The sequence below is a fragment of the Nonomuraea sp. 10N515B genome (genome assembly GCF_052245915.1).
GTDB lineage: Bacteria > Actinomycetota > Actinomycetes > Streptosporangiales > Streptosporangiaceae > Nonomuraea.
In genome coordinates, this window is sequence record NZ_JBQQBQ010000013.1 from 158,755 (window position 1) to 209,675 (window position 50,921).

The 50,921-nt window shown below is 69.5% G+C and carries 73 protein-coding genes and 1 tRNA gene (2 of these 74 only partly in view); 22 read left to right on the plus strand and 52 right to left on the minus strand.

Annotated elements, in window-relative coordinates; translation table 11 throughout:
• The 26 genes from ACTWQA_RS21930 to ACTWQA_RS22055 all read right to left on the minus strand — a co-directional run.
• Positions 1–341 carry the 5' portion of a hypothetical protein gene (locus tag ACTWQA_RS21930; RefSeq protein ID WP_443161020.1) on the minus strand. 10 nt of this gene lie to the left of the window's left edge, so the window shows 341 of its 351 coding nt (coding positions 1–341); the start codon lies at positions 339–341; the stop codon falls past the left edge of the window.
• Entirely contained in the window at positions 338–748 is a 411-nt protein-coding gene (locus ACTWQA_RS21935; RefSeq protein WP_443161021.1) for a hypothetical protein, read from the minus strand. The genes ACTWQA_RS21930 and ACTWQA_RS21935 overlap by 4 nt, the downstream gene beginning before the upstream one ends.
• Positions 748–1,884 (minus strand): ParB/RepB/Spo0J family partition protein, encoded by a 1,137-nt coding sequence (locus ACTWQA_RS21940; RefSeq protein ID WP_443161022.1) that lies wholly within the window; start codon positions 1,882–1,884, stop codon positions 748–750. The genes ACTWQA_RS21935 and ACTWQA_RS21940 overlap by 1 nt, the downstream gene beginning before the upstream one ends.
• Entirely contained in the window at positions 1,881–2,645 is a 765-nt protein-coding gene (locus ACTWQA_RS21945) for a helix-turn-helix domain-containing protein (RefSeq protein WP_443161023.1), read from the minus strand. Before ACTWQA_RS21945 ends, ACTWQA_RS21940 begins: the two co-directional genes overlap by 4 nt.
• Positions 2,642–3,214: a hypothetical protein gene (locus tag ACTWQA_RS21950; protein WP_443161024.1), complete on the minus strand. Its 573-nt coding sequence runs from the start codon at positions 3,212–3,214 to the stop codon at positions 2,642–2,644. Before ACTWQA_RS21950 ends, ACTWQA_RS21945 begins: the two co-directional genes overlap by 4 nt.
• Positions 3,214–3,468 carry a hypothetical protein gene (locus ACTWQA_RS21955; RefSeq protein WP_443161025.1) on the minus strand — a complete coding sequence of 85 codons (255 nt, stop codon included), beginning with the start codon at positions 3,466–3,468 and terminating at the stop codon, positions 3,214–3,216. The genes ACTWQA_RS21950 and ACTWQA_RS21955 overlap by 1 nt, the downstream gene beginning before the upstream one ends.
• Entirely contained in the window at positions 3,468–3,698 is a 231-nt protein-coding gene (locus tag ACTWQA_RS21960) for a hypothetical protein (RefSeq protein WP_443161026.1), read from the minus strand. Before ACTWQA_RS21960 ends, ACTWQA_RS21955 begins: the two co-directional genes overlap by 1 nt.
• Positions 3,695–4,108 carry a hypothetical protein gene (locus tag ACTWQA_RS21965; protein ID WP_443161027.1) on the minus strand — a complete coding sequence of 138 codons (414 nt, stop codon included), beginning with the start codon at positions 4,106–4,108 and terminating at the stop codon, positions 3,695–3,697. The genes ACTWQA_RS21960 and ACTWQA_RS21965 overlap by 4 nt, the downstream gene beginning before the upstream one ends.
• On the minus strand, positions 4,105–4,911 hold the full coding sequence (locus ACTWQA_RS21970) for an exonuclease domain-containing protein (RefSeq protein WP_443161028.1): 807 nt from the start codon (positions 4,909–4,911) through the stop codon (positions 4,105–4,107). Before ACTWQA_RS21970 ends, ACTWQA_RS21965 begins: the two co-directional genes overlap by 4 nt.
• Positions 4,908–5,333 (minus strand): hypothetical protein, encoded by a 426-nt coding sequence (locus ACTWQA_RS21975; protein ID WP_443161029.1) that lies wholly within the window; start codon positions 5,331–5,333, stop codon positions 4,908–4,910. The genes ACTWQA_RS21970 and ACTWQA_RS21975 overlap by 4 nt, the downstream gene beginning before the upstream one ends.
• On the minus strand, positions 5,330–6,130 hold the full coding sequence (locus tag ACTWQA_RS21980; RefSeq protein ID WP_443161030.1) for an ERF family protein: 801 nt from the start codon (positions 6,128–6,130) through the stop codon (positions 5,330–5,332). Before ACTWQA_RS21980 ends, ACTWQA_RS21975 begins: the two co-directional genes overlap by 4 nt.
• Entirely contained in the window at positions 6,130–7,164 is a 1,035-nt protein-coding gene (locus ACTWQA_RS21985; RefSeq protein ID WP_443161031.1) for a YqaJ viral recombinase family nuclease, read from the minus strand. Before ACTWQA_RS21985 ends, ACTWQA_RS21980 begins: the two co-directional genes overlap by 1 nt.
• Positions 7,157–7,432 carry a hypothetical protein gene (locus ACTWQA_RS21990; RefSeq protein WP_443161032.1) on the minus strand — a complete coding sequence of 92 codons (276 nt, stop codon included), beginning with the start codon at positions 7,430–7,432 and terminating at the stop codon, positions 7,157–7,159. Before ACTWQA_RS21990 ends, ACTWQA_RS21985 begins: the two co-directional genes overlap by 8 nt.
• On the minus strand, positions 7,429–7,761 hold the full coding sequence (locus ACTWQA_RS21995; protein WP_443161033.1) for a hypothetical protein: 333 nt from the start codon (positions 7,759–7,761) through the stop codon (positions 7,429–7,431). Before ACTWQA_RS21995 ends, ACTWQA_RS21990 begins: the two co-directional genes overlap by 4 nt.
• Positions 7,758–7,904, minus strand: a complete 147-nt coding sequence (locus ACTWQA_RS22000; RefSeq protein WP_443161034.1) for a hypothetical protein — start codon at positions 7,902–7,904, stop codon at positions 7,758–7,760. The genes ACTWQA_RS21995 and ACTWQA_RS22000 overlap by 4 nt, the downstream gene beginning before the upstream one ends.
• Complete coding sequence (locus ACTWQA_RS22005) at positions 7,904–8,110, minus strand: hypothetical protein (RefSeq protein WP_443161035.1); 207 nt, start codon at positions 8,108–8,110, stop codon at positions 7,904–7,906. The genes ACTWQA_RS22000 and ACTWQA_RS22005 overlap by 1 nt, the downstream gene beginning before the upstream one ends.
• On the minus strand, positions 8,107–8,487 hold the full coding sequence (locus ACTWQA_RS22010) for a hypothetical protein (RefSeq protein WP_443161036.1): 381 nt from the start codon (positions 8,485–8,487) through the stop codon (positions 8,107–8,109). Before ACTWQA_RS22010 ends, ACTWQA_RS22005 begins: the two co-directional genes overlap by 4 nt.
• Complete coding sequence (locus tag ACTWQA_RS22015; protein ID WP_443161037.1) at positions 8,484–9,389, minus strand: hypothetical protein; 906 nt, start codon at positions 9,387–9,389, stop codon at positions 8,484–8,486. Before ACTWQA_RS22015 ends, ACTWQA_RS22010 begins: the two co-directional genes overlap by 4 nt.
• Entirely contained in the window at positions 9,389–9,607 is a 219-nt protein-coding gene (locus ACTWQA_RS22020; RefSeq protein ID WP_443161038.1) for a hypothetical protein, read from the minus strand. The genes ACTWQA_RS22015 and ACTWQA_RS22020 overlap by 1 nt, the downstream gene beginning before the upstream one ends.
• A complete protein-coding gene (locus tag ACTWQA_RS22025; RefSeq protein WP_443161039.1) occupies positions 9,607–10,056 on the minus strand; it encodes a hypothetical protein in 450 nt (149 codons plus the stop codon). Before ACTWQA_RS22025 ends, ACTWQA_RS22020 begins: the two co-directional genes overlap by 1 nt.
• Complete coding sequence (locus ACTWQA_RS22030) at positions 10,056–10,565, minus strand: hypothetical protein (RefSeq protein WP_443161040.1); 510 nt, start codon at positions 10,563–10,565, stop codon at positions 10,056–10,058. The genes ACTWQA_RS22025 and ACTWQA_RS22030 overlap by 1 nt, the downstream gene beginning before the upstream one ends.
• Entirely contained in the window at positions 10,565–11,002 is a 438-nt protein-coding gene (locus ACTWQA_RS22035; protein WP_443161041.1) for a hypothetical protein, read from the minus strand. The genes ACTWQA_RS22030 and ACTWQA_RS22035 overlap by 1 nt, the downstream gene beginning before the upstream one ends.
• The gene (locus ACTWQA_RS22040) at positions 11,002–11,442 is read right to left on the minus strand and encodes a hypothetical protein (protein WP_443161042.1); all 441 of its coding nucleotides are present in this window, start codon (positions 11,440–11,442) and stop codon (positions 11,002–11,004) included. The genes ACTWQA_RS22035 and ACTWQA_RS22040 overlap by 1 nt, the downstream gene beginning before the upstream one ends.
• 92 nt (positions 11,443–11,534) lie before the next feature.
• Positions 11,535–11,780 (minus strand): hypothetical protein, encoded by a 246-nt coding sequence (locus ACTWQA_RS22045; protein ID WP_443161043.1) that lies wholly within the window; start codon positions 11,778–11,780, stop codon positions 11,535–11,537.
• Positions 11,777–12,115, minus strand: a complete 339-nt coding sequence (locus ACTWQA_RS22050) for a hypothetical protein (protein WP_443161044.1) — start codon at positions 12,113–12,115, stop codon at positions 11,777–11,779. The genes ACTWQA_RS22045 and ACTWQA_RS22050 overlap by 4 nt, the downstream gene beginning before the upstream one ends.
• A gap of 94 nt (positions 12,116–12,209) precedes the next feature.
• Positions 12,210–12,458, minus strand: coding sequence for a helix-turn-helix domain-containing protein (locus tag ACTWQA_RS22055; protein ID WP_443161045.1), 249 nt, complete (start codon positions 12,456–12,458; stop codon positions 12,210–12,212).
• Between the two features lie 151 nt (positions 12,459–12,609).
• Here ACTWQA_RS22055 and ACTWQA_RS22060 point away from each other — a divergent pair, with 151 nt between their 5' ends.
• From ACTWQA_RS22060 to ACTWQA_RS22070, 3 genes are all read left to right on the plus strand, one after another.
• Positions 12,610–13,056: a helix-turn-helix domain-containing protein gene (locus ACTWQA_RS22060; RefSeq protein WP_443161046.1), complete on the plus strand. Its 447-nt coding sequence runs from the start codon at positions 12,610–12,612 to the stop codon at positions 13,054–13,056.
• A 182-nt stretch (positions 13,057–13,238) separates the two neighbouring features.
• Positions 13,239–13,421, plus strand: coding sequence for a hypothetical protein (locus ACTWQA_RS22065; RefSeq protein WP_443161047.1), 183 nt, complete (start codon positions 13,239–13,241; stop codon positions 13,419–13,421).
• 16 nt (positions 13,422–13,437) lie between these two features.
• Positions 13,438–14,982, plus strand: a complete 1,545-nt coding sequence (locus tag ACTWQA_RS22070) for a tyrosine-type recombinase/integrase (RefSeq protein WP_443161048.1) — start codon at positions 13,438–13,440, stop codon at positions 14,980–14,982.
• Between the two features lie 5 nt (positions 14,983–14,987).
• On the opposite strand, the gene ACTWQA_RS22075 is transcribed toward ACTWQA_RS22070, so the two are convergent.
• Both ACTWQA_RS22075 and rlmB read right to left on the minus strand, forming a co-directional pair.
• Positions 14,988–15,060: transfer RNA gene (locus tag ACTWQA_RS22075), tRNA-Thr, on the minus strand.
• A gap of 20 nt (positions 15,061–15,080) precedes the next feature.
• Positions 15,081–16,043, minus strand: a complete 963-nt coding sequence (gene rlmB, locus ACTWQA_RS22080; protein WP_327585841.1) for a 23S rRNA (guanosine(2251)-2'-O)-methyltransferase RlmB — start codon at positions 16,041–16,043, stop codon at positions 15,081–15,083.
• A gap of 312 nt (positions 16,044–16,355) precedes the next feature.
• On the opposite strand from rlmB, the gene ACTWQA_RS22085 reads away from it, so the two are divergent.
• The 3 genes from ACTWQA_RS22085 to ACTWQA_RS22095 all read left to right on the plus strand — a co-directional run bounded on the left by ACTWQA_RS22085 (position 16,356) and on the right by ACTWQA_RS22095 (position 18,274).
• Positions 16,356–16,919, plus strand: a complete 564-nt coding sequence (locus tag ACTWQA_RS22085; protein WP_443161049.1) for an RNA polymerase sigma factor — start codon at positions 16,356–16,358, stop codon at positions 16,917–16,919.
• Between the two features lie 36 nt (positions 16,920–16,955).
• Positions 16,956–17,234 (plus strand): hypothetical protein, encoded by a 279-nt coding sequence (locus tag ACTWQA_RS22090; RefSeq protein ID WP_443161050.1) that lies wholly within the window; start codon positions 16,956–16,958, stop codon positions 17,232–17,234.
• Between the two features lie 128 nt (positions 17,235–17,362).
• Positions 17,363–18,274, plus strand: a complete 912-nt coding sequence (locus ACTWQA_RS22095; protein ID WP_443161051.1) for an LLM class flavin-dependent oxidoreductase — start codon at positions 17,363–17,365, stop codon at positions 18,272–18,274.
• Here the strand turns inward: ACTWQA_RS22095 and cysS are convergent.
• Together cysS and ACTWQA_RS22105 are read right to left on the minus strand one after the other, a co-directional pair.
• The gene (cysS, locus tag ACTWQA_RS22100; RefSeq protein ID WP_443161052.1) at positions 18,271–19,662 is read right to left on the minus strand and encodes a cysteine--tRNA ligase; all 1,392 of its coding nucleotides are present in this window, start codon (positions 19,660–19,662) and stop codon (positions 18,271–18,273) included. The two genes, ACTWQA_RS22095 and cysS, sit on opposite strands and share 4 nt — an antisense overlap.
• A gap of 43 nt (positions 19,663–19,705) precedes the next feature.
• Complete coding sequence (locus ACTWQA_RS22105) at positions 19,706–20,092, minus strand: PPOX class F420-dependent oxidoreductase (protein WP_327585846.1); 387 nt, start codon at positions 20,090–20,092, stop codon at positions 19,706–19,708.
• A 58-nt stretch (positions 20,093–20,150) separates the two neighbouring features.
• On the opposite strand from ACTWQA_RS22105, the gene ACTWQA_RS22110 reads away from it, so the two are divergent.
• A complete protein-coding gene (locus tag ACTWQA_RS22110) occupies positions 20,151–21,407 on the plus strand; it encodes a hypothetical protein (RefSeq protein WP_443161053.1) in 1,257 nt (418 codons plus the stop codon).
• A gap of 52 nt (positions 21,408–21,459) precedes the next feature.
• Here ACTWQA_RS22110 and ACTWQA_RS22115 read toward each other — a convergent pair whose 3' ends face one another.
• From ACTWQA_RS22115 to ACTWQA_RS22130, 4 genes are all read right to left on the minus strand, one after another.
• On the minus strand, positions 21,460–21,729 hold the full coding sequence (locus ACTWQA_RS22115) for a GlsB/YeaQ/YmgE family stress response membrane protein (RefSeq protein WP_305915008.1): 270 nt from the start codon (positions 21,727–21,729) through the stop codon (positions 21,460–21,462).
• Between the two features lie 96 nt (positions 21,730–21,825).
• Positions 21,826–22,113 carry a GlsB/YeaQ/YmgE family stress response membrane protein gene (locus ACTWQA_RS22120; protein ID WP_305915007.1) on the minus strand — a complete coding sequence of 96 codons (288 nt, stop codon included), beginning with the start codon at positions 22,111–22,113 and terminating at the stop codon, positions 21,826–21,828.
• A gap of 184 nt (positions 22,114–22,297) precedes the next feature.
• Positions 22,298–22,771 (minus strand): 2-C-methyl-D-erythritol 2,4-cyclodiphosphate synthase, encoded by a 474-nt coding sequence (gene ispF / locus ACTWQA_RS22125; protein ID WP_443161054.1) that lies wholly within the window; start codon positions 22,769–22,771, stop codon positions 22,298–22,300.
• Positions 22,772–22,788: 17 nt separating this feature from the next.
• Positions 22,789–23,271, minus strand: coding sequence for a CarD family transcriptional regulator (locus ACTWQA_RS22130; RefSeq protein WP_043624891.1), 483 nt, complete (start codon positions 23,269–23,271; stop codon positions 22,789–22,791).
• A gap of 240 nt (positions 23,272–23,511) precedes the next feature.
• Here ACTWQA_RS22130 and ACTWQA_RS22135 point away from each other — a divergent pair, with 240 nt between their 5' ends.
• A complete protein-coding gene (locus ACTWQA_RS22135) occupies positions 23,512–24,090 on the plus strand; it encodes a copper chaperone PCu(A)C (RefSeq protein WP_443161055.1) in 579 nt (192 codons plus the stop codon).
• Between the two features lie 55 nt (positions 24,091–24,145).
• Here the strand turns inward: ACTWQA_RS22135 and ACTWQA_RS22140 are convergent, their stop codons facing one another.
• Together ACTWQA_RS22140 and ACTWQA_RS22145 are read right to left on the minus strand one after the other, a co-directional pair.
• Positions 24,146–24,838: a response regulator transcription factor gene (locus ACTWQA_RS22140; protein WP_327585849.1), complete on the minus strand. Its 693-nt coding sequence runs from the start codon at positions 24,836–24,838 to the stop codon at positions 24,146–24,148.
• On the minus strand, positions 24,835–26,016 hold the full coding sequence (locus ACTWQA_RS22145; protein WP_443161056.1) for a sensor histidine kinase: 1,182 nt from the start codon (positions 26,014–26,016) through the stop codon (positions 24,835–24,837). The genes ACTWQA_RS22140 and ACTWQA_RS22145 overlap by 4 nt, the downstream gene beginning before the upstream one ends.
• Positions 26,017–26,141: 125 nt before the next feature.
• On the opposite strand from ACTWQA_RS22145, the gene phoU reads away from it, so the two are divergent.
• Positions 26,142–26,786 carry a phosphate signaling complex protein PhoU gene (gene phoU, locus ACTWQA_RS22150; protein WP_305915002.1) on the plus strand — a complete coding sequence of 215 codons (645 nt, stop codon included), beginning with the start codon at positions 26,142–26,144 and terminating at the stop codon, positions 26,784–26,786.
• 77 nt (positions 26,787–26,863) lie between these two features.
• Positions 26,864–27,670 carry an alpha/beta fold hydrolase gene (locus tag ACTWQA_RS22155; protein ID WP_443161057.1) on the plus strand — a complete coding sequence of 269 codons (807 nt, stop codon included), beginning with the start codon at positions 26,864–26,866 and terminating at the stop codon, positions 27,668–27,670.
• 57 nt (positions 27,671–27,727) lie between these two features.
• On the opposite strand, the gene ACTWQA_RS22160 is transcribed toward ACTWQA_RS22155, so the two are convergent.
• Genes ACTWQA_RS22160 through mshA form a run of 3 tightly spaced genes read right to left on the minus strand, consistent with a single transcriptional unit; the run spans position 27,728 to position 30,224 of the window.
• Positions 27,728–28,471 (minus strand): phosphoglyceromutase, encoded by a 744-nt coding sequence (locus ACTWQA_RS22160; RefSeq protein WP_327585853.1) that lies wholly within the window; start codon positions 28,469–28,471, stop codon positions 27,728–27,730.
• Between the two features lie 23 nt (positions 28,472–28,494).
• Positions 28,495–28,974 carry a YbjN domain-containing protein gene (locus ACTWQA_RS22165; RefSeq protein WP_327585854.1) on the minus strand — a complete coding sequence of 160 codons (480 nt, stop codon included), beginning with the start codon at positions 28,972–28,974 and terminating at the stop codon, positions 28,495–28,497.
• Between the two features lie 11 nt (positions 28,975–28,985).
• The gene (mshA, locus tag ACTWQA_RS22170) at positions 28,986–30,224 is read right to left on the minus strand and encodes a D-inositol-3-phosphate glycosyltransferase (protein ID WP_443161058.1); all 1,239 of its coding nucleotides are present in this window, start codon (positions 30,222–30,224) and stop codon (positions 28,986–28,988) included.
• Between the two features lie 173 nt (positions 30,225–30,397).
• Between mshA and ACTWQA_RS22175 the strand changes: the two genes are divergently transcribed.
• Together ACTWQA_RS22175 and ACTWQA_RS22180 are read left to right on the plus strand one after the other, a co-directional pair.
• Positions 30,398–31,138 (plus strand): SDR family NAD(P)-dependent oxidoreductase, encoded by a 741-nt coding sequence (locus ACTWQA_RS22175; RefSeq protein ID WP_443161059.1) that lies wholly within the window; start codon positions 30,398–30,400, stop codon positions 31,136–31,138.
• Positions 31,135–31,929, plus strand: a complete 795-nt coding sequence (locus ACTWQA_RS22180; RefSeq protein ID WP_443161060.1) for a class I SAM-dependent methyltransferase — start codon at positions 31,135–31,137, stop codon at positions 31,927–31,929. The genes ACTWQA_RS22175 and ACTWQA_RS22180 overlap by 4 nt, the downstream gene beginning before the upstream one ends.
• On the opposite strand, the gene ACTWQA_RS22185 is transcribed toward ACTWQA_RS22180, so the two are convergent.
• Entirely contained in the window at positions 31,926–32,429 is a 504-nt protein-coding gene (locus tag ACTWQA_RS22185) for an O-acetyl-ADP-ribose deacetylase (RefSeq protein WP_443161061.1), read from the minus strand. The genes ACTWQA_RS22180 and ACTWQA_RS22185 overlap by 4 nt on opposite strands.
• Positions 32,430–32,483: 54 nt before the next feature.
• Between ACTWQA_RS22185 and ACTWQA_RS22190 the strand changes: the two genes are divergently transcribed.
• The 6 genes from ACTWQA_RS22190 to ACTWQA_RS22215 all read left to right on the plus strand — a co-directional run bounded on the left by ACTWQA_RS22190 (position 32,484) and on the right by ACTWQA_RS22215 (position 35,968).
• On the plus strand, positions 32,484–32,840 hold the full coding sequence (locus ACTWQA_RS22190; protein ID WP_443161062.1) for a BlaI/MecI/CopY family transcriptional regulator: 357 nt from the start codon (positions 32,484–32,486) through the stop codon (positions 32,838–32,840).
• Positions 32,837–33,742 carry a M56 family metallopeptidase gene (locus ACTWQA_RS22195; protein WP_443161063.1) on the plus strand — a complete coding sequence of 302 codons (906 nt, stop codon included), beginning with the start codon at positions 32,837–32,839 and terminating at the stop codon, positions 33,740–33,742. Before ACTWQA_RS22190 ends, ACTWQA_RS22195 begins: the two co-directional genes overlap by 4 nt.
• A 61-nt stretch (positions 33,743–33,803) precedes the next feature.
• Positions 33,804–34,298, plus strand: coding sequence for a helix-turn-helix domain-containing protein (locus tag ACTWQA_RS22200; protein WP_305914992.1), 495 nt, complete (start codon positions 33,804–33,806; stop codon positions 34,296–34,298).
• A gap of 3 nt (positions 34,299–34,301) precedes the next feature.
• On the plus strand, positions 34,302–34,733 hold the full coding sequence (locus tag ACTWQA_RS22205) for a hypothetical protein (RefSeq protein ID WP_305914991.1): 432 nt from the start codon (positions 34,302–34,304) through the stop codon (positions 34,731–34,733).
• A 121-nt stretch (positions 34,734–34,854) separates the two neighbouring features.
• On the plus strand, positions 34,855–35,217 hold the full coding sequence (locus tag ACTWQA_RS22210; protein WP_327585860.1) for a DUF2516 family protein: 363 nt from the start codon (positions 34,855–34,857) through the stop codon (positions 35,215–35,217).
• 16 nt (positions 35,218–35,233) lie between these two features.
• Positions 35,234–35,968 carry an alanyl-tRNA editing protein gene (locus tag ACTWQA_RS22215; protein ID WP_443161064.1) on the plus strand — a complete coding sequence of 245 codons (735 nt, stop codon included), beginning with the start codon at positions 35,234–35,236 and terminating at the stop codon, positions 35,966–35,968.
• A gap of 36 nt (positions 35,969–36,004) precedes the next feature.
• Here the strand turns inward: ACTWQA_RS22215 and ACTWQA_RS22220 are convergent, their stop codons facing one another.
• Positions 36,005–36,913 (minus strand): GntR family transcriptional regulator, encoded by a 909-nt coding sequence (locus ACTWQA_RS22220; RefSeq protein ID WP_443161065.1) that lies wholly within the window; start codon positions 36,911–36,913, stop codon positions 36,005–36,007.
• A gap of 106 nt (positions 36,914–37,019) precedes the next feature.
• Here ACTWQA_RS22220 and ACTWQA_RS22225 point away from each other — a divergent pair, with 106 nt between their 5' ends.
• Together ACTWQA_RS22225 and ACTWQA_RS22230 are read left to right on the plus strand one after the other, a co-directional pair.
• Positions 37,020–38,108 (plus strand): FAD-dependent monooxygenase, encoded by a 1,089-nt coding sequence (locus ACTWQA_RS22225; RefSeq protein WP_443161066.1) that lies wholly within the window; start codon positions 37,020–37,022, stop codon positions 38,106–38,108.
• A gap of 19 nt (positions 38,109–38,127) precedes the next feature.
• Positions 38,128–39,735 carry a DUF2207 domain-containing protein gene (locus ACTWQA_RS22230; protein ID WP_443161067.1) on the plus strand — a complete coding sequence of 536 codons (1,608 nt, stop codon included), beginning with the start codon at positions 38,128–38,130 and terminating at the stop codon, positions 39,733–39,735.
• Here ACTWQA_RS22230 and ACTWQA_RS22235 read toward each other — a convergent pair.
• On the minus strand, positions 39,732–40,640 hold the full coding sequence (locus tag ACTWQA_RS22235; protein WP_443161068.1) for an asparaginase: 909 nt from the start codon (positions 40,638–40,640) through the stop codon (positions 39,732–39,734). The two genes, ACTWQA_RS22230 and ACTWQA_RS22235, sit on opposite strands and share 4 nt — an antisense overlap.
• A gap of 60 nt (positions 40,641–40,700) precedes the next feature.
• Here ACTWQA_RS22235 and dtd point away from each other — a divergent pair, with 60 nt between their 5' ends.
• Entirely contained in the window at positions 40,701–41,126 is a 426-nt protein-coding gene (dtd, locus tag ACTWQA_RS22240; protein WP_443161069.1) for a D-aminoacyl-tRNA deacylase, read from the plus strand.
• Between the two features lie 55 nt (positions 41,127–41,181).
• Here the strand turns inward: dtd and ygfZ are convergent, their stop codons facing one another.
• From ygfZ to ACTWQA_RS22260, 4 genes are all read right to left on the minus strand, one after another.
• Positions 41,182–42,120, minus strand: coding sequence for a CAF17-like 4Fe-4S cluster assembly/insertion protein YgfZ (gene ygfZ / locus ACTWQA_RS22245; RefSeq protein ID WP_443161070.1), 939 nt, complete (start codon positions 42,118–42,120; stop codon positions 41,182–41,184).
• A 42-nt stretch (positions 42,121–42,162) separates the two neighbouring features.
• On the minus strand, positions 42,163–42,576 hold the full coding sequence (locus tag ACTWQA_RS22250; protein ID WP_443161071.1) for a Fur family transcriptional regulator: 414 nt from the start codon (positions 42,574–42,576) through the stop codon (positions 42,163–42,165).
• Between the two features lie 335 nt (positions 42,577–42,911).
• On the minus strand, positions 42,912–43,208 hold the full coding sequence (locus ACTWQA_RS22255) for a DUF2470 domain-containing protein (protein ID WP_305914981.1): 297 nt from the start codon (positions 43,206–43,208) through the stop codon (positions 42,912–42,914).
• Positions 43,205–43,693, minus strand: a complete 489-nt coding sequence (locus ACTWQA_RS22260) for an FABP family protein (protein WP_127939470.1) — start codon at positions 43,691–43,693, stop codon at positions 43,205–43,207. Before ACTWQA_RS22260 ends, ACTWQA_RS22255 begins: the two co-directional genes overlap by 4 nt.
• A 104-nt stretch (positions 43,694–43,797) precedes the next feature.
• On the opposite strand from ACTWQA_RS22260, the gene ACTWQA_RS22265 reads away from it, so the two are divergent.
• A complete protein-coding gene (locus ACTWQA_RS22265) occupies positions 43,798–44,160 on the plus strand; it encodes a DsrE family protein (protein WP_443161072.1) in 363 nt (120 codons plus the stop codon).
• A 9-nt stretch (positions 44,161–44,169) separates the two neighbouring features.
• Here ACTWQA_RS22265 and ACTWQA_RS22270 read toward each other — a convergent pair whose 3' ends face one another.
• The 6 genes from ACTWQA_RS22270 to ACTWQA_RS22295 all read right to left on the minus strand — a co-directional run.
• Positions 44,170–45,660, minus strand: a complete 1,491-nt coding sequence (locus ACTWQA_RS22270) for an amidohydrolase (protein WP_443161073.1) — start codon at positions 45,658–45,660, stop codon at positions 44,170–44,172.
• Between the two features lie 161 nt (positions 45,661–45,821).
• Positions 45,822–46,610, minus strand: coding sequence for an ArsR/SmtB family transcription factor (locus ACTWQA_RS22275; RefSeq protein ID WP_443161074.1), 789 nt, complete (start codon positions 46,608–46,610; stop codon positions 45,822–45,824).
• 66 nt (positions 46,611–46,676) lie between these two features.
• A complete protein-coding gene (locus ACTWQA_RS22280; RefSeq protein ID WP_443161075.1) occupies positions 46,677–46,877 on the minus strand; it encodes a type II toxin-antitoxin system RelE family toxin in 201 nt (66 codons plus the stop codon).
• 80 nt (positions 46,878–46,957) lie between these two features.
• Positions 46,958–47,671: a type 1 glutamine amidotransferase gene (locus tag ACTWQA_RS22285; protein WP_443161076.1), complete on the minus strand. Its 714-nt coding sequence runs from the start codon at positions 47,669–47,671 to the stop codon at positions 46,958–46,960.
• Positions 47,661–48,890, minus strand: coding sequence for a MurT ligase domain-containing protein (locus ACTWQA_RS22290; RefSeq protein ID WP_443161077.1), 1,230 nt, complete (start codon positions 48,888–48,890; stop codon positions 47,661–47,663). The genes ACTWQA_RS22285 and ACTWQA_RS22290 overlap by 11 nt, the downstream gene beginning before the upstream one ends.
• Positions 48,891–49,005: 115 nt before the next feature.
• A protein-coding gene (locus ACTWQA_RS22295) for an ATP-binding protein (protein WP_443161078.1) crosses the window boundary here: on the minus strand, positions 49,006–50,921 show its 3' portion. Its footprint extends 1,054 nt past the window's final position; the window shows 1,916 of its 2,970 coding nt (coding positions 1,055–2,970); the start codon falls outside the window, past its right edge; the stop codon is at positions 49,006–49,008.

The following is a 50,921-nucleotide window of genomic DNA, read 5'->3' on the forward strand; positions in this document are numbered from 1 at the left end:
CTCCGGATGCGTTGTTCGCGTTCACGTTGCTCGGCGACCGTGGCCTTGGCCGCGGCCTGGATCGCCGGGGAGGCACGGCGCTTGCCCGAGGCGATGTGTCGGGCGTCGGTCACCCAGCTGTCGGCCAGCGAGGCGTACGGCGTGCCGGGCGTATACCAGGGGTGTTCGCCGCAGTAGCAGCGGGCGGGCGCGCAGTACGCGCCCTGGCCGGGCTCGGGCTTGCCCGCGAGCGCGGCCGGGGTGTGCTCGGCGCAGCGGGGGCCTTGGGCGTACGGGCGCGCCGGAGTGGCGCCGCAGCGTGTGCCTGCGGCGCCAAACCAGTGCGTGCATGGACCGGTCATCGCCGGTCCGCCGCCATGCTCTTCTGTGTGAGCTCGTCCAGGCGTTGCGCCAGCGCGTCCGCCCGGGCCTTCTCCAGAAGCAGTCGTGCTTGCAAGGACCTTGGCTCACGCTGCTCACCGAGGGCGGTCGTGGTCTTCTCGTCGTTGGCCGTCAGCGCGCCTCGCTCGGCGAGCTCCTGCCGGGCCTGGTTGCGGGCGCGAGCGACCTCGACGAGCTCGCCGTCGAGCTTCGCGTTCTCGTCCTTCAGCACGTTGGCCTCGACGCGGGCCGCGTTCAACTGGCGGTGGAGGGCTTCGTTCTGGCCGGTGAGGTCCTCCAGTTCGAGGTCGAGCTCCGCAGCGTAGGCGCGGGCGTCGTCGCGTTCGGCGATGAGCGTCCGCTTGGTGCGAATCCAGTCGAGCAGCATCACGCCTCCGCCTCTGCAGCTATGACCACTCGCTCGTCCTGGCGGATCACGGTCTCCCAGCACTGGCCGCAGGCCGTCTGCCCGATCCGGCGGCGCGTCGTGTGCTCCCGCGCCTCACACAGCCGAGCTGCCTTCTTCGCCAGCGGGTGTGTCTGCGTCAGGTAGTCCGGCTCCCAGGACCACGACCGATCCTCACCGCCTGCCTGGCGGGCATGCTTGCGCTTGCGACGGATCCCGGCGATGGCGTCGCCGACGGCCAGCTCGCCCGACTTCACCCGCGCTCTGTCCGCCGGGGACAGCTCGAGGAGCGACAGGAAGTAGGACACGGTGGACTGCGCCAGTCCGGTCTTCTTGGCAATCTTCGTCGCGGAGTAGCCGTGGTCGTCGCGGAGCTTGCCGTACGCCTCCGCTTTCTCGATCGGGCCGAGATCCGACCGCTGCACGTTCTCCACGAGCATGAGCTCGATCGCGGTCGCCCGGTCGACGTCGGTACGGACGACGCACGGGACGTTGGCGATTCCCGCGGCGAGGGCGGCCGCGCGGCGGCGGTGCCCAGCGAGCAGCTGGTAGTGGCCAGGCCGGGTCGGGTGCGGCTGGACGGTCAGCGGCTGGAGGATGCCGTGCACGCGGATGGAGTCGGCGAGCTCGGTGACGTCGCCGACGTTGTCGCGGATGTTGCCGGGGTGATCGTGGATGCGGTCGAGGGGGAGATCGGTGGAGATTGGCCCGTCGATGGCGGCGGCCCCACGGATGGGGGCTGCGGGTGGATCACCGTCGATGGCGTCGGCGCCGGCGACTGGCCCTACGGAGTTGCTCGGCGAGGCTGGCTGCTGGGCGGGCTCTTGGAACTGGATGCTCCGAGGCGCGTCGGTCTCCTGCAGGAGCTGGCGTGCCCACTCCAGGAGCTCGACAGGCACTCCGTCGGGGAGCTGCACCTTGTACCCGGGGCGGCCGGGGTTGTAGACGCGGCCGTTCTTGTCGACCTGCCACCCGGGTTGTTTCGTGATGAGCTTGCGGACGGATCCGATGGGCCAGCCGGAGCGCGTTGCGACGGCTTGCATGGTGTGTCCGGCGACGAGGAGCGCGAGGACGCGGCTGGTCTGCTCGGGGATAGCTGTTGTGGCGGTGGTGGTCATGCCGCCTCCGATCGCGGCTCGGTCTGGTCGGTGGTTGCGGCCGCCTCGGCGGCGCGGACGGCGGCGGCGTAGCGCTCGACGGAGCGGAGGGTGACGCCGAGCTGGGCGGCGATCTCCCGTCGGCTCAGGCCCTGGCGGCGGAGCTCTGCGTACTCCCGGACTCGGTCGCGGGTCTCGATCCAGGTGTGGAGTAGGGGGAAGCGGGAGAGGGTGCCGGTCTTGCTGTGCCACCGGTGGCAGGGGTCGCAGAGCCCGCGGCCTTTATGGGAGGCGAGCAGACCACACGAGTCGCAGGTCACCTCGGTGGCTGACTTTGCGCTGCTCACGGGCCGGGGTTCCACGTATCCGGCAGGTATCACTCCCACTGAGCAATCGAGGCCGCTCAGGTACGCCTGGACCGTGGCCAGCCGCACGCCGTCGCCTGCTTGGATGCGGAGTTCGGTGTTCGACACGGCACGCCTGCTCCGCCACATGGCGCGGGCCAGGTCGTGCTGGGTCGCTCCTTGCCCCTGCCGGAAGGTGGCGATGTTGGGCATCAGGTCCACCAGGTCGCCGATGAGGGCCTTGTCGCCGATGACGACGAGCCGGTGCTGGAGGGTGCGGGCCCAGGTGTGGGCGTCTCGGAAGCTGGGGGACTTGGTGCCGCATTCCCAGGAGCTGATGCTGGTCTGGGTGACGCCGACCGTGTCGGCGATGGCCTGCTGGCTGAGGCGCAGCTGCAGGCGGATGGCGCGGAGTTGGATGCCGATGGGCTGGGTCACGGCGACGTCACCGCCTCAGGCCAGGTCACCGCGCCCAGGGCCTTGCGGTGCGCCTGGGGCATGACCACGAGCGGGTGGCCGAGATGGTCAGAGCCCATCGCGGCGAGCACAGCGGCGTCGCACATGTCGCTGTTGCCCTTGGTCACGAACATGGGCAGGCGCTTGGCGACCGCGTCCTTGACCTCGTCCTTGGGAGCGTTGCCGCGCCCGGTTGCGTACGTCTTCAGGGTGCTCTGCGGCACCTCGACAACCGGGATCCGGATCTGGTGGATCAGCGCGTCCACCACGAGGTAGTACAGGTGCGCCCGCTCGCCGGCGCCGCCGGCACCGGCCTTGCCGCGGGCAAGGACGAACTTCTCGACGAGCACCAGGTTGGCGGTGTCGATGTGGAGCAGGATCTTGTCAGCCAGTCCGCGCAGCGTCTCGGTGCGCTCGCGGAGCGGCAGCTTGGTGACGTCGCCCTGGCCTGCCTTCAGGCAGTGGCCCGTGTTGTAGGCGATGCCGGTGGAGGTGAGCGACAGGTCGAGGCCGATCACGCGGGGCTTCACTGTGGTTTCAGAGGTTTCCATCACGCCTCCCATGGGTGCGTCGAGGCCGGAGATGGGGCCGGGGCGGGCTGCTCCTGGCCCCACGTCAGGAGCAGCAGCCCGGCGAGGATCAGCAGCACGCCGACCGTGGCGAGGAACGACATCAGCCACCAGGCGGGCCGGTGCGCAGCGTCGAGGATCTGGCCGAGCAGGTTGCGCGGCTCGACGTCGGCGACCTCCTCGTGGAGGGCGCGTTGGAGCTGGGGCTCGTGGCTGGTGTGGGAGATGTCGTGCATCACGCACCTCCGCGGAGCACATCGTCGAGCTCGTGCTCGTTCCACCACTGCTCCCACAGGGACGGGTCACGGGCCATCTGGCCGGCGATGCTGAACCGGTGGACAGACAGGGCGATCCAGCGGCGGCGCTGGGCACGCAGGGCTCTGCGCTTGGGGTGCAGTGCGTGGCCGACAGCGGCGGCCGCCGCGGCGGCGACCACCGCCAGGGCGCACAGGACGTACGGGTTCACGGTGACGTCACCGCCTCCCGCCGGTCGTACCGCTCCAGCGCTGCCCGACCCTCGTCCACCAGGGCCATCAGCTCCACGTACGTGTGCGCCGACGCCATCCGCACGAGCAGCCCGCGGAACGCATCCCGGTCGTCCTCGGCGCGTGCCCGGGCGGCCGCGTGCCCGCACGTGGCCTCGTCGCATGCGCACTCGGTGCTGCTGGGCGCGGGCATGCCGTGCTCGGACTCCAGCACGCTGACCCCGGCCGCGACCGCGGTGAGCAGGTCTCGCGCCATGCTGGGGTTGTTGAGGATGAGTTCCTCGCCGGGGCCGAGCTCGATCGGCACGGAGGGGACGCCGTTGATGCGCTGGAGTTCGCCGGCGACGGGGCGGCCGATAGGAACGTAGGACGTACGGCGCCAACTGGTCATCGGGCAGCCTCCACAGGCTCAGCAGCGAACGGGATGATGGGCCACTCGCCGGAGATGTCCTCGTACGGCTCCTTGCGGCCCTTCTTGTACGCGCGGAACGACTTCGCCTGCTCGGCCTTCGCGGCCACCTGCACCTCGTGCAGCTCTTCCAGCGAGAGAGCACCGAGCGCGGCGAACCGCTCCGCGTCCTGCGGCTTGAGCCCCCAGATCTTCTGTAGCCAACCCACATCCCGCTGGGCGAGCTGACCCATCCGCCACGCCACCCGGGCGGCGGCCAGCGCGTCACCGCCCGCATCGTGGGCGTTGACGATGGAGACGGCGTACCGCTCGCACAGCGCGGTCAGGTTCCGCTTTCCGCGGCGGAAGGGGTCGACGTACTTATCGATCACCATCGGGTCGATCACTGGCGCGATCGGCGTGCCCTCGAGCCGGTCCGACAACGTCGGCACGGCGAGCCGCCGGCACCCGCGATCGAGGATCGTGAAGTCGAACGGGACGTTCATCCCCACCAGCAGCCAGCCCGCGTTGATGCCGTCGGCCAGGTGCTGGGCGACCTCGTCCAGCACGGTGGCGGGGTCCTGGCCTTCGGCCTCGCACCGCTCGCGGGTGATGCCGTGCACGTCAACGGCGCCTTGCGGGATGTCGATGCCGTTGTTGAGGATCCACGTCTTCTTGCTCAGCCCGTGCTTGCCCTTGGAGGGTTCGACCCAGGCGACGGCGGCCTGGACGATGACGTCGGTTTCGACGTCGACGCCGGTCGTCTCGGTGTCCCACGGGAGCAGGGGCGTGTTCGTCCAGGTCATTGAGGCAGCTCCGAGAGGTCAGCGACGAGCGCTTGGTAGAGGGGTGTCGTCTTCAGCCACGCCGTGGGGTCGGCATCGCGCGCCCGCTGGCTCTCGTCCAGCTCGCGCTCGAGGGCGTCCTGCGCCATCTCGCCGCGCGGCGCGAACACCGGCATCTCGGGACCGTCTACAAGATTGCCGTTCTCGTCTTCGATGACAGTGGGCGCTGTCGTGCCGTAGATGTACTGGATCTCGCCGAAGCCGAAACGCATCGCCAGAGTGGCCGCCTGGCGGAGGAGCCAGTTCGCGGCGTTGCGCCGCCAGGAGGCTTCCATCTCGGTGATCGGCAGCGGTGGCTTGCCGTTGGGGACCCAGGTCTCTCCCTGCGAGAGGTATTTGAACCAGGCGAGGGACACAGCTATGGGGTCGGTGGTGGTGGTCATCGGCCACCGCCCGAGCGGGTCTTGCCAATGCGGACGATCAGGTCCCCAATGGCCTCGGTCTCGCCGGTCTCGTTCTCGACCAGCTCGCCGAGGCGGTTCCTCGACTTGAGCTCGTAATGCATCTGGAGCAGCCGAGCCTTGCTCGTGCCAGCGATAAGAGCCTCGTCGCGGTAGTCGGTCGCCTTGCGGAGCGGGGCCTCACCGCGCTCGATGTTGTGCGCGTCGGGGTCGGTGTCGCGCGTCGGGACCATGCCGCCGTGGAAAAGCAAGGTCCTCAGCGCAACGGCCTGGGCCTTGGCTGTGCCCTTGTCGCCGTTGTCGAGGCTCTCACCAGCGGCAGCGGCGGGCATCCAATCGCCCATCGGGCCCCAGATGCGGTATTTGACCTTGACCGTGCACTCGCGGGTGGCCTTGCCCGTCGAGGTCGTGGCGGGCGCGTAGTTCGTCTCGATCTCGGTCGGCATGATGATCACGCCGTGGCGGCGGACGACGGGCGCGTACGCCTCCATCGCGCGGTCAACGCCCCGGTAGTCGAACTTCGGGCCCTCCTTGACCTTGTCGAGCTTGCCCACCGCGCGGATGTCCCGCATGACGCGCATGAACGCGACGTGCACCGGAACCTGGTCGGGCTCGCGATCGCCGGTCGCGGCCTCGTAGGCGAGGACCTCGGGCGACGGCCCCTCGGCGTCGGGGATGCCCCAGCCGTCCCCGGTGGGAGTCGAGCTGGGCGTCTCGGCGGGCGCGGCCTCGCTGGTCTGGGCGGCCTTGGCGGCGGCCTTGGCGAGCGTCGAGGACATTAGGCGATCTCTTTCTTACGGAAGGCGGAAGCGACATTGATGGAGCGGACGGTGGTCTCGGTGACACACGCCTCGTACGCGTCGGGCCAGCGCTCGGCCAGCAGGGAGAGGTCCACACTGGGGCGGCCACGGTGGGCGGCGTAGGAATAGGCGGGCTCGTCGCCGAACAGGGCGCGCTCGCCGCCGCCGAGCAGCTTCACGGCGTCGGCCTTGGCCTCGTCCTTGCCCCGCTTGGCGGCCTTCTCCTCGAGGCGGTGCGTCTCGTACCGGTCGAGCACCTCGACGACCTCAGGGCCAACGGCGACCGTGCCCTCGCGGTCGGGGTGCAGGTCGTTGTACAGCTCGACCAGCCGCTCGGGATCACCGGACGGGAACGGCGGTCGGCGGGTCATGATGCGCTCGTGCATGTCGGCGGCGGCCGTCACGATGTTCTCGATGATGACCTCGTGGCCCACGCGTCGGATCACGTACTGCCGGTACTCCTGGCCGCCGATGAGCACGCCGACGTGGAGGTGATCGAATCCAGTGACCTCGATCTGCCAAAGGACCTGCGCGAGCACGTCGTCAGGGATGGCGCGGACCCATTTGCCCGCGACGAACGCGTTCCTGGTCTTGATCTCCAGGGCGCACGCCTCGCGCTGCTCACGGTTGAGCGGGCACTCCAGGACACGCCGGTCCAGGGTGCAAGTCATCCAAGGTCGGTGGATGTTCGACACCAGGCCGACCCTGCGCACCACGGAGCGGTTGCGCCTGGCCCACTCGCGGGCCACGGTCTCCTCCAGGAGGTTGCCCCACAGGGCGGGCTCGCCGGCGTCGTCGTCCTGCGGCAGGTCTCCGACCTTGTCGTAGTAGACGTTCAGCGGAACCCCGTAGCCGACTTGGAGGATGTTCGCGATGTCCGAAGATCCGATGCGCCCGTCAGCGCGGCGAGCTGCCAGCCATTCGGCTCGGCTGGCGTCGGCGGGCAAGATGAGTCGGGCTGATGGGGTGACGCGGCGCCCGGTGGTGGGCGCCGCGGTGGTGAGGTCAGTCACGGTCGGCCGCCTGGCCGGGCTCGGCGATCTCCGTAACGTGGACCAGGTGCCCGATCCCGTGATCGTCCTTGCCGTAGATCACGTCGTTGTCGAGCGGCAGCGCGTCGGTGGCTGACCGCAGCGCGTACATGAAGGCGGCGGGGGCCTGCGAGACCTGCCAGGACTCGCCGGAGACGCGGTCCCACCAGTCCTCGACTCGTAGGGTGCTGCCGTCCTTGAGGGTGCTGCTCTGGCCGGCGAGGGCGTGCGGGGTGGTGTGGATGGTCACATGTCGTCCTGTTCGTCGAGGTAGGTGCGCTCGTCGGCGTGGGACAGGCGGGGCCCGCCCCGCCAGGTCGGCCGGGGCCGGGCCGCACTGGCGGAGCGGGAGTAGGGGTGCGTCGTCGGCCGCATCGTGGCGAGCCACTCCTGGGCCTCGGCCTGCGTGGCGATCCGGTTGGCGAGCGCCAGCACGCTGGACCGGAAGACCCGTGTGCGTTTGCCGAAACGGATCTGCCGGACGGGGTGCTCGGCAAGCAGCTGCTCGGCCATGCTCTGGGGGATGGTCAGGCGGCTGGCCAGGAGGTCCGCCGCCCGATTGATCGGCAGGAGGTTCACGAGCACCCCTTCCAGCAGCTAGTGTTCGTGGCCGGGTTGAGGTGGCCCTTGCGACAGAGCCAGGTGGACGGGGTGCCGGGCGGCAGCCACGGCAGGGACGGCTTCTTGCCGGACGCCCGCGGCGGGGTGGACTTCTTGGCCATCACGCACCCCCGTTCGCGGCGACCGCGTCGCGGAAGTCCGTCAGGTCGGACAGGGGGAAACTCGGGTGGAGCCCGAGGTGGAGGGCACCGCCGACCGCGAGGTAGTCGTGCGCGAGGCACTCCTCGCCTGCGTCACCGGCGGGGCACTGGTGCATCTCTTCCTCGGTGCGGCCCGGGTCGGCGCACCAGCACGCCCGGGCGGTCATCGCTCACCGCCCCGGGGCAGGATGCGGACCACCTGATACGGGCCCACCGCGATGTCCCACGTGCCGCTGTATGCGGTCCGCGCGCCCTTATCCAGCGGGAGCCCGCCCTCGTACGGCTCGAACCGGTCGATCCGGTGGGTCTCGAAGTCCTTGTGCAGGTGCACGAGCACGTCGCCCTCGGCCAGGTCCTTGCCGTAGATCGGCACGCCCCAGTCGGGGTCGCCGATCGGCGGCAGCGGTGGCACCTCGGCGGCCGTGGCCTGCTTGCGCGGGCGGCCGCGGCGGGCCGGGGGCTCCTGGGCGTGTTGGAACTGGCCGCCGTACCAGGCGGCTTGTGCGGCGGAGTCGAAGCCGCCGTCGGGCGTGTGCCGGCTCAACGGCCACCGTCCACGAACTCAGCGACCTCGGCCCACCGCTCCGACACAGCCGTCAGCAGCGCGCGTTCGCGCTCCATGACGGCCGTGTCCCGCTCCCACTGCGCCTCATCGCGCCAGGCCTCGATCTCTTCCTCGATGAGGCGGGCCAGCGTGGCCGGGTCGAGCGCGTCCAGCTCCCAGCTCGACCGGCCGTGCTGGGCGATGTAGCCGGACGCTCGGGAGTCGGTCAGCTTGGCCGGGTTGGGCGGCGGCTGGTGCTCCTCGACCTGGTCCATGTTCAGCGCGATCCGCACGACGTTGGTGCTGGCCCCGAACAGCTCCAGGCGGTCGTCGATGTCTCGGGTCATGTCCACGCCGGACGGGTCGTGGTCGCCCAGGTGGACGATGACCGTGTCCTGGCCGGCCTTCTCGTATCGGAGAAGGCGCTGGGCAGCGCCCCACATCTCGGACTGTGAGGTGTAGCCCCGGCAGGAGAAGTAGTCGACGTCGTACCTCTGGCAGACTCCAGCGATCACGCCGACGAGGGCGTCCTTCTCGATCCAGACCTCGACGCGGGTGTGCTGGTTGGCCCACCGCTCGGTGCGGTACGAGTAGGCGCTGCCCTGGATGATCTCGTCGGGGCTGTCCCAATGCGACAGGCCACGCAAGTTGCGGGTGCGGTCGACGATGTAGTTCCAGTCGAGCAGCCCGGCCAGACGGGCGTCGTTGATGATGGCGCCGAGCCGGTCGTACTCGGTCTGCTTGTTGGCGATCCAGTCGCGGGCGACGAACTGGTAGTAGAGCTGCCTCAACGTCAAGTCGAAGCCCTGGCGGGCGTATTCAGCGCAGATAGCGTTGGCGCGCTCGATGATGTCGAGGCTGGACCGCCTGAAGGCCTTGGGGACGTATTCGATGCGGGGCATCAGGCACCTCCCCGCCGGATACAGCCGCCGTCGATGAGGTCCAGCTCCATCCCGACCTCGACCCAGTCGGCGCGGATACCGCCGCGGCCGCGGGCGTCCTGGAAGCGGACCGCGACGCGGCCGCCGTGCGCGTGCACGGCCTGGATGCGGACGGGCGAGCCACCGTTCCACTGCGGCGCGCTGACGACCATGCGTGCGGTGAGATCGACGGCCACCATCAGCCCTCACCGCCCGGCACCTGCACCGGAGCATCAACCGGTTGGACGAACCCGAACGCCCGGTCACCGACCTCCAGCCATGTCGTCACGTCCGCCCGGACCTGGCTGTTGAGCTTCCGCGTCCAGTCGAAGGACTGATCCGCCGTCGCCAGCCGGTCGCCGGCCTCCGCCTGCTCCGCCATGTCGGCCGCCGCGCGCATCTCGGCTGCCACCTCGTCCCGGTTCCGGGGGGACGCCCAGAGGTTCAGCCACTCGGCACCGCCGGTGGCCTGCAGGTGGCTGGCCAGCATCTCCAGAGCCGCCTGCGCGATGTCGTACTGCGAGGCTGACTGCCACAGGGCGCGGTGCACGTCCGTGCGGACGACCCGCGCGTACGGCAACCCGGCCACCCGGTCGGCGGCCTCGCGGAGGACGGGCGCGGTGGTGGCGCTGGTGATCGTCGTGGCCATCACTCACCGCCCACGATCGCCTGAAGCTTGGCCGTGCCGTCGTCCGTGAGCTGCGCCATATTGAACGCGGCCACGTACTCCGGGAAGCCGAGTGCTAGCCGGCCGCGGCCGACGACATCGGCCTGCGCGATGGCCAGCATGAGCGTGGCCTTGAACCCCGACGGCGGCCAGCCGCCCCGGCCGAAGTGAAACAGGACGTGCGCGGCGACCTCCAGCGGGATCTCGACCTCCTCCTTGGGAGAGGTCGGCCGGGCGGCCTCGCCGTACAGGGCGCGGCCGATCCGGTAGTCCTGGGCGTGCTCGACCACGTACGCCTCCACGGCGGCCCCGTGTGCGAGCCCCTTGCAGCGCAACTCCTTGTCGAGGTTGTCCAGCGAGCCGCGGAGCTGGCGGAGCTTGTCGGCGGCGTAGACCCAGTTGCCACCCTCGATCGCGCCGAGCAGGCGGGACATGTAGTCGATGGAGGAGACCGTCTCCTGGGCGATGCGGGTTTCGCGGATGGTGGCCATCAGGCTCTCACCCCGCGCAGCAGTTCGATCGCGAGCGCGGCGGCGGGCTCCCGGTACTCCGCGCCGACCTGGGCGGCCACCGTGCGGGCCCGCTTACGCATCTCGGGCAGCGGCACGAATCCCTCGGTGCCATGGAGGTACGTGGGCTGGCCGGTGCGGTGCTCAGCGATGCACAGGCGCGGCGGCGCGGTCAGGTCGTCGCCCGCGGAGATGGGCTCGATGGTCACGTAGTGCTGCTCGCGCCGGGTCAGCAGCCGGACGGAGGCCAGCACGCGGCCCACGGCGGACACGGCCGTCAGGTCGTCGCCGGGGAATAGGTCGGCGTAGCCTGCCTTGACGGCGACGATGACGAACGGCATGCCCATGACGTTGTGGGTGACCAGGTCGCCGCGCTCGAACGCGGGGGCCGGGGTGGGGAGGTGGCGGAGGTTCGTCATCACGCACCGCCCGAAGACTGGTCGGCGTTCCGGCGGCCGTGCTCCGGGATCTCGATGCCCAGCCGCCACTGCTCCGTGACGACCTCGATCCGCTCGAGCTCGATCATCTGCTTGGCGTTCGCGTACGCCTGCAGGTACATGGGCCCGAAGTAGAGGCGAACGCCCGCGCTGCTCCCGTCCGAGAACGCCTCCGCCAGCGCGCCGGCGTCGATCGCCCTCAGCATCCACGCTGAGACGGCCGCCCGGGGGTCGGGGTGGGTGGATAGGGGAACGAGAACACCAAATATGTTCACGGTGGCGTAGCCGGGCAGGTCGGGGTTGCTCCGGAGGAAGTGGGCGATGTCGCTGAGCCCTTCGGCGCGGGCCTGGATGTCGGCGATTGCCCGTTCAGCGCGGCGCTGGTTCTGCTCGGTGTTGGGCTGGTCTGCGATGATGGTCATCGACTTGCGGTCCCTTCTCTGTCTGCTTGATCTGCGTAGGGATTTGCGGGTCAGGCGAGGTCCGGCCCGGCATGGCTGGGCCTCGTCGTTTGTCAGCGAGTAACCGGGATCTCGGCACGGCGGTGCTGGCGGGCTGCGCGAACCTTCGCCCGGGCGGCCGACCGCTCGGCGCGCCGCTGGGCAGGCACCTCCCACTGGTGCGCGAGCTTGTGCATGGCGCGGCGGCGCTGACGCGGGGTGAGCGGGGGGCGGCCGGCGCCGTTCCAGATGCGGCCGGTCTGGGCGAGGTAGCGCGTCACGCGCTGCTCGTAGGTGAGCATGTGGATCTCCTCGTTCATGAGGCCCTCTTGCCGTACCGGCCTCCGGGGTCGGGGCGCAGCAGCTCGACGCTCGTGCGGTGGTCTGACACCGATGTCGAGGTGCTGTGGCTACGGGACGGCCGCGATCCCGTCTTCTTGGCAGCGGGGCGGGTGGAGACCTCTACGACCTGGGCGAGCTGGTCGTCGGTCCACCAGTACTTGCGGCCGATGAGCGCCACGTCGACCTTGCGGGCGGCGGCGAGGCGGCGGAGCGTGGAGGGCTTGAACTGCGGCCCCAGACGGGCAGCGGCCTCCTCGGTGGTGTAAAGCGTGGGGGCAATCAATTCGGCCTCGGGGTCCTGCAAGAAATGCACGACGTGCGGATGGGGTCGTTCTGCTTGCCGCAGTTCGGGTTGGGGCAGGTCCACATAGGTTCGCGCCGCGGCCGCGGCTGCCATTGCTGCGGGTTCACAAGGCCACCACGCGCTTGCGCTCAATGATCACGACGGGGCAGTTCGTGGCCCGTGCGATCTTCGCGATCATCTCGGGGGTTGCGTTGCGCGTGCCGCGCTCGATCTCGCTGATCAAGCTGACGGTGACGCCGCACATCTGAGCCAGAGCGGTCTTGGTCAGTCCCGCCTTCTCGCGGACGTACGTGACGGCTTCCGGCTCGTGGTCAAGGGGGTCCTTCGGACGCTTTCGGTGAGGGCTTGCCATGGCTTCACCGTAGTGCGTAGTTGTGCGTAGTACAAGCACTTCGCACTACTACGCAGTCATGCGGCCACGAAAGTTACTGAAAGGCACGGTCCTGTAACTGGGCTTGCTGGACGGTTGCGCTAATAGTGCGAAGGTGTGCGAAGGTATACGCATGAGCGAGCGACCAGAAGCACCCCCCGAGGGGCAACTGATTGCAGCCGCCCTGAAGAGAAAGCGCCTGTCAGCACGCGAGGCCGCCAGGCGCACAGGCATCAGCGAGGGCCGTTGGCGCCAGATCGTCAGCGGCTATCAGACCGTCAGCGGCGTACACGTATCCGTGCGCGGGCCAGCCGAGACAGTCGCGCGCATGGCCCACATTGCCGGCCTCTCCCCCACCCAGCTTGTTGAGGCCAACCGGTCCGATGCCGCGGACGAACTACGCGAGATCCTTCAGGCGCCCGACGCCGAACACCACGGCGGCCGACAAGTCAATGACGAGATGACCGACCGCGAACGGCAGTCGCTACGACTCCTGGAGATGCGCGTCGCGGCACAGGAACGAGAACTAGCGGAGCTACGCCAGAAGCTCGCCGAGTTGGACAAGCGCACATCGCGCTAGATCGCTCGCAGGTCCCTGAGATCTCCAGAGATCCCGAATTTTGGATTCCGAATTACGGGATATGTAACGGAATAGTCTCTTTTGACCCCGAATGTAGACCTCCCCGCATTCACAGGAGTCTGCTGAGTGTCCCAAGTCACGTCGGGTAACCGGTGACACTCCAGTAACACCCAGGGAGACCCATGCCCGAAATCGATGCCGACGACGCGATCGACGCGTTACGAGCAAAAGTCATCAGGGTCATCCTTGGACCCACGTCCCTCGAATATGAGCTCTACTCGGCATATCTCCGCCACCGCTCAAAGGTTCTCCAGCAGCAAATTGCCGAAGCGAAGGCAGAACTTCGCGCCCGCATCAACGCCTAACCAACTGGGAGCCGCCATGGCATTCACAGAGCGACGAGGCAAGAACAGTTGGCGTGTCCACTACAAGCGTCCCGATGGGACGTGGGACAAGACCAGCAAGGACGAATACGACCGCCCCTTTGCGAGCGAGCAGGCCGCCAAGGACTGGGGCATCGCCCAGGAAGTCGACATCAAGCGCGGCGTCTGGCGAGACCCCGAGCTCGGGAAGCTGACGTTGCAGGACTGGGTTGACCAGTGGTGGCCCGCTCAGGACCTGGCGTTGAAGACGCGCCGGAACTACGCCTACTCGATCAAGAAGCACATCCTGCCGTTCTTCGGCGGCCGGACGCTGTCCTCGCTCACCCCCATCGAGATCGCCCAGTGGGAACGCTCTATCGTGGCTGCTGGCTACGCTGTAAACGTTGCCAACGGGGCCCGCGCCCGGCTGATCTCGATTCTCGGTGACGCGGTCGCGGAGGGACTCATCGCGTCGAACCCTGCTCTCCGCCCTCGCAAGCGTGGCCGCAAGACGAAGGTGGCCGGTCGCAGTCGGGAGAAGGTGTGGGCTACGCCGCGGCAAGTACTACTCCTGGCGGAGCGGGAAGCGGTCTTGTCGGACCGTGACGATGAGTTTTACGCCGTCGTCACGCTCGCCTACACGGCCATGAGGTGGGGGGAGTTGACCGGCCTCGACCGGGACCACGTACGGCTCGGCTCGATCCGGGTGGACTGGCAGCTCGTAGAAGATCGGGGTAGGTTCTACCGGCTGCCGCCAAAGGACGCCTCTCACCGCACCCTCGATGTTCCTCCGTTCCTGGCAGCCCTGATCTCGGAATGGGTTCAGCTCCACCCTGACCAAAAGTGCGAATGCGCCGGCGGCCCTCCGGCAGATGGCGGTGAGAAGCCGTGCCAAGGCGGCATGCCGTACATGTGGCTCGGCCAGGGTGCGCCACGTAGGGGGGAAGACGGAAAGATCGCCATAGAGCGGGGGCACATCCGCGCCAGCAACCACGACCGTCGCTTGTGGTCTCCTGCGGTGGATGGCCGCTACGCCGGGTCCCGAGGCCGGCCGGGCAGGCGCGTGCTGGTGGACGTGCGTGAGACGCCGTGGCCGGGCCGGGTGCTGCCACCGTGGCCAGCGGCCGAACGCGGCAAGACGTTCGTCCCTCCGAGGGGCCGGGGCTTCTGGGGGTACGACATCCAGAGGCAGCACGTCTATTCATGGCTGCCGCTCCTGCCGGGGCTGACTCCTCACGGGCTGCGGCACAGTCACCAAACATGGATGGCTGAGGACCGGATCGACGAGAAGTTGCGCGACGAGCGGATGGGGCACGCTTCGGAGGGGATGCGCGCCCACTACACGCACATCTCCGAGGGGATGCGACAGCAGTTGAAAGACGCGCTCCAGGCGCGCTGGGAGCGGTCGCTGGCCGAGCGGGCGGCGATCTCGCTCCACTCTCCGGTGCCTGCTTTAGAGCGTCTCCTAAAGCCGTACCGGGATGGGACCAAAAAGGTCCATATCCCATCTGTATCCCAGATGATCAAAAGCCCTCTCCGGATGATCTCCGAAAAGGGCCTCTGACCCGGAGCCGACGAGGGGAATCGAACCCCTGACCTTCTGTTTACAAGACAGATGCTCTGCCGATTGAGCTACGTCGGCGCGGCCTATCAGTGTAGACGCTAGAGACGCCTGTGACGAGCGACTTCGTACAGTGCCACGCCCGCCGCGACACCCGCGTTGAGGGACTCCGCCGCTGCGCGCATCGGGATGCGGGCCAGGACGTCGCACTGCTCGCGGACCAGCCGGGACAGGCCCTTGCCCTCCGAGCCTACGATGATCACCGCCGGCTCGGTCAGTAGCTGGACGTCGCCGATGTCGGTTTCGCCGGCGCCGTCGAGGCCGATGACGAACAGGCCCGCGTCGCGGTATTCCCGCAGGGCCGCCGTCAGGTTGGCGGCGCGGGCGACGCGGAGGTTGGCCAGGGTGCCGGCGGAGGTCTTCCATGCGCCTCCCGTTACGCCGGCTGAGCGGCGCGACGGGATGAGGAGGCCGTGGGCGCCGAAGGCGGTGGCGGAGCGAGCGATCGCGCCCAGGTTGCGGGGGTCGGTGACGGAGTCCAGGGCGACGATCAGAGGGGTCTCGGCTGCGTCTTGCGCGAGCTCCACCAACTCCGACGGGTGCGCGTAGTCGTAGGCCGGGATTTGGAGGGCGATTCCCTGGTGTACGCCGCCCTCCGTCAGGCGGTCGAGCTTTTCGCGGGTGGTCTCGAGCAGGGCGATGCCGCGCTCTGTCGCGATCTTGATGGAGTCGCGTACGCGGTCGTCGCCCTCGATGCGCTGGGCGACGTAGAGGGCGTTGGAGGGCACTCCCGCCTGCAGGGCCTCCAGCACGGGATTGCGACCGCCGATGTATTCAGGAGCGTCTTCCGAGCGGCGCTGCCTCGTCGGGGCCGCGCGGCGTGCGCCGCCCTGCTCCTCGCGGGCGATGCGCTCGGCGCGTGCCTTGTCCTTGTACCAATGGCGCATTTCGGCAGGCGGGGTCGCACCCTTGCCTTGGAGCCCACGGCGCCCCTGCCCTCCGGTGCCTTTGGACGGGCCCTTTTTCTTCGCGGGCCTGCCCGAAGCCCTACCCCCTGCTGCCATGCAATCAAGGGTACTCGGGCCACCGGGCACCTCATCCCACGCGAGCCGGTCCGTCTCCCACGCCAGCCGGTCCATGCACCCGTTCCGATCACCCAGGACTCCCCCACCCAGGAACTCGGCCATCCGGCAAATCGGCCGCGGCGAGGTGAATCCTTCCAGGGCTCGAGTCCCTCTCATACTCGTCCCGGCAATCCCGCCGGCGACAACGGACATGGAGGTTGGTTGTCGTGGTCGTAGGTATCGCCGTCGCCGTCGCTGCCGTGCTCATCTGCACGTGTAGTGTCGTCGTGCTCCGTCGGAGGAGGCGTGAACGTGGCTGAGACGACGTGGTCGGACGAGCGGCTGGTCGCCGCCGCGCGCAGAGGAGACGTCGAGTCGATCGCGGCGCTGGTGGCGGGCGCGCACCCGCACGTGCAGCGGTTCGCGCGATCGTTGTGCGCCACGCCCGAGGACGCCGAGGACGCCGCGCAGGAGGCGCTGATCGTCCTGTATCGCAAGATCGGAACCTTGCGGGCTTCCGGAGCGCTTGTTTCGTGGATGTTCAGGATCATTCGCAATGAATGCATTCGGCGGGCTCGGCTCATGATGCGCCCCCCTAAGCCGCCGTTCACCGAAGCCACCGCAGTGCCGTCGGCTGAGGACGAGGTGTTCGAGCGGCTGGAGGCCGCGCGGGTGGCGGCGGCGATCGCTGCGCTGCCCGCCGACCAGCGGCAGGTACTGATCATGCGGGATGTGCAAGGGCTCAGCGGGCGGATGGTCGCCGAGCGGCTGGGGCTCAGCATCGCGGCGATGAAGTCGCGGCTGCATCGTGCCCGTGCGGCAGTGCAGCGCACGTTGTCGGATCCGGCTCTGGGGGATCTCGATGCCGCCTTCTGATCTCGCTGTCGTCGGGTCCGGCTCCTGGAGGTCTCGATGACTGACAGCCGGAGCTTCGCGAGTTCGTCGCTGCCCCGGCATCTGGTGCGCGGCGCGATCGGCTTCGGGGCGTTGATCGGCTCGGTGGCGCTCATCCCGGTGGTCGGGCCGCTCGGCTTGCTGCTCGCCCCCTTGGGGGTGCTCGCCTTTCGTGGGTGCCCGACCTGCTGGGCGATCGGGCTGGCGCAGACGATCTCACGGGGGCGAATACAACGGTCGTGCTCGGATGGCGGATGCGAGGTGAAAGTGGCCGAACGTCGCTGGCGGAGGGCCTGAAGGTCATCTGGCACGTCGGCCGAGCACCCCTGGCACGCGGCACGCGGCACCGGTGGGGACGAATTGACCTCAAGTCTGCTTGGGGTTCTAGCGTGGTGTCATCCCGATCCCGCCCACCATCGGAAGGGATGACGATGCGGATCACCACCAGCCTGCCTGAGACCGATTCCGGCCTCCCCGCCATCGCGATGGCTCGCCACCTGGAAACCCTCGGGTACGACGCCGTCGGGATGCCGGATCTGCTCATCGGCGACGGCACGCCAGGATTCGACCCCGCCCTCGTCCTGGCTGCCGTCGCGGCCGCGACCAGCCGGATCAAGCTGGAATTCGGGGTGCTCACCCTGCCGCTCCGCCCCACGGCCTGGGTCGCGGCGCAGATCCAGACACTCCAGCATCTGTCCGGTGGCCGTGTCGTGCTCGGCGTCGGCATCGGCGGCTTCCCCGGCTCGCCGTTCTGGCACGCGGCCGGCGGAGCACCGCGAGGAGAACGGGGCCGCCGTACCGATGCCGCGCTGGAGCTCCTGCCGCGCCTCATTCGGGGCGAACCGGCCGAGGTGCTGGCAGGCGAGAAGGTCGTCCTGGCACCTGCCGCCCCCGTCCCACCCATCCTGGTCGGCGGGAACTCCGAGGCCGCGATGCGCCGCGCCGTGCTGTACGGGGACGGCTGGGCGCCCTCACTCATCAGCCCGCAGAATCTGGCGGGGAAGGCGGCGCGGTTGCGGGAAATCGCCGAGGAGCTCGAGCGGCCGGTCCCCTCGATCTCCGTGGGCGGTCACGCCTTCCTCGCGAACGACTCCGCGGCTGCCGTGGAGTCCTTCGTCCGCTCCCTGGTCGACGTGCACCGGATGTCGCCCGATGAGGCGGCGAACGTCCCGGTGACCGGCGCTCCCGCGCAGGTGGCCGAGCGCCTGGCCGCGTACGCCGACGCTGGAGCCGACGCGGTCGGGCTCGGCCTCGACGGTGGCGATTGGCCCCGGCAGGCCGAACTGCTCGCCGAGGCCAGAGCCCTGGCAGCGCAGGGCGGCGAGAGCGCAGGCTAGCGGGACAGCTCCCAGCGGGCCCCGTGCGGTGTGTCCTCCACCGTGATGCCCGCCGCCGCCAACTGGTCCCTGATCGCGTCCGCCGCCTCGTAGTCCTTGCGCGCGCGGGCCGCCTTACGCTGCTCCAGCGCCACCGCCACCAGCGCGTCCACCACCGGCGCCAGGTCCGACCCGGCTCCACGCCACTGCGGCGAGCGTGGGTCGAGGCCGAGGACGTCCAGCATGTTCTGTGTCTCGGCCAGCAGCCGGGCCACGGCCTCCTTGTCGCCCCGCGACAGCGCCACGTTGCCCTCGCGCACCACCTCGTGCACGACCGCGAGCGCCTGGGGCGTGCCCAGGTCGTCGTTGAGCGCGTCCGCGAACGCCTGCGGCAGCGGCGCGTGCGCGTCCACGTCGTGGATCACCTCGGCGGCCCTGGTCACGAAACCCTCGATGCGCTGGTATGCGGCCGCCGCCTCCAGCAGCGCCTCCTCCGAGTAGTCGATCGAGGAGCGGTAATGCGGCGCCGCCAGGTAGTAGCGAAGCTCCACGGGGCGCACTTTCTGCACCATCTCGGGAATCAGCAGCGAATTGCCGAGCGACTTGCTCATCTTCTCGGCGCCGATCTTGAGCATGCCGTTGTGCATCCAGTAGCGCGCGAACCCGTCGCCGGCCGCTTGGGACTGGGCGATCTCGTTTTCGTGGTGCGGGAAGATCAGGTCGATCCCGCCCCCGTGGATGTCGAACGTCGGCCCGAGGTATTTCGTCGCCATGGCCGAGCACTCCAGGTGCCAGCCAGGGCGCCCGGGACCCCAGGGGGTCGGCCAGGTCGGCTCGCCCGGCTTCTCGCCCTTCCACAGGGCGAAGTCGCGCGGGTCGCGCTTGCACGACTCGTCGTCGGTGTCGGCCGCGGCCCGCATGTTGTCCAGTTTCTGGTTGGAGAGCGAGCCGTAGCGGTCGGCGTAGGACTGCACGCCGAAGTAGACGTCACCGCCTGAGGCGTAGGCGTGGCCGCGGTCGATGAGCCGCTGCATCAACGTGATCATCTCGGGCACGTGTCCCGTGGCGCGCGGCTCGACGGTCGGCGGCAGGCAGCCCAGCGTGTCGTACGCCCACGTGAAGGCCCGCTGGTTGCGCTCGGCCACCACGAACCAGGGCACGCTCTCCTGGGCCGCAACTCTGATGATCTTGTCGTCGATGTCCGTGACGTTCCGGCAGAACGTCACGTCATAGCCGGAACGCGTCATCCAGCGCCGGAGCACGTCGAAATTCACACCTGAGCGGATGTGCCCGATGTGCGGAGGAGCCTGCACGGTCGCACCACACAGGTAAATCGACGCCCGGCCGGCTTCGACCGGAACGAATTCACGGATGGCGCGCGTGCTGGTGTCGTAGATGTGCAGGCTCACGAAGGAAAGGCTAACGCCTCCTCGGCGTTATCACGTCGATAAATCAGCCCCGCACCGTGACCCTGTCCGGCCGGATCCGGACAATCAACCGCTCCGTGCCCGGCTTGTCCTCCCATGACAACCCCCGGTACTTCTGCGAGAGCTCCTCGATGAGGGCACCCTCGGGGTCAGGAGTCATGGCCACCGGCCCGCGCACCTCCACATACCTGTACGGGTCGTCCGGGTCGATGACCAGCAGGCTCGCCCGCGGATCGCGCTCGAAGTTACGCGGCTTCCTGCGCCCCTTGACGGTCGAGAAGATCACGTCGTCCCCGTCCGTCCGCACCCACACGACCGTCGACTGCGGCCCGCCGTCGGGGTTGATGCTCGTCACGGTCGCGTAGTTCGGCGCGTCCAGGAGTTTGCGTGCTTCTTCGGGCAGCGGGGCCATGTCTCTCCCTTGATCGGTCTTGAGCCCATTCTTCTGTAGGCTCGAAGGCGCCATGGACGTGACTCCCCCCTCTACGCTCCGTCGCCTGGGCATCGCCCTGGCGGGGCTCGCAGTCGCCGCCCTGACCGGGGCCGCTTGCGCGCTCTCCTTCGACGACCTGCGCACACTCGCCGTCACCGGCGAGGCGACGCAGGATCTCGCCTTCCTCTATCCGGCGGCGTTCAACGCGCTCCTCGTGGTCGCGCTGATCGGCGTGTTGCTGCTGCGCTCGGCCCGGCTGCTGGTACGGGTGCAGGCGGCGATCGTGCTGGTCCTGCTCATCGTGGCCGCGGCGGCGGCGGATGTCGCCACGGCGGTGAGGTTCGTTTTCGACGTGCGGCAGGCGGCCGTGGGCGTGGCCCTGGCGCCCTGGGTCATGCTGGCCATCGCCCTGTGGTTGTGGCTGTTGATGATCAAGCACGTGCAGGCGCATCGGGGCGTTGGAGAGGACGAGGAGGACGACGGCACGGGGCAACCGGACATCGTGCCCTTCCACCGCGGCCGACCGGCCGAGACGCCGCCCCCGCTGGTCACCGAGGCCCCCGCGCCCGTGACGGAGCGCACGCCGCTCGTCGGCCCCACCGCAGCCCCGGAGACCCCGCCGACGCCCGCCCAGGAACGCACGGCGGTCTCGGCTGAGGCGCGGCCGCCGGTCTCGGCGCAGGTGACCGAATGGCCCGCCCAGGAGCAGGTCCCCGAGCCGGTCCCTGAGCCCGCCCGGGAGCAGGTCCACGAGCCCACTGAGCCCGCCCAGGAGCCCGCCCAGGAGCCCGCCCAGGAGCCAGCCCCTGAGCCCGCTCAGAAGCAGGCCCGCGAGCCGGCTCACGAGCCCGTCCAGGACCAGGAGCCGTCCTGGGCGACCGCCGAGCCCGTCCAGGACGGCGACGAGGAGCCCGCCCCAGAACCCGAGACCCGCCCGGTCCGCTGGGGTGACCGCGTCAAGCCGGCCGATGTCCTCGTCCACCCGCGCCCGGACGACAGGGATGCCGACACGCAGCCGCACCTGGTCTTTGAGGACGGGGAGGTTCCCGACCCGGGGCACGGCCCGGAACTCGCCGAATCCGACGAGCTCCAGACCGCGAGCCCGGTCCGCGAGCTCCAGACGGCGGATCAGGTCGACGATCAGGTCGACGATCAGCAGGCGGTCGACGAAACCGACGCCGGCGAGCGGCGCGAGGACGAGTTAGAGGACACCGCGCCGCATCCGGTGATCCACGACGACACCCCGGCCCCTTCAGGCCGGCTACGCAGCAGTCCGCGCCCGCCAGAGGACTGACGGAGAAGGCCCGCCCGGAAGCACATCTTCAGGGCGGGCCGATGTATCTCGCCTAGGCGCTGGTCCCCCGTCGGAGCCCGGCGACCAGGCCGACGCCGACCACCGCCAGTACCACCTGCATCACCAGTTCGATCCAGTCGATGCCCGGCGTCGTCTGCACGCCCAGCACCTGTGCGAGCAGCGTGCCCACGAGGGCGGCCACGATGCCGACGACGATGGTGAGGATCCACCCGATGGCCTGCCTGCCGGGAAGCAGCAGGCGACCGATTGCGCCAATCACGGCGCCAATCACAATGGCGCCAAGGATGGACTGGATTGTCATGACATGAAACCTCCCCGTGAGAGTGAGCGGTTCACTCTCACGGGGATGCGCTACCCGATCTACGGCGATTATGCGCCGCCTTTGCGTACGAGCAGGTTAGGTGGGTGTTCCACGGGTTCGTCCGGTGCGCCCCATGCCCATTCTGGTCACGAGGAGCACACCGACGACCGCCAGCGCGAGCTGGAGTATGTGCTCGATCCAGTCGATCCCGCGCGTATCGGCCAAGCCGAACGCGTGCGCTATCAGCGTGCCGATCAGCGCGGCCACGATGCCGACGATCAGAGTCAGGCCGATCGACATGCCTTGCTTGCCGGGCACTATCAGCCGGGCAAGCGCACCGACGATGGCGCCGATGACCAGTGCGGAAACAATCGCGCCGATCATGTGTTGCTCCCCCCGAAGACGTTCACATGTCGTGGGGAGACCTACCCGCCCAACAGGACAAACAACCCAAAGGGGAAGGCGGCGGTCCGTACCGCGCCAGTGACGAACCGCCGCCTTCGCATGAGGCGGGCTAGGTGACGACCCGCCAGGACACCCTCACGTATCCCACCAGGAAGACGCCCCGCTAGGCGGAAAGGTTGACCACCAACGCGGTCGCGATGGCCGCGATGCCCTCTCCACGCCCGGTCAGCCCGAGCCCGTCGGTCGTGGTGGCGGAGACGCTCACAGGCGCCCCCACGGCGGCGCTGAGCGCCTTCTCGGCCTCCGCACGGCGCGGCGCCAGCTTGGGCCGGTTGCCGATCACTTGGATGGCCACGTTTCCGATCTCGTAGCCCGCTGCGCGTACGTGGCGGGCGGTCTCCTCGAGCAACGCAGCGCCCGAGGCGCCGGCCCAGCGCGGGTCGGCGGTGCCGAACAGCAGGCCTAGATCGCCCAGCCCGGCAGCGGACAGCAGCGCATCGCACGCGGCGTGCGCGGCGGCGTCGCCGTCTGAATGGCCGGCCAGCCCGGTCTCACCGGGCCAATGCAGGCCGGCGAGGTTGAGCTCTCGCTCCGAAGCGCCTGAACTGAACGGGTGGACGTCGACTCCGACGCCCACCCGTGGAAGTTTCGCGCTCAGGAGTTGAGAACCTCGTCAAGCAGGGCCTCAGCCTTGTCCTCATTGGTCTTCTCGGCCAGGGCAAGCTCACTGACCAGGATCTGCCGCGCCTTGGCGAGCATACGCTTCTCGCCCGCGGAAAGACCGCGCTCGCGATCCCTCCGCCACAGGTCCCGAACCACCTCGGCGACCTTGTTCACATCACCCGACGCGAGCTTCTCCAGATTGGCCTTATAACGACGAGACCAGTTGGTCGGCTCTTCCGTGTGCGGCATCCTGAGGACGTCGAAAACCCGCTCAAGGCCTTCCTGGCCGACAACATCGCGCACACCGACGAGTTCTGCGTTTTCAGCTGGCACCTGGACGGTAAGGTCGCCCTTGTCGACCTTGAGCACCAAGTAGGTCTTTTCCTCACCCTTGATGGATCGCTTCGTGATTGCTTCGATCCGAGCAGCCCCATGGTGGGGGTAGACGACAGTGTCGCCGACCTGGAAAGTCATGTGACAAGTACCCCTTCCGCTGTACTCCAGAGTACCACGCATCCACAGGCTCCCGGAACAGTGAAATCCTCATAACTGCAGGTCAAGGCCGCATATTAGGGCTTGACAAACGGTCAAGACTATGAATCTCCATTCCGGACATAGCGAATGACCTGCGGGGGCGTGGATATGACCATGGATTCGGGCGGATATGGTGGGCGCTGCCCTACACGCACGCGCAAGACCAAGGAGAACCCGCCCGTGACCAGCCGTCGCTGGATTGCCGTAGCCGCCGCGTTCTTGGCAGCCCCCGTGCTCGCCGGCTGCGGGGCCGGATTCAACGCCACCACCAACGTGCCCTACGCCCCCAACGAGGCCCAGGCCTTGATCGAGAAGGGCGCTTACGGCACTCGCGGCATTCAGATCCCGCAGGCGTTCATCCTCGGCCCGGACGCGGGCGCCCAGCTTCCCTGGCGCGGCTCCGCCCCGATCTACCTCAACATCCTCAACACGGCCGGCACCCCCGACACCCTGCAGACCGTCTCCGCGGGGAGCCTGGGCACGGTGAAGGTCACGGCCCCGATCCAGCTGCCGAGCAACCAGCTCGTCAACACCGGCAAGCCGAGCCCGCAGCTCATGCTCGAAGCGATCCCCAGGAGCCTCAGGGGCGGCGAGAGCATCAAGCTGGACCTCCAGTTCGCCAACGCCGGCACGGTGTCCATGAACGTCCCTGTGGTCACGCGTAGCCGCGAATTCGCGGCCTACCCCCCGGCCCCGGGCGCGACCCCGGCCCCCACGCCCAGCCCGACGCCGTCAGCGCACGCCGAAGAATCTCACTAAACATGACAAAACCTTTGTTCCGGTACGGCAAACGCGTACCGGAACAAAGGTTTGATCATTCCTCGATCGCGTCGAACTTGTAGCCCAGGCCGCGCACGGTCAGGATGCAACGCGGGTTGGACGGGTCGGACTCGATCTTGGCGCGCAGCCGCTTGACGTGAACGTCCAGCGTCTTGGTGTCGCCCACATAGTCGGCGCCCCAGACGCGGTCGATGAGCTGGCCGCGGGTGAGCACCCGTCCGGCGTTGCGCAGCAGGACCTCCAGCAGCTCGAACTCCTTCAGCGGCAGCTGCACCTGCTCCCCGCGCACGGCCACGACGTGCCGGTCGACGTCCATGCGGACGGGGCCGACGGCCAGCACCGCCGTCTCCAGTTCCTCTGGCATGTCGCCCTGGCGGCGGAGCACCGCGCGGATGCGGGCGACCAGCTCGCGCGAGGAGAACGGCTTGGTGACGTAGTCGTCGGCGCCCAGCTCGAGACCCACGACCTTGTCGATCTCGCTGTCCTTGGCCGTCAGCATGATGACCGGCACCTTGGAGCGCTGCCGGAGGGAACGGCACACCTCCGTGCCGGGCAAACCCGGCAGCATCAGGTCGAGCAGCACCAGATCCGCGCCGTTGCGGTCGAACGTGTCGAGCGCCTCGGGCCCGGTCGCCGCGACCGATACCTCGAAGCCCTCCTTGCGCAGCATGTAGGACAGGGCGTCGGAGAAGGATTCCTCATCTTCGACGACCAGTACTCGAGTCATTTAGCAGTCTCCAGGGGAATCGAGGGTGGTACGGCCACCGCCGTGCCGCCGAAGGCAGGCAGGCGGAGCGTGAAGGTGGAGCCGGACCCTTCCTTGCTCCATACGGACACCTCGCCGGCATGCGCCGCGGCGACGTGCTTGACGATAGCGAGACCGAGCCCCGTGCCGCCGGTGGCCCGGGATCTGGCCGCGTCGACGCGGAAGAAGCGCTCGAAGATGCGTTCCAGCGCCTCCTCGGGGATGCCGATGCCCTGATCGCTGACGCTGATCTCCACGGAGTCGTTCGCCGGCCGGACGCTGACCACGACCCTCGTGTGCTCGGGGCTGTAGGCGACGGCGTTGTCGATGAGGTTGCGCAGCGCGGTGACGAGAAGCTCGTCGTCGCCCCAGATGCGCAGTCCCTCGGTGCCGCCGGAGACGAGCGTGATGTCCTTGGCGACCGCTTTGGTGTTGCAGTGGTCGATGGCGTCGTGAACGGCCTCGTCGATCAAGACCTGACCGGGGGTGGGGATGGGCTCGGCCCCCTGGATCCTGCTGAGCGTGATCAGATCCTGGACGAGGTAGTTGAGCCGGGCCGCCTCGTGCTGCATGCGCCCGGCGAAGCGGGTGACCGCCTCGGGGTCGTCGGCGGCGTCCTGGATGGTCTCGGCCAGCAGGCTCAGCGCACCGACCGGGGTCTTGAGCTCGTGGCTGACGTTGGCGACGAAGTCGCGGCGCACCGCCTCGACCCGGCGCCGCTCGGTCTGGTCCTCGGCGAGCACCAGGACCTGGCCGTAGGTGCCGAGTGGCGCCACACGTACCGCGAAGTTGGTGGTTTCCTGGCCGAATTTGTGCCCGGCGACGTCGATCTCACTCTCGCGGATCTCGCCGTCCCGGCGTACCTGGCGGGCCAGCGCGAGTAGTTCGGCGGCCATCAACCGATCGCCCTTGACCAGGCCGAACGCCCGCGCCGCCGAGCTGGCGCGCAACACGCGGTCGTGCGCGTCGAGCACCACGGCGGACGAGGGGAGCACCGCGAGCACGGAGGCCACGCCCTGCGGCAGCGCCGCGCCGGTCTCCACGCTCTCGGTTTCGGTGGTGCGGCTTGGAGCCTCGATCTGGTTTCGGTAGAACAGGACCGCCAGGGCGCCCACGACGAACCCGGCCAGGGCTACGAAGCTCATGGCCAACTCACTCATGTCTCCGATGGTAGGTGGCCTTTCCCCAGGGACAGACCCCCTCATCAGGGGATGAACGTCCCTTTCCCGGAAAGTTCATTTACCTGTAGAGGTTCGTTCATCGAGCGACACATACGGTGAACCCCATGCGCGACGTCTATCATGAAGAGCTCGATGGGCTGACGGACAAGCTGGTCGAGATGACCAGGCTCGTCCGCTCGGCCATCTCCCGCGCCACCACGGCGCTCCTCGACCCCGACCTGCCGCTCGCCGAGAGCGTCATTTCGCGGGACGACGAGGTGAACGCGACGTTCGCGGAGATCGAGTCGACGATCTTCGACCTGATGGCTCGGCAGCAACCGGTCGCGGTCGACCTGCGCACCATGATCACCGCGCTGCGCATGGGCACCGACCTGGAGCGCATGGGCGACCTGGCCGTGCACGTCGCTAAGGTGGCCCGGCTGCGCCACCCCGAATCGGCGGTCCCCCTGGAGATGCGCTCCACGATCCTGGAGATGGGCCAGATCGCGGAGAACATCGTCACCAAGGCCGGCAGCTGCGTGGCCGCGCGCGACGTCGAGTCGGCGCTGGAGCTGCCGCAGGACGACGACGCGATGGACCGGCTGCACAGCAAGTTGTTCCGGCTCCTGCTGGCGAAGGACTGGCAGCACGGCGTGGAACCGGCCATCGACATCACGCTGATCGGGCGCTATTACGAGCGCTACGCCGACCATGCGGTACGGGTCGCGCAGGACGTCGTCTACCTGGTGACCGGCACCCGGCCGACCTGATTTTCGCGAGTCGCGACGATTTGGGCCGGTGCCGGGAGTCCTACCTTCGACGACCCCGAAGGGAAGGACAACCGGCCATGGCCACCACGCACACCCTCGACGTACCCGGCGCGCATCTCCACTACGAGGTGCGCGGCACGGGCCCGCTGCTCTTCGTCATCGGATCACCGATGGACGCCGCGGCGTTCACACCGTTCGCCGACGCGCTCGCGGCCGACCACACCGTGGTCACCCTCGACCCGCGGGGCATCTCGGGCAGCACGCTCGACGACCCCGAGCAGGACTCCACACCCGAACTGCGGGCCGACGACGTCGCCGCGATCATGGACGCGCTCGGGGCCGGGACCGCCGACGTGTTCGGCAGCAGCGGCGGCGCGGTGACCGGGCTCGCGCTGGTCCAGCGGCATCCGCGGCGGGTGCGCACGCTGATCGCGCACGAGCCTCCCGTCCTGGAGCTGCTGCCGGATGCCGGCGAGCGGCGGGCCGGGGTGGAGGACATCATCGCGACCTACCAGCGGGAGGGCGTCGGGGCCGCCTGGGTCAAGTTCATGATCTCTGCGGGCTACGACCTGGAGGCAGAGGGCGCGCCCGGCGGCCCGCAGGAGCCGACGCCGCAGGACCTGGCCAACAGCGCCCATTTCTTCCTCCACGAGCTGCGCGGCACCACCCGGTACGTGCCGGACGCGACCGCCTTGACGGCAGGTCCGGGCCGCGTCGTGGTCGGCATCGGAGTGGAGTCCGGCCATCTGGTCACGTACCGGACGTCGATCGCGCTGGCCGAGCTGCTCGGCACGCCGGCCGTGGAGTTCCCTGGCGAGCACGGCGGGTTCCTGGAGCGGCCGGTGGAGTGCGCGGACGTGCTGCGGAAGGTGCTGGCGGGCTGAGCCACGGCTTCGGCGGCGGCCAGGTCTGCGGGCACGCCGCCGAAGCCGTGACTACCGTCAACGGCCCTGGTTGGCCACGGCCTCGATGGCGGCCTTGGCGGCCTCCGGGTCCAGGTATTCGCCGCCGCGCCGCAGCGGCCGGAACTCGGCGTCCAGCTCGTAGAGCAGCGGGATCCCTGTCGGGATGTTGAGCCCGGCGATGTCCTCGTCACTGATGTCGTCCAGGTGCTTGACCAGGGCACGCAGCGAGTTGCCGTGCGCCGCCACCAGGACGGTCCGCCCGGCCGCCAGGTCCGGCACGATCTCGTCGTACCAGTACGGCAACATGCGGTCGACCACGTCCTTCAGGCACTCCGTCCGCGGCCTGAGCTCCGGCGGCAGGAGGGCGTAGCGGGGGTCGCCGGCCTGGGAATATTCGTCGTCGTCGGCGATCGGGGGCGGCGGCACGTCATACGAGCGGCGCCACAGCATGAACTGCTCGTCCCCGAACTCCTCGCGGGTCTGTGCCTTGTTCTTGCCCTGCAGCGCACCGTAGTGGCGCTCGTTGAGCCGCCAGCTGCGCTTGACCGGCAGCCAGAGCAGGTCGGCCTCCGCCTGCGCCAGCTGGGCCGTCTGGATCGCCCTGGTCAGGAGGCTGGTGTGGACGATGTCCGGGCGCAGCCCCGCCTCCAGGAGGAGCTTGCCGCCGCGGCGGGCTTCGTCCTCGCCCTTGGCCGAGAGGCTCACGTCCACCCAACCGGTGAACAGCCCCTTAGCGTTCCAGTCACTCTCGCCGTGCCGTAGCAGCACCAAAGTCGCCATGCGCCCAATCCTACGGATTCGGCTCAGCGGTCGGGGTCGGCGAAGCGGGCGAACGCCTGCAGGTTGGCCAGCGACTCGCCCCGCTTGGCCCGCCACGCCCACTCCCGCCTGATCGAGGAGGCGAAACCCAGCTCCAGCGCCCGGTCGAACCAGTCGTCGGAGTACGTCAGCACGCAGCCGAGCAGCCGGTCCACCTCCTCCTCGGTGACGGCCGACAGCGGCACCCGGCCCACGAGGTAGACGTCACCGACGGGGTCGAGGGAGAAGTGCACCCCGTACATGGAGCCGTTCTTCTCCAGCAGCCAGCGGTAGAACTCGGCGTGGTTCTCGTCGGGCTGCCGGCAGAAGAACGCCTCCACGTGGAGCACCCGCTCCCCCACGATCAGCCAGGTCATGGTGGCGAGCTTGTGCTGGCCCGGGAGTTTGACGAGGAACGCCCCCGGCCGCGGCTCGTCATAGGAGACGTCCGCGGCCTTGAGCGCGGCTTCGACGACATCGCGCATAGAAGTGCACGCTACAGATTGACGGCCACAGGCGTCTTGTGGAGGTTCGCGATGGCGCCCGCGTACACCTCCACCAGCCGCGACGCGGTGGCCTGCCAGCCGAAGGCGGCGGCGTGGGTGCGCGCGCCGCGCGAGAGCTGGTCGCGCCAGTGCGGGGCGGTGACGAAGCTGCGGAGCGCCTGGGCCCATTCGGCGGGGTCGTGGCCGTCCACGAGCAGGCCGGAGACGCCGTCCCTGACAGCGGTGCGCAGGCCGCCGACGGCGGCCGCGGCCACGGGTGTGCCGCAGGCCTGGGACTCCAGCGCGACGAGGCCGAACGACTCGCTGTAGGAGGGCACGACGGTGACGGAGGCCGCCCGGTACCAGTCGGCCAGCTCGTGCTGGGCGGCCGGGGGCACGAGGCGTACGACGTCGGAGATGCCCAGCTCGGAGGCCAGCTCGGTGAGGATGGACGGCCGGGCCAGGCCGTTGCCCGATGGGCCGCCGACGCAGGCGATCACCAGGCGCTCCCGCAGCGACGGGTCCTCGATGAGCATCCTGGAGGCGGCGCGCAGCAGCACGTCGGGGGCCTTGAGCGGCTGGATGCGGCCCACGAACAGCAACACGTGCGCGCCCAGCGGCAGGCCGAGCCGGTCCCTGGCGGCGGCCTGCGAGCCAGGGCGGAAGACGGTGAGGTTGACGCCGGGGTTGACGACGGCGACGCGATCCTCGGCGGCCCCGTATAGGTCGATCAGCTCCTGGGCCTCGTCGGCGGTGTTGGCCACGAGGCGGTCGGCGATCTCCACGACCTGTTCCTCGCCGACCACGCGGGCCTGCGGCTCCGGCTTGTCGTCGGCGGCGAGCAGGAGGTTCTTGACCTTGGCCATGGTGTGCATGGTGTGCACGAGCGGCACGCCCCAGCGTTCCTTGGCCAGCCAGCCGACCTGGCCGGACAGCCAGTAGTGGGAGTGGATGACGTCGTAGCGGCCGGGGTCGTACATGGCCTCGGTGCGCAGCACCTCCGACAGGAAGGCGCACAGCTGCCCGGGCAGGTCGGCGCGGTCCATCTCCTCGTACGGCCCGGCGGTCAGGTGCCTGACGAGGACGCCGGGGGCGAGCTCGGCCACGGGTGGCAAGTCGCGCGCGGTCGCCCGGGTGAAGATCTCCACTTCCACGCCCAGCTGCGCCAGCAGCTTGGCGGATTCGACGATGTACACGTTCATGCCCCCGGCGTCGCCCGTTCCGGGCTGGTCCAGGGGCGATGTGTGCATGCTGATGGTCGCGACCCGGCTGACCCGTCGCCTCACTCGACACCACCTCCAAGAGCGTTACAACCATGGAAATTTTTCCGACATTCCCGACAGACGGTCACAGTGGGGTGGCGAGAGGTGAGAGACGCCCGGCTGAGAGGGCGAGCCGGGCGGGGACTGGCAGGATGAGGTCCATGCGGAAAACGGCTGTGGTGACCGGGGCGAGCAGCGGAATCGGCGAGGCGACGGCCCGCCGGCTCGCCGCCGAGGGTTATGAGGTGGTGGCGGGCGCGCGGCGGCGCGAGCGGCTGGACAAGCTGGCCGGGGAAGAGCCGCTGATCAGGGCGGTGACGCTCGACGTGACCTCGCAGGAGTCGGTGGACGCGCTGGCGGCCTCGCTCGATCGCTGCGACGTGCTGGTCAACAACGCCGGCGGCGCGCTCGGGCTGGAGCCGGTCGCGGGCGGGCGGCTGGAGGACTGGCAGCAGATGTACGACGTCAACGTGCTCGGCTCGCTGCGCATGGCCCAGGCCTTCGTGCCCAAGCTCATCGAGTCGGGCGACGGCGTGCTGGTGATGCTGACCTCGACGGCGGGTCTGGTGTCGTACGAGGGCGGGGGCGGCTACTGCGCGGCCAAGCACGCCCAGACGTCGATGACCGAGACGCTGCGCCTGGAGCTGGTCGGGCAGCCGGTGCGGGTCGTGGAGATCGCGCCGGGCATGGTGAAGAGCGAGGGCTTCGCGGTCACCAGGTTCCGCGGGGACGAGGCGGCCGCGGCCCGCGTCTACCAGGGCGTGCCGGACCCGCTGAGCTCGGACGACGTGGCCGACGCCATCGCGTGGTGCGTGACCAGGCCGTCCCACGTGAACATCGACCGCCTGATCATCCGTCCCCGCGCCCAGGCGGCCCAGCACCGGGTGCACCGCGTCACGTGAGCAAGCCCGTCGGCGCCGTCACCAGGGGGACGACCGCCCACAACCGGCTGCGGCGCTGCGATCGCTGGATCGCGGCCGTGCACGGGCGGCGGCTGCGGGCGGTCGATCGGCCGCTGGTGGTGGACCTGGGCTATGGGGCCTCGCATGCCACGACGCTGGAGCTGTTCTCCCGGCTGCGCCGGGTCTCGCCCGGGGTCGAGGTGGTGGGGATCGAGATCGACCCGGCCAGGGTGGCGCTGGCGAGGCCGTACGAGCGGGAGGGGCTGAGCTTCCGGCTCGGCGGCTTCGAGCTGCCCGTGTCCCGGCCACCGGTTCTGGTCCGGGCGTTCAACGTGCTACGCCAGTACTCCGAGGCGGAGGCCTGGCACTACTGGGACGTGCTGCGCGGCCGGCTGGCCCCGTACGGCGTGCTGGTCGAGGGGACGTCGTCGGAGAACGGGCGGCGGGCGGTGTGGGTGGGACTGTCGTCCCGGGGGCCCGAGACGATCACGTTCTCGGCCCGGTTCGACGCCTTCGAACGGCCCTCCGACCTGGCCGACCGGCTGCCGAAGACGCTCATTCACCGGAACGTCCCCGGTGAGCGGATCCATACGTTCCTGCGCGACTTCGACCGCGCGTGGGCCGTCAGCGCGCCGTATGGCGCGCATGGGGCGCGGCAGCGGTGGCTGGCCGCCGTGCAGGTGCTGGCCGGCTCCTGGCCGGTGCCCGCGCGGCCGCCGCTGGGCGGTGCGGCCAGGTGGCGGCTCGGCGAGCTGACGCTGCCCTGGTCGGCGGTCGACCCTCGCGGCTAGAGCCGCGAGGCGAACACGTCGTACGCCGAGCGATCGAACAGCACGAACCTGACATCCTCGACCGACGTGTCCGCCTGCCGCACCGCGTCCAGCGCGATGCGGGCCGCGTCATCCATGGGCCAGCCATAGAGGCCGGTCGAGATCGCGGGAAAAGCCACCGACCTGGCCCCTAGCTCGTCGGCCACGCGCAGCGACTCGACGTAGCAGGAGGCCAGCAACTCCGACCGGTCCTCCGACTTGGCGTGGACAGGCCCGACCGTGTGGATCACCCACCGTGCCGGGAGCCGCCCAGCCGTGGTCGCCACGGCCTGCCCCGTCGGCAATCCCTTGCCGTAGTGGGAGGCGCGCAGCTTCCTGCACTCCTCAAGGATCTCCGGGCCGCCGCGGCGGTGGATGGCGCCGTCCACGCCCCCGCCGCCCATGAGCGAGGAGTTCGCGGCGTTGACGATGGCGTCCACCCGCTGCTCGGTGATGTCGCCCTGGACCAGCGTGATATCCATCTCACCAGCATCCCGGATGTCAGCTCGACAGGTTGTAGAGCTACCCTGAAGGGCGTGAAGGGTCTTGGCGAACTCGAGCGCAGCATCATGGACATCCTCTGGGCGGAGCACACGGCGTTGACCGCCCGCGAGGTCGGCAGGCTCATTGCCGACCGCGACCTTGCCCCCACGACGGTCATGACCGTGCTCGACCGCCTTACCCGCAAGGGATTCCTGGAGCGGACGCGCGACGGCCGCGCATGGAGATATCAGCCGGCGGAAAGCCGTGACGCATACATCGCCGAGCTTATGCTGGAAGCCTTGGACCTGACGGGCGACCGCTCGGCCGCCCTCACCCGCTTCGCCCAGGCCGTGTCAGGACCGGAGGCGGAGATCCTGCGCAGAGCCCTCACGGAGCTGGAGGAAGAGTGATCACGGCAGCGGCGCTGGCAGCGCTCGCCACGGCGTGCGCGGTCGGCTCCTGGCGTTTCACGACGGCCCGGTGGACCTCACGCGCGCCCCGGCTGGCCATCATTCTCTGGCAGTCCCTGGGCGTGGCCTGGGGCCTGGCCACGACGGGCGCCATGCTGGCGTACGCGGTCCAGCCCTATGGCCTGGGCGTGCTGCCCGGGCTCATGGCGTTCGCGCGCGGCGAGAGGCCGCCCGCTCCCTGGGACGCGCTGCACGTGCTGGCCATGATCGCGGGCATCACCGCGCTCGCCGTGCTGGTCGCCGTTCTGCTCACGGCCGGGGTGCAGGCGCTGCGGGCGCGGCGGCGGCACCGCATGCTGCTCGCGTTGATCGCCCACGACGACCCCGCCATGCCGGGGGTGCGGGTGCTCGACCACCCGAGCGCGGCGGCCTACTGCGTGCCGGGGCTGCGTTCGCAGGTCGTGGTCAGCGAAGGCGCGCGCAAGCTGCTGTCGCAGGACGAGCTGGCGGCCGTGCTGGCACACGAGGTCGCGCACGTACGGGAGCGCCACGACCTGGTGCTGCTGCCGTTCGCCGCGCTGCGCAGGGCGCTGCCTTGGTCGAAGGTCGTGGCCGACGCGCAGGCGCAGGTGGAGCTGCTCATCGAGATGGCCGCCGACGACCGTGCCCGGCGCTACTGCTCGCCGCGCCGGCTGGCCACGGCGCTGCTCAGGTTCGGCACGGCCGGGGCCATGCCGACCCCGCACGGCATGCTGGGCCTGCACGCCCACAACGTCATGGCGCGAGTGGATCGCCTGGTCAAGCCGGGTCCCGAGCTGGCCGTGCCGGTGCGCTACGGGTACATCACGCTCTCTGTGATATTGGTCACCGCTGCTCCGTTCCTATGGATTATCCAGCTCTGACTGCTTGCTCCCGTTAACCATTGTGTTTGCAATTGCAAGCACCGCGAGGCAGACTAGAGCCATGGCACTACCGAAGGTCGGCTCGATCGGTGAATACATCCGCGAGCAGCGGCAGCAGGCGAAGATCTCCCTGCGCCAGCTTGCCGAGGCGGCTGGGGTCTCCAATCCCTACCTCAGCCAGATCGAGCGCGGGCTGCGCAAGCCGAGCGCGGAGATCCTCAACCAGATCGCCAAGGGTCTGCGCATCTCCTCGCAGGCGCTCTACGTGCAGGCGGGCCTCATCGAGGACCGCGAACCGCCGAGCGACGTGATCTCTGCCATCAGGGCCGACACCAATCTCACCGAGCGGCAACGCCAGGTGCTGATCGACATTTACGAGTCGTTCCGCAAAGAGAAGCGCGCCGAGGATGAGCAAACCTCCCAGAACGCTCACCCTCGGCACGACTCCGGACCGGACGACGATGAGCCGCTGCCCGAGGAGTTTCTCGCCGCACTTGAGCCCTATGCGGCGACCTCACGCAACGGCAACGTCACCCAGGAAACCAAGGAAGGTTAACCCATGACGCTCGCCACCGAGGTCAAGAAGCTCACCGAGTCCAAGCCGTTCTACGCGGTCGCCGGCGCCGGCGACTACGCCGTGGAGAAGCTGCGCGAGCTGCCCGAGCAGCTGCGCAAGCTCCAGTCCCGCCGCTATGACCTGGTCTCGGAGCTGCCCGAGCGCACCCGCGCGTACGCCGACAAGGCCGAGGGCTTCGCCAGAGACCTGCCCGAGAAGGCCCGCGAATACGCCGACCAGCTGGGCCACAGGGCCACCGAGGTCTACGAGGACTTCGCCACGCGCGGTCGCAAGGTCGTCAGCAAGGCGTCCGGCGAGGCCGCGCTCGAGCTGGAAGAGGTGTCGGAGGCCGCCCAGCCGCCCGTCGCCGAGCCGGCCAAGAAGACGCGCACGACGACCCGCACCACTCGCACGACTCGCACGACGAAGGCCTGAAATGACGGCAAGGCCCGCATCCCCAGTGGAAGCGGGCCTTTTCGCTTCGGGGTGCCCGGTTGACCGGGCCGCCTATTAGGCTGGGGCCGATTTCATCGCGGCGTTGGGCGGAGCCAACAACATGAATCTGATCAACGGAGTCTTCAACCTTCTCTTCCTGGTGCTCGCCGCCGTCATCTTCGGCATGTCGGTCTATGCACTGGTACACGCGCTGCGGGTGCCGAAGAACGCGTTCATCTCGGCAGGCAAGCTGAAGAAGGAGCTCTGGCTGCTCATCACGGCGCTGGCGACGCTGTTCTCCGGCGCGGGTGCCTGGAGTTACCTCAATGCCTTCCTGATCGTCGGCACCGTCCAGTTCATCGGCATCGGCCTCGGGCTGTTCTCGATCCTGGCCGTCATCGCCGCCACCGTCTACATCGTCGACGTCAAGCCCGCCGTCAAGGGCATGGGCCGGGGCAACAGCGGCCCGTACGGCCCGTGGTGATGGCTAGGCTTTCCGTATGACCTACGACCTCCACGGACGTACGCACCGGCTGGAACTGGCGGACCAGAGCCTCCGGGACTTCGAGGCCGTCGTGCTGGACGCGACCCCCGAGGGGATCGTGCTCAGCAAGTCGGCGTTCTATCCGGGGGGCGGCGGCCAGCCGGCCGACCACGGCGTGCTGATCTGGCAGGGCGTGGAGACGCGCGTCGTCGGGGTGCGCAAGGGGGATGATCTCTCCCTGATTCCGGCCGAGGGCGATCCGATCCCGCCCGTGGGCACCGTGGTGACGGGGGCGGTGGCCGACGCGCGCCGCTCGGCCCTGATGCGTACGCACTCCGGACTGCACGTGTTGTGCGGGGTGGTGTTCAGGGACTACGGCTGTCTGGTCACCGGCGGCAACATGGACGAGCTCAGCGCACGGATGGACTTCAACCTGCCCGAGGTGCCTGCGGGCTTCAAGGAGGCCGTGGAGGACGCCTGCAACGCGGAGATCGTCGCCGACCGGCGCATCGACGTGAAGGTGCTGCCCCGCGCGGAGGCGTTCGCCATCCCCGACATCATCCGCACGGCCACCAACCTGGTGCCGGAGACCGTCCAGGACGTGCGCATCGTCGACATCGTCGGCCTCGACACCCAGGCGGACGGCGGCACCCACGTGGCCTCGACCAAGCAGATCGGCCACATCAAGGTGGCCAAGATCGAGAGCAAGGGGCGCGGCTTCCGGCGCTTGCGCATCCAGATCTCCGACTAGCGCCGTCGCCTGCGTTCCTCCGCCGCGCCTTAGCGACTAACCGATCATCTTGGCGAAGCCGTCGAGGAGCCGGCCGAGGCCGAACTCGAAGAGCCGGTCGAGGTCGAGGTCGAAATCGCCCAGCTCGGCCATGAGCTCGGCGAAGGCGGGGTAGCCGCCTGACTGGCTGATCGCGCGCATCCGGTCGTCCTGCCCGCTCAGCCACTCCTCGTCGGTGAGGCCAGTGGCGGCCCGTGCCCGGCGCTCCAGCTCGAGGTTGGCGCCGATGCCCTGGACGTGGCTGTAGAGCAGGATGTGCAGGTTCATCTTCGTCGTGGCGTCCAGGTGGGTGCCCGCCAGCGCCGCCATGACCCACTCGGTGTGCTTGATCAGACCTGCTGAGGGCAGCGGCCGGAACAGCGAGGTGATCCCGGCCATCCACGGATGCGCCCGGTAGGCGGCCCACTGCAGCCGCGCGGTCGTCTCGAACGCGGCCCGCCAGCCGGGCGGCCGCTCGGCGGGCAACGGGAAGTCTTCGATCGCGGCGTCGACCATCAGCAGGATCAGGTCGTCCTTGCTGCCGACATGGCGGTAGAGGGACATGGTGGCCATGCCGAGCCGGTCGGCGATCGCCCGCATGGTCACGTCGGGGAGCCCTTCGGCGTCGGCGAGCTCGATGGCCGCCCGTACGATGCGCTCCCGCATCCCGTCGGATCCAGAAATTTCCGGACGCCGGGCCGCCCGCCCATCGCGCCGCTCCGCCACGACCGTCCCCACCCGGGGCTCGGCGACCACGACGCCCTCCTGGGCCAGCACCGCCAGCGCCTTGGCGGCGGTGGCCAGCGCGACCCCCCAGTCCCTGGCGAGCTGCCTGGTGGACGGCACCCGGTCCCCGGGCCGGAGCTTGCCATCCGCGACGCGCCGCTTGATGTCGCCCGCGATCCGCGCGTAGGGCGGAGTGTCCATCTGACCTCCTGTACTAGTACAGATCTTCCCAGCATACCGTTGCTGACTGCTGTATGTACGCCGTACATTCAGTTCTGCGTACAACGTCAACAAGGGGAGTCAGATCATGAAGGTGCTCATTTCCGGTGCGAGCGTCGGCGGTCCCGTCCTGGCCTACTGGCTGCGGCGGCAGGGTGCCGAGGTGACGGTCGTCGAGCGTGCCCCGGCACCGCGCAAGGGCGGCCAGGCCATCGACATCAGGGGCGCCGCGCTCACCGTGGCCGACCGTATGGGCATCCTGGAGCAGGCCAGAGCGCTCCGTACGACCATGCGCGGCATGTCCATGGTGGACGGCGACGGCAACGAGATCATGCGCAGCACCGAGGGGACGATCAGCGGCGGCGCCTTCGACAGCCCCGATATCGAGATCCTGCGCGACGACCTGACCGCGCTCCTCATCTCGGCTGCGGACGCCGACTACGTGTACGGCGACTCGATCGCCACCCTCGCCCAGGACGCCCACGGCGTGGACGTGACGTTCGAGAGCGGCAGGCAGGCTCGCTACGACTACGTGGTCGGCGCCGACGGACTGCACTCCACCGTGCGGCGGCTGGCGTTCGGCCCGGAGGAGCGGTTCCTGGAGCACCTCGGGATGTACGTCTCGATCTTCACCGCCCCGAACTTCCTCGGCCTGGACCACTGGCAGACCTGGTTCCGCGAGGGCGACGTCGGCGGCGCGGTCTTCAGCGACCGGGATGCCGGCGTGATGCGGGTCAACCTGGGGTTCGGCGCGGGCCCGATCGACTACGACCACCGTGACGTGGAGCAGCAGAAGCGCCTGATCCAGGAGCACTGCTCCGGGATGCGCTGGGAGGTCCCGAAGCTGCTGGCGGCCATGTGGGCGGCCGACGACTTCTACTTCGACGCCATGGCCCAGGTGAAGATGGAGCGCTGGTCGGCCGGCCGGGTGACGCTGGTCGGCGACGCAGGCTACTGCGCCACGCCGCTGTCCGGGCAGGGCACGAGTCTGGCCATGGTCGGGGCGTACGTCCTGGCGCAGGAGCTCGGCTCGGACCCGGCCACCGCGTTCGACCGCTACGAGCAGCGGATGCGGCCCTTCGTCGCGCGGAACCAGGCGCTCGCCGTCGAGAACCCCGGCCAGGGGGCCGCGCCGGAGAGCGTTCAACTGGCCGCGAACGGCATCGTCTTGGACTGAACCGATACGATTTGCCGCCATGACGGGTATCAGACTCACGATGGCCGCCCTCGGGGCCACCGCTCTGACGTTGACCGCCGCCCCCGCCATGGCAACGGCGGCCGGGATCACGACCGACGTGACGATGACCCTGGGCAAGGACGGCACGCTGCACGTGGTCGAGAAGATCAGCGGCGGCTCGGGCGGGCTGAAGCGCACATTCCTCGCCAGGACGCGGTACGACGACAGCTACGACCGCCTCTACCAGATCTCGAACGTCAAGGGCGGCACGCTCGCCGGCGACGTGCTCACCGTGACCGGCCAGACCGTCGAGTACGACGTCAAGGGCGCGGTGACGAGCTCGGGCGGCGTCGAGGAGCTGCGCTGGTTCGCGGTGAACGGCTGGAACCAGCAGGTCGACAAGGCCACGGTCAAGGTCGGCGGCCCGGGCCAGGTGCAAAATCTGTCCTGCTTCGCCGGCGAGCTGACCTCGGCCATCGGGTGCACGGCCGCGTCCATGGACCACGCCGCCACCCAAGCCGACTTCGAGCAGGAGAACATCGCGCCCGGCCAGGCCCTGACCGTCGTCGTGGGATACCCGAAGGGCTCCAGCGGCGGCGCCCCCATCCTGGAGAAACGTTTCTCGCTGGCCGCCGCGTTCACCCTGGACACCGTCACCGGCGGCGCCCTGGCGGGCCTGCTGGTGCTGCTGCTCGGCGGCATCGGCCTGCTCTACTGGACGCGCGGTCGCGACGCCCGGGTCGTCGGCCACGAGCAGGGCGCCGTCAATCCCGTACAGAACGGGCACTTCTCACCGCCCGACGGGGTGCGTCCCGGCCAGATCGGCACGCTCGTGGACGAGCAGGCCGACGTGGTCGACGTGACCGCCACGATCGTCGACCTCGCCGTCCGCGGTTACCTGCGGATCGACGAGCAGCCCCGCCAGACCTACGACGCACCCGACTGGTTGCTGGTCAGGCTACCGAGCGCACCCGTCAACGCGCTCCTACCGTACGAGCGGGCCCTCTACGACGCCATCTTCGACGGCCGGGACATGGTGCTGTTGTCGCAGCTGTCCGGCTCGTTCGCGGCCCATCTGGGCAAGGTCCGCGACGCCCTGTACGCCGACGTGGTCAAGCAGGGCTGGTTCGCCCGCCGCCCGGACACCGAGCGCACCAGGTGGACCACGATCGGCGTGGTGCTGATCGGCGTGGGCCTGCTGGCCACCGTGGCGCTGGCGTGGTTCACCACGTACGGGCTGCTGGGCCTGGCCGTGATCATCGCGGGCGGTGCGCTGGCGGTCGGCGGCCAGTACATGCCGGCCAAGACCGCCAAGGGCTCGGCGGCGATGGCGCACACCATGAAGTTCCGTGAATACCTGTTCTCCGGCGAGCTGGGCACCGTGCCCGAGCAGCATCGGGTGGAGCTGTTCTCCCGCTACCTGCCCTATGCGGTGATCTTCGACGGGGTGGAGCACTGGTCGCGCGTGGTGGCATCCGTCACCGGCAACGGCAGCCAGGCCGACAACCTCTACTGGTATCACGGGCCCGCGGAGTGGGACCTGTCCAAGTTCGCCGGCTCGATGCGGACGTTCACCACGACCACGTCGGGCGCGATCTCCGCGACCCGTCAGTTCCGCACCCTCTAACGGATCCGTACCTCGCCGACCGGGTGGCCCCCGCCGAGCACCGGCGGAGCGGCCAGCTCGGCCAGCTCAGGGGCGTCCAGCCCCAGCGTGCGCAGCGCCGCCACCGTGACGGGCACGCGGGCACGCGCCGAACCGTCCTCGATCTTCACGGTGCCCGCCCGCCCGTCCTCGAACACGAACGCGTCGAACGCCTCCGCCCCGGCCTTCAGCATGAGCCCGGGCAGCGCGCGCATGAGCTTGGCCTCGGGTCGGCCGGTGCCCGACGTCCACTCCGGGTAGGCGCGCATCGCGTCGAAGATCTTGCGCTCGTACGAGTCCGGCGACGACATGGGCAACGCCCGGAACGCCTTCGTCACGCCCAGCATCGACACGAAGAACAGCGGCGCCCCGCATCCGTCCACCCCCGAGGCCGCCACCCGCTCCCCGGTCAGATCCTCGACGGTCTCCCTGATCGCCCGCTGCAGCGGGTGCTTGGGCTCCAGATAACTCTCGAGCGGCCAGTCGTTGAGCACGCAGGTGGCGAGCATGGCGGAGTGCTTGCCGGAGCAGTTCATGAAGACGCGGCCGCGTTCGGTGACCGTACGGTCGAACGGGTAGTCCTCGGGGCACCGCAGCGCCGACTCCTCCAGCCCCGCCCCCGCCAGGATCTTCCTGGCGCCGTCCACGTGGAACGGCTCACCCGAGTGCGAGGCGCAGGCCAGCGCGAGCAGCTCGCCCTCCAGCCGCAGCCCGCTGCGAAGCATGCCGAGCGCCTGGAGCGGCTTCATCGACGACCGTGGTGAGGCAGGCACGTGCACCGCGCCTCGTGCCTCGACCGGGCGGCCTTCCGCGTCCACGGTCAGCATGCGAGCCTGATGCGTGGACTCCACGAACCCGGACCGGACAACTTCCACGATCAACGACATTTCCCCATCCCTTCCGGCATGAGTCTACGGAGGGTTTCACCTGGGCCAGAATGGGATCCCATGCGAGCAGTGGTGCAGCGAGTGAGTGCAGCGTCCGTCGAGGTCGAAGGCCGGGCCGTCGGGGCGATAACCGAGCCCGGCCTGCTCGTCCTGGTGGGCGTCACGCACACGGACACACAGGCCGAGGCCGCCAAGCTCGCCGCCAAACTCTGGGGCCTGCGCATCCTGCACGGCGAGAAGTCCTGCTCGGACGTGTCCGCGCCGCTCCTGGTGATCAGCCAGTTCACCCTGTACGGGGACGCACGCAAGGGCCGGCGGCCCACCTGGCAGGCGGCCGCCCCTGGGCCGGTCGCCGAACCGCTGGTGGACGCCGTCGTGGACGAGCTGCGCGGCCTGGGCGCGCACGTGGAGACGGGCGTCTTCGGCGCGGACATGAAGGTGTCCCTCGTCAACGACGGCCCGATCACCCTCGTCGTCGATATTTAGCGATGCGAACGTCGCAGCGGCGGATTTCACGGATGCGAACGTCGCAGCGGCGGTTTTAGCGGATGCGACGTCGCAGCGACGGGTCGATGGAGACGTTGCGACCCGCGTCCGGCGGCACGACGACCTCCTGGGCCGCCGCGACCCCGCCGGCCAGCAGCGGCGCGTCCACCGGCACCGTACGCTTGATCACCGCCAGCGCGATGGGCCCGAGCTCGTGGTGCCGGGCGGCCGACCCGACCACGCCGACCTCCTGGCTCTCGAAGATCACCGGTGCGCCGTGCGGGGGCAACGTGTCGACACTGCCGTCGAGGTGCAGGAACACCAGGCGGCGCGGCGGATGCCCCAGATTGTGCACCCGGGCCACCGTCTCCTGGCCCCGGTAGCAACCCTTGCTGAGGTGCACGGCCGCGCCGATCCAGCCCACCTCGTGCGGGATGGTCTTGTGGTCGGTCTCGAACCCCATCCGCGGGTGGTGCGCCTCGATCCGCAGCGCCTCGTACGCCCACAGCCCCGCCAGCGGCTTGCCCAGGTGATCGGCCAGCTCCGCGCGCGGCACCAGGAAGTCCTCCGCGGCCGTGGACAGCACGGCCAGGTCATCGGCCCGCGACACCTCGACGCGGAGCATGAACCGCATCCGGTCGAGATAGTCGATCAGGCTCTGCGCGGTGCCCGGCTCGACGTGGGCCAGCACGCTCTCGCCGTCGTCCACCAGCGTCAGATGGTGCTGCACGCGGCCCTGCAGGTCGAGGTCCAGCGTCTGCGTCCACTCGCCCGGTTTCAGGGTGTCGAGCTTCTGGGAGGTCAGGTCGTTGAGCCATTTCAGCCGGTCGGCGCCCGAGATCCGGACCACCTCGCGGTTGCTGCGGTCGACGACCGCCTCGCCCTTGGCCAGCGCGCGCTGCTCGGCGTACAGATCGCCGTAGTGCGCGGCTACGTCGGAATCCGGCGCGTCTGCCGCTACGGCGCCGGGGAGATCGAGCAGAGGGCTACGCATGCACTCCAGGCTATCCGCAGCGACGGCGGCGCCCGACAACGGCTACCGGCAGTTTCGGCAGCGCCCGAAAACGGTCAGATGATGAACGTCGGCCACGAACCCCATCTCATCGTCGAGGCCCTGGACCAGCCCTTCGGCCAGTTCCGGCCGCACCTCGAACACCTCGTCGCACCCCCGGCACACCAGGTGCACGTGATCGGCCTCGGCCGCGAGATGGTAGGTCGGCGCACCGTGGCCGAGATGCGTGTGGGTGACCAGACCCAGCTCTTCCAGCAGCTCCAGCGTGCGGTAGACGGTCGAGATGTTGACCCCGCGCGCCGTCTCCCGGACCTTGACGCAGATCTCCTCGGGCGTGGCGTGCTCCAGCTCCTTGACCGCCTCGAGGACGAGCTGGCGCTGTGGTGTGACCCGGTAGCCCTTCGCGCGAAGTTCCTCGTGCCACTGCGTCTCGGTCATGCCCCGAGTCTAGGCGCAACGGTCCGCTGCCTACGGTGGACCGCTGAACGCGGTCCACCGTACGACGCGGGGATATTCACTTGCCCCGTCCGCGGACGACCGCATAGCTTCGTGAGTACGCAGAAAGGAGGTGGTCCGAATAATGGTTTCTCATAGTCGGGCTAGCGAGGTGGTTGTCCGCTAACGTCGCGGACAACTTTGTCTCGTCTCGTTGACGTTGGCGAATTCGAGGCAACCACCGGGGCCCCTGGCAGCCGGAGGGCGGGACTCTGATCCCGACCATGGTCCATCCGGCCCGCCTGCACCGCAGGCGGAGTGATGCCTGGGGCCCTTCTTTAATGTTCACCTCTGACCGGCAGGCCGAGCCGGCCGCACGCCTCGCGATAGAGCATCACCACGGCCTTGCGCACCTGGGCGCGCTCGGTGAGCGTCTCACCCCAGGGCACCCGGACCCGCTCCCCGCCGTCGATCGTGAACTCGATCGCCTCGGCGTCGACGTCGCTCGTCAGCGCCGTGGTCGCGTCGGGCCGCCCGCCGAGACCCCGCACGATGATCAGGGAGTCGGCGGCGTGGTCGTCGTTCATGTGGCGCTTGATCGCCTCGACGGCGTCAGCGGTGAAGGGAGTGCTCATGCCACCTTCTTCAACTCGGCCGACATGTGGTCCGTCAGGGGGTGCCCGACGGCGGCCATCTCATAGGCCCACATGAGGTTGCCGTTGACCAGCCCGTACAGCCGGTGTCCCGCCGTGTACTCCTTGGCCGTGGCGGTGCGCGCGACGACGTCCGTACGCAGCTCGATCTTGTGGAAGACCACCTCGCCGATGTAGATCTCGACGATCCCGGTCGGGTGCGCCAGCACCACCTCGATCTGCCGGTCCGGTTGCGGCCGCCAGTATCCCGACTCCGTGGCCAGCGGCCTGACTCGGTTGCCGTCCTGGTCGAGTAGCCAGGTGCGGCTCACGTAGGTCAGGAACGGCTTGCCGTTGTGGCCGAACTCGATCTCCTGCCCGAAGTTGAAGCTCTCGATCGTCGGGTAGCCGCCCACGCCCGCGCCTTCCCAACGGCCGAGCAGGAAGGCGATCGGCTCCAGATCAGGGTGCACCTCAGGTTCTTCCATGTTCCCCAAGCGTAGTGGCGCTTCGTGCCCGTACGGCATAGCATCACGGCCTTGAGCTCTGCTTCGATCCGCATGCGCGCTCCGTGCGCGTTAGGGTGACGGATATGGCACGATCACTGGTGATCAAGGTGACCGCCGGGGCGGATGCCCCGGAGCGCTGCAACCAGGCGTTCACGGTCGCCGCCGCCGCGCTCGCGAGCGGTGTCCCCGTTTCCCTGTGGCTGACCGGCGAGTCGTCGTGGTTCGCGCTGCCGGGGCGGGCCAAGGAGTTCAGCCTGCCGCACGCCGCGCCGCTCACGGACCTGCTCGACGCCATCCTGGCCGGCGGCCGGGTGACGCTCTGCACGCAGTGCGCGGCCCGCAGGAACATCACGGTGGACGACCTCATCGAGGGGGTCCGCATCGCCGGCGCACCGGCGTTCGTGGAGGAAGTGACCGCCGAGGGGGCCCAGGCCCTGGTCTACTGACGGCCTGGGTCAGATCCCCTTCCGCCAGGTCCAGCGGCCGCCGAGCATGGTGCCGGCGACGGGCATCTCGCGGAGGACGGCGGCCGAGGCGGTGTAGGGGTCGGCGTCGACCACGACGAGGTCGGCGGGATCTCCCTCCGCGAGCCTCGCTCTGCCCGTGCGGGTGGAGGCCGCCAGGGCCTGCCCCACCGGGATCTCCTGCTCCGCGTGCCACCGCTCCCGGTCGTCCCGGCTCCGGTGTACGGCCGCCGCGAGCGAGATCCACGGGTCCAGCGGAGCGACCGGGGCATCGGAGCCCAAGGCCAGAGCAGCGCCCGCCGCCTGCAAGGCGCCGAACGCGAACGCCCTATCCGTACGCCCTGCCCACACCTGATCGGCCACGTCGCGGTCGTCCATCGCGTGCTCGGGCTGGACGCTCGCGACCACACCGAGCGCGGCGAATCGATCCAGGTCCGATCGGTCGAGCAGCTGCGCGTGCTCGATGCTGCCACGCGCGCCGACCTGCTCGAACGCGTCGAGCGCGAGCGTGTTGGCATGGTCTCCGATCGCATGCACGGCCGGGCGCAGTCCGTGCGACCAGGCCTTGCTCATCAGCTTCACGAGGTCGTCCGGCGGGACGAGGAGCATGCCGTACGGGTGCTCGCCCTTCTCCAGCCCCGGGTAAGGGTGGTGGCAGTAGGCCGTTCGCGTGTTGAGCGACCCGTCCGTGATCACCTTGAACGGCCCCATCTCGACGAGCCCGTCGGTGCCGGGGATCACGTCACCGGTGCGCAGGCCTCGGCTGATCGCCTCATCCAGGCGCCCCGGCCAGACGCCACAGGCCACCCGCAACATCCGGTTACCGTCGCGCACCCGGCGTACCCACGCGTCCAGAGACCAGGGCGCCTCCAGCTCGACGACGCCGACGACGCCACGCGCGGCCGCCGCGGCGGTGGCTTCCCTCGCCCACCCGTCGAGCAGCGGGGCGGGCAGGTCGGCGAGTTCCTCGCCGATCGGTTGCCACTCCGTTTCCCGCAGGATGCCGGTCGGATGATCGGCGTGACCGTACCGCCGGGCCGCGGCGGAGTTCACCCAGCAGCAGTGCAGGTCTCCGCTGACCAGAACCACGGCGACGTCCGACGGGGTCACGGCGTCCAACAGGTCACGATGGGGCGTGTCCGGCCACAACGCGTCCCGGAACCCGTAGCCCACCAGCGGAAGGCCGGCCTCTGGCGGTTTGGCGCGCAGCCGTTCCGCCACCAGCCGGACGGCCTGCGCTGCCGACGACGCTCCGGACAGGTCCAGGCGTTGCCTGGCCAGGGTCCACTGGTCGAAGTGGACGTGGTGATCCCAAAGGCCGGGCAGCACCATCCGGCCGTCGACGTTCACCACCTCCCAGCCGGGCTCGGCGGGGATGCTCGGGCCGATGCGCGCCACCCGCCCGCCCAAGAGCAACACGTCGCCGAACGTGTCGTCCCGGCCGAGCCGGGCCGCGCGGACCAGCGTTGAGCCGTCGTTCATGCACCCTCCTCCGGTGTCCAGACCATGCGCATCGCGCGAGCGCCGCGTCGCGGCCGTCCAGCGGGTCAATGACCCGGCGGACCTGTCCTGGCTGAGCTTCGCCATGGCCACCCTACGGGTCACCCGCAGGCGAGACGCCGCCGCCCTCAGGAGCATGCTTCTTACTCTTGCGGCAGGGTCTCTCCCGTCTCCAGCAGCGTCTTGAGGCTGGACAGGATCGCCGGCCAGCCCTCGCTGATCGACTCTCTGACGGCGCTTCCGGGTTCGAAGCCGCCGTGCACGATCGTCAGCTTGACCATCCGGCCCTGCGGTTGGATGTCGAACGTCACCGTGGACCGCGGCTCTGCGGCCCACTTGGCGACGTCGTCGGCGTCGAAGCCGAAGACCTCGGCGAAGTCCGGCGTGAAGGAGTGCCAGGTGTAGGCCAGGCGGCGGCCGGGCTCGGCCTCCAGCACGACCTGCTCGGGGTCCTCGATCGTGATGCCGCCCTGCTTATAGGTCACCGTCGAGCCGACCTTCCAGTCGGACTCCAGGACGGCTCCCCAGTAGCGCTCGGTGAAGGCCGGGTCGGTCAGCGCCTGCCAGAGGCGTTCGGGCGTGGTGTTGATGTACGTCGTGTAGACGAAGTCGGTGCCATCCACGTGCGTGCCCTCCAGTGCGGTCTTGAGATCGGCCAGCGCGCCGGCCCGCTGGCGGTCGTACTGGTTGATCCAGCGTTCAGCGATGGCGTTGATCGGCACGGCGTTGAGGTAGTGCAGCTTCTCCCGCCCGCGCCACACCGTGGTCACCAGGTTGGCCGCCTCGAGCACGGCCAGATGCTTGCTGACCGACTGCCTGGCCATGTCCAGGCCTGAGCACAGCTCGCGCAGGGTCTGCCCGTTGCGGGCGTTCAGGCTGTCCAGCAACCTGCGGCGACTGGGGTCGGCCAGCGCCTTGAAAACCTCGTCCATCTGCCGCCATCCAAACATGCAGCCGTTCGACTGCATCATCACAATAGGCAGCCAAACGGCTGCATGTCAATCATGCACGACGACGCGGTAGTCGCCGATCCTGAGGCGCCAGCGGGCGCTGTGCCCTTGAAGGGCCCTGATGTCGAACGCCGCGGTGTCCCCTGCGTCCATCGCTTTCTGGAGTTCGGCGAGGCGATACAGGATCCCCAGAGCATCCGGGCGCGGAATCTTGAGCATGCCCCGCTGGGCGTGCGGTGTGAACCCCATGACGGTTAGTCCCGAGGAGCGCGAAGTTCCTGCTTGCGGCCGAGTGATGATCGTCGGGGCTTTCCTCCCGACGAGCGCGATCAGTCCTGCAGGACGGTTGCCAGGCGTTCCTGGCGGAGGGCCTCGTAGCGGGAGTCGTCGAGCGGGGCCAGCTGCCCGGCCCGCCACGACAGCAGCAGGTCAGCCAGCGCGGGGTTGCGGGCCAGCGCCGGTCCGTGCAGGTATGTGCCGACCACGTGGCCCGCGTAGCAACCCTCGAAGCCGTCACCGTTCCCGACGCCCTTGACCGTCCTGGACAGCGGCCTGACGCCGGGACCCAGGTGGGTGACACCCATGTGGTTTTCGAAGCCGGTCAGCGTCGGCAGGTTGAGCGTGGCGTCCACCTCGGCGACCAGCTCGCCCACCGCCCGGGCGGGGCCGCGGGAGCTGGCGATGTCGAGGAGGCTGATCCCGTCCACGGGCTGGCCTTCTTCGCCGCCGAACGTGCTTCCCATGATCTGGTAACCGGCGCACACCGCCAGCAGGGCGGCTCCGGAGGCGACGGCGCGGTGGAGGCCGCCGTCCTTGCGCAGGCGCTGGGCGGCCAGGATCTGGGGCCGGTCCTCGCCGCCGCCGATCAGGTAGATGTCGCCGCTCTCTGGGACCGGGTCCGCCGACCGTACGTGAATCGTCTCCGTCTGGATCCCCCGGCGCTGCGCCCGCTGCTCCAGGACGAGGACGTTGCCCTGGTCCCCGTACGTGCTCAGCAGGTCGGGATAGATCCAGACAATGCGCAGGACGCTGTCAGACGGCACGACCGAACTCCGATCGGATCTGCTGGAAGGCGGTGTAGTTGGCGATCACGTCGACCCGGCCGGGCGGCTGCATGGCCAGCGCCTCCGAGAACGTGTTGCACAGTGTGAACGGCACGTCCGCCACGTCGAGCCGGAGGGCCAGGTCGAGGCGGCGTTGGCCGGTGACGAAGACGGGACGGCCGCGCAGGATGCGGTAGTCGACGTCCCACAACCAGGACGTGTCGCGGCCGTCAGGGCCCTGCGCGTTGACCGAGAGGATGATCGGCAGCTGCGGGTCGGCGACGTCGAACGCCTCCAGCCAGCCTGCCGGGTTTTTCGCCAGCAGGAGCCGGGCGTGGCGCCCTTCGCGCTCGACCGTCGTGTAGCGGCCGGCCACCGAGGTGACCTCGCGCAGCCGGGGCAGCGCCCGCTCCACCGGCACCCCGAACGCCTCCGCGACCGCCAGCGCCATCACCGCGTTGGAGCGGTTGGCCAGGCCGGGAAGCTGGATGTCCAGCTGCCACCGCTGCCCGCGCGGGTCGACGGCCACCTCGTCGTCCAGCGCCCAGTGCGGCTCCGGCCGGTGGAACGTGCACTCCCGGCAGGCCCAGAAGGCGTCCTTGCGGTCGAGCGGGCCGCCGCACTCGGGGCAGCACCAGGAGTCTTCCTTCCACCGCTGCCCGCCGGCGACCCAGGTGACCTTGGCGGCCGTGGAGGCGCCCCAGGTGACGAGCGGGTCGTCGCAGTTGGCGATGACGTGGGTGGGCTTGCCCGACAGCGCCCTGCGCCACTTCTGGGCCAGCAGCCAGATCTCGGCTGCGCGGTCCATCTGGTCGCGGCTGAGGTTCATGAGACAGACGACGCCTGCGCCGGTCGTGTCGAGGACCTCGGGCAGGTATTTCTCGTCCACCTCCAGCACGCCGTAGGGGGCGGCCTTGTGCTGGGACAGCGCTGAGACGTGGCCGGCCGGCATGTTGGCGCCGAACGCGTTGGTCGCCACCTCGCCGAGCTCGAGCAGCGCCGAGGTGATCAGCCTGGTGGTGGTGGTCTTGCCGTTGGTGGCGCTGACCAGGGCCAGCTTGCGGTCGTGGGCCAGCTTGCGCAGGAGGTCGGGCTCGAGCAGCAGGCCGACCCGCCCGCCGATCACCGAGCCGTCGCCGCGCCCGGTCATCCTGGACAGCGTCGCGGCACTGCGTCCCAGGGCGCTGGCGAGCTGAGCCCGCAGAGGAAGCTGGGTCATGCCCATGGATCCTAGTCGGCGTTGGCCACAACTCTGGAGACGCGCGCGGAAACACGGTCCCGTTTGGCGGCCCCGGGCCGAACGCTCGCACCCGTGCGGGCGGGGCACCGACCCGTCACGGCAGCGTCGGGGAGGGCTCAGCGAAGGTGATCTCTGGGACGCCGCCGTGGTCGAACGGCAGGACGAAGCGCCGCGGCCAGGACAGCACGCCCTCCAGCCACCCGGCCCCCATGGTCTGCCCCACGTGCCGGATCCGGGCCGACGACTCGATGCCGATCGCGACGGTCGTGATGTCCCGCTGCACGCTCTCGTTCTCGTCGTCCCCCAAGATGACCCGCCACGCCAGCGCCCGGTTGCGATCCACCTCCATCGACAGCGGGTGGTGCCGCAGCGCCTTGGCCCGATGGCCGAGCAGCTCCGTATGCACCCGATCCACCGAGGCGGAGCCGTTGCCGTTGGGCGAGCGGAAGAGCGTGTACTCCATGGGCGGGGCGGGGTCACGCAGATTCGGGGCAGGCCGGTCGTGCGGGAAGAGCCTGTCCACCTCGTGCAGCCACCGCACCTGGGGGATGACCCACGACGCCCCGGGACGTTCGCCCCCGCCGTCGAGGCCCGCGAGCAGGCGTGTGGCCGTCTCCGCGGCCTTCTCGGTGAGCAGTGCGGGGTTGAACCAGGTGCGCAGCGACCAGGCGCGGCGCTGCACCGCACGTTCGATCAGGGTGGCCAGGAGGCATTCGCGCCGCCGCGCCGGCAGGTCGGACCAGGCGGCGGACAGGGCACGGGGCACTCCGGGGAGCGGCCGGTTGCTGACGTAGGCGAGGACGACGGTGTCGCACCAGATGCGCAGCCACGCCCAGTCCGGGGCGTCGGCGAGCACGTCCGCCTCGCGCAGCTCGACGAGCGTGCACGCCTGCCCGGTGTGGCACTGCGCGCCGCACGCCGCCGACCTGCGGCCCCGGATGGGCGGCGGCGGGCCGGGCAGGACCTTCTCCCTGGACTCGCCGAGCGGTACGCGGACCCGCAGCGGCCGATCCATCCCGTCGGCGAAGACCGCGGCCGAGCCCGGCTGGAGCGAGACCACGTGCCGGGACTGCTCCTCGCTCAGGTTCATGGCGGCGCCGACGAGCTTCCTGTCGTCCTCGGCGGGCAGCCGGTGCACGACCTTGAGCGCGGTGTTCTTGACGACGTCGGAGACGAGCTTGGTGGGGATCTGCTCGGCCACGACGATGCCCTCGCCGTACGCCCTGATCTCCGCCAGCAGCCCGGCCAGCAGCTCCACGGCGTGCGTGGAGGCCCGCCCGTGGCCGCGGTCGCGCAGCAACCGGTGGGCCTCCTCGATCACGATGACGTGGCGCAGCTCATGGGTCTTCTCCGTACGCGCCCGCATCCGCAGGTGCTCGACGATCCGGATGATCAGCGTGCCCATGAGGAACGCCTTGTCCTCGTCGTTGGCCACGTCCTCGATCGCCAGGACGACGTCGCGTTCGAGCAGGCCGCCGATGTCGGCGGGGTGGCCGCCCTCGAAGAAGCGCCCGGCCGAGCCGACCCGCAACGACCGCAGCCGCAGCGAGATGAAGCCCTCGACGTCGGCCTGGACCTCGCGGCCGTACCCGATCTCCTTGATCACGTCCATGGCGTGCTGCTGGAGCTGTTCGAGGGTGGGGACGCTGGGCGGGACGTTGGAGCCGGGGATCGCGCCGCCGGTGACGACGTCCCAGCCGGTGGCCTCGTAGACGCGCTGCAGAGCCAGCGACATGATCTGCGGGAACGGCTCCTCGGCGTCGAAGGCGGCCATGAACAATGCCCTCACCATGTCGATGTGGGCCTGGACCGGGTAGCCCGGCTCGGGTTCGAGCGGGTTGATGCTGAACGGCACGCCGTCCGGCGCCGACGGGTTGATCACGGTGACCGGCTCTTCGACGCGGCCGGCCATGGCGGCGTACTCGGACTTGGCCGGCTCGATGGCCAGCCACGGGATGCGCGCCCTGCTGAGCTGCTCCAGCAGGTGCCTGACCGTCTGCGACTTGCCCG

Coding starts and splice junctions, on each gene's coding strand:
- mshA (WP_443161058.1), bottom strand. CDS start 30,224: ATGCACACATCGCCCCTGGACCAGCCCGGAACGGGCGACGCCGGGGGC.
- ACTWQA_RS22250 (WP_443161071.1), bottom strand. CDS start 42,576: ATGACCGAGACGCAGTGGCACGAGGAACTTCGCGCGAAGGGCTACCGG.
- ACTWQA_RS22115 (WP_305915008.1), bottom strand. CDS start 21,729: ATGACAATCCAGTCCATCCTTGGCGCCATTGTGATTGGCGCCGTGATT.
- ACTWQA_RS21940 (WP_443161022.1), bottom strand. CDS start 1,884: ATGACCACCACCGCCACAACAGCTATCCCCGAGCAGACCAGCCGCGTC.
- ACTWQA_RS21970 (WP_443161028.1), bottom strand. CDS start 4,911: ATGACCTGGACGAACACGCCCCTGCTCCCGTGGGACACCGAGACGACC.
- ACTWQA_RS22225 (WP_443161066.1), top strand. CDS start 37,020: ATGAAGGTGCTCATTTCCGGTGCGAGCGTCGGCGGTCCCGTCCTGGCC.
- ACTWQA_RS22070 (WP_443161048.1), top strand. CDS start 13,438: ATGGCATTCACAGAGCGACGAGGCAAGAACAGTTGGCGTGTCCACTAC.
- ACTWQA_RS22255 (WP_305914981.1), bottom strand. CDS start 43,208: ATGAGCACTCCCTTCACCGCTGACGCCGTCGAGGCGATCAAGCGCCAC.
- rlmB (WP_327585841.1), bottom strand. CDS start 16,043: ATGGCAGCAGGGGGTAGGGCTTCGGGCAGGCCCGCGAAGAAAAAGGGC.
- ACTWQA_RS22015 (WP_443161037.1), bottom strand. CDS start 9,389: ATGCCCCGCATCGAATACGTCCCCAAGGCCTTCAGGCGGTCCAGCCTC.
- ACTWQA_RS22145 (WP_443161056.1), bottom strand. CDS start 26,016: ATGAGTGAGTTGGCCATGAGCTTCGTAGCCCTGGCCGGGTTCGTCGTG.
- ACTWQA_RS22210 (WP_327585860.1), top strand. CDS start 34,855: ATGAATCTGATCAACGGAGTCTTCAACCTTCTCTTCCTGGTGCTCGCC.
- ACTWQA_RS22215 (WP_443161064.1), top strand. CDS start 35,234: ATGACCTACGACCTCCACGGACGTACGCACCGGCTGGAACTGGCGGAC.
- ACTWQA_RS22290 (WP_443161077.1), bottom strand. CDS start 48,890: ATGACCCAGCTTCCTCTGCGGGCTCAGCTCGCCAGCGCCCTGGGACGC.
- dtd (WP_443161069.1), top strand. CDS start 40,701: ATGCGAGCAGTGGTGCAGCGAGTGAGTGCAGCGTCCGTCGAGGTCGAA.
- ACTWQA_RS21980 (WP_443161030.1), bottom strand. CDS start 6,130: ATGTCCTCGACGCTCGCCAAGGCCGCCGCCAAGGCCGCCCAGACCAGC.
- ACTWQA_RS22095 (WP_443161051.1), top strand. CDS start 17,363: ATGACGATGCGGATCACCACCAGCCTGCCTGAGACCGATTCCGGCCTC.
- ACTWQA_RS22165 (WP_327585854.1), bottom strand. CDS start 28,974: ATGCGCGATGTCGTCGAAGCCGCGCTCAAGGCCGCGGACGTCTCCTAT.
- ygfZ (WP_443161070.1), bottom strand. CDS start 42,120: ATGCGTAGCCCTCTGCTCGATCTCCCCGGCGCCGTAGCGGCAGACGCG.
- ACTWQA_RS22120 (WP_305915007.1), bottom strand. CDS start 22,113: ATGATCGGCGCGATTGTTTCCGCACTGGTCATCGGCGCCATCGTCGGT.
- ACTWQA_RS22270 (WP_443161073.1), bottom strand. CDS start 45,660: ATGAACGACGGCTCAACGCTGGTCCGCGCGGCCCGGCTCGGCCGGGAC.
- ACTWQA_RS22230 (WP_443161067.1), top strand. CDS start 38,128: ATGACGGGTATCAGACTCACGATGGCCGCCCTCGGGGCCACCGCTCTG.
- ACTWQA_RS22030 (WP_443161040.1), bottom strand. CDS start 10,565: ATGGCCACCATCCGCGAAACCCGCATCGCCCAGGAGACGGTCTCCTCC.
- ACTWQA_RS22065 (WP_443161047.1), top strand. CDS start 13,239: ATGCCCGAAATCGATGCCGACGACGCGATCGACGCGTTACGAGCAAAA.
- ACTWQA_RS22175 (WP_443161059.1), top strand. CDS start 30,398: ATGCGGAAAACGGCTGTGGTGACCGGGGCGAGCAGCGGAATCGGCGAG.
- phoU (WP_305915002.1), top strand. CDS start 26,142: ATGCGCGACGTCTATCATGAAGAGCTCGATGGGCTGACGGACAAGCTG.
- ACTWQA_RS21955 (WP_443161025.1), bottom strand. CDS start 3,468: ATGCACGACATCTCCCACACCAGCCACGAGCCCCAGCTCCAACGCGCC.
- ACTWQA_RS22035 (WP_443161041.1), bottom strand. CDS start 11,002: ATGACGAACCTCCGCCACCTCCCCACCCCGGCCCCCGCGTTCGAGCGC.
- ACTWQA_RS22130 (WP_043624891.1), bottom strand. CDS start 23,271: ATGACTTTCCAGGTCGGCGACACTGTCGTCTACCCCCACCATGGGGCT.
- ACTWQA_RS22090 (WP_443161050.1), top strand. CDS start 16,956: ATGACTGACAGCCGGAGCTTCGCGAGTTCGTCGCTGCCCCGGCATCTG.
- ACTWQA_RS22280 (WP_443161075.1), bottom strand. CDS start 46,877: ATGGGGTTCACACCGCACGCCCAGCGGGGCATGCTCAAGATTCCGCGC.
- ACTWQA_RS21950 (WP_443161024.1), bottom strand. CDS start 3,214: ATGGAAACCTCTGAAACCACAGTGAAGCCCCGCGTGATCGGCCTCGAC.
- ACTWQA_RS22105 (WP_327585846.1), bottom strand. CDS start 20,092: ATGGCCCCGCTGCCCGAAGAAGCACGCAAACTCCTGGACGCGCCGAAC.
- ACTWQA_RS22200 (WP_305914992.1), top strand. CDS start 33,804: ATGGCACTACCGAAGGTCGGCTCGATCGGTGAATACATCCGCGAGCAG.
- ACTWQA_RS22140 (WP_327585849.1), bottom strand. CDS start 24,838: ATGACTCGAGTACTGGTCGTCGAAGATGAGGAATCCTTCTCCGACGCC.
- ACTWQA_RS22160 (WP_327585853.1), bottom strand. CDS start 28,471: ATGGCGACTTTGGTGCTGCTACGGCACGGCGAGAGTGACTGGAACGCT.
- ACTWQA_RS22220 (WP_443161065.1), bottom strand. CDS start 36,913: ATGGACACTCCGCCCTACGCGCGGATCGCGGGCGACATCAAGCGGCGC.
- ACTWQA_RS22005 (WP_443161035.1), bottom strand. CDS start 8,110: ATGACCGCCCGGGCGTGCTGGTGCGCCGACCCGGGCCGCACCGAGGAA.
- ACTWQA_RS22020 (WP_443161038.1), bottom strand. CDS start 9,607: ATGGTGGCCGTCGATCTCACCGCACGCATGGTCGTCAGCGCGCCGCAG.
- ACTWQA_RS22045 (WP_443161043.1), bottom strand. CDS start 11,780: ATGAACGAGGAGATCCACATGCTCACCTACGAGCAGCGCGTGACGCGC.
- ACTWQA_RS22060 (WP_443161046.1), top strand. CDS start 12,610: ATGAGCGAGCGACCAGAAGCACCCCCCGAGGGGCAACTGATTGCAGCC.
- ACTWQA_RS22265 (WP_443161072.1), top strand. CDS start 43,798: ATGGCACGATCACTGGTGATCAAGGTGACCGCCGGGGCGGATGCCCCG.
- ACTWQA_RS22235 (WP_443161068.1), bottom strand. CDS start 40,640: ATGTCGTTGATCGTGGAAGTTGTCCGGTCCGGGTTCGTGGAGTCCACG.
- ACTWQA_RS21975 (WP_443161029.1), bottom strand. CDS start 5,333: ATGACCACCACCACCGACCCCATAGCTGTGTCCCTCGCCTGGTTCAAA.
- ACTWQA_RS21935 (WP_443161021.1), bottom strand. CDS start 748: ATGCTGCTCGACTGGATTCGCACCAAGCGGACGCTCATCGCCGAACGC.
- ACTWQA_RS22025 (WP_443161039.1), bottom strand. CDS start 10,056: ATGGCCACGACGATCACCAGCGCCACCACCGCGCCCGTCCTCCGCGAG.
- ACTWQA_RS22185 (WP_443161061.1), bottom strand. CDS start 32,429: ATGGATATCACGCTGGTCCAGGGCGACATCACCGAGCAGCGGGTGGAC.
- ACTWQA_RS22055 (WP_443161045.1), bottom strand. CDS start 12,458: ATGGCAAGCCCTCACCGAAAGCGTCCGAAGGACCCCCTTGACCACGAG.
- ACTWQA_RS22000 (WP_443161034.1), bottom strand. CDS start 7,904: ATGGCCAAGAAGTCCACCCCGCCGCGGGCGTCCGGCAAGAAGCCGTCC.
- ACTWQA_RS22040 (WP_443161042.1), bottom strand. CDS start 11,442: ATGACCATCATCGCAGACCAGCCCAACACCGAGCAGAACCAGCGCCGC.
- ACTWQA_RS22260 (WP_127939470.1), bottom strand. CDS start 43,693: ATGGAAGAACCTGAGGTGCACCCTGATCTGGAGCCGATCGCCTTCCTG.
- ACTWQA_RS22155 (WP_443161057.1), top strand. CDS start 26,864: ATGGCCACCACGCACACCCTCGACGTACCCGGCGCGCATCTCCACTAC.
- ACTWQA_RS22205 (WP_305914991.1), top strand. CDS start 34,302: ATGACGCTCGCCACCGAGGTCAAGAAGCTCACCGAGTCCAAGCCGTTC.
- ACTWQA_RS22275 (WP_443161074.1), bottom strand. CDS start 46,610: ATGGACGAGGTTTTCAAGGCGCTGGCCGACCCCAGTCGCCGCAGGTTG.
- ACTWQA_RS21965 (WP_443161027.1), bottom strand. CDS start 4,108: ATGACCAGTTGGCGCCGTACGTCCTACGTTCCTATCGGCCGCCCCGTC.